The organism is Seinonella peptonophila (assembly GCF_900129355.1).
In the GTDB taxonomy this organism is placed as follows: domain Bacteria; phylum Bacillota; class Bacilli; order Thermoactinomycetales; family Thermoactinomycetaceae; genus Seinonella; species Seinonella peptonophila.
This window is the reverse complement of sequence record NZ_FQVL01000007.1, coordinates 1-57,671: the sequence shown is the minus strand read 5'-3', so window position 1 is coordinate 57,671 and position 57,671 is coordinate 1. Positions and strand designations below refer to the sequence as shown.

The 57,671-nt window shown below is 41.4% G+C and carries 58 protein-coding genes, 1 tRNA gene, 1 rRNA gene, 1 other RNA gene and 1 other annotated feature; of the genes, 8 read left to right on the top strand and 53 right to left on the bottom strand.

Annotated features, from left to right (window positions below):
• Positions 1-261: 261 nt before the first annotated feature.
• From BUB71_RS11980 to BUB71_RS11970, 3 genes are all read right to left on the bottom strand, one after another.
• Positions 262-849 carry a hypothetical protein gene (locus tag BUB71_RS11980; RefSeq protein ID WP_073155074.1) on the bottom strand — a complete coding sequence of 196 codons (588 nt, stop codon included), beginning with the start codon at positions 847-849 and terminating at the stop codon, positions 262-264.
• A 97-nt stretch (positions 850-946) separates the two neighbouring features.
• Positions 947-1,144: a single stranded DNA-binding domain-containing protein gene (locus BUB71_RS11975; protein WP_073155073.1), complete on the bottom strand. Its 198-nt coding sequence runs from the start codon at positions 1,142-1,144 to the stop codon at positions 947-949.
• Positions 1,145-1,340: 196 nt separating this feature from the next.
• Positions 1,341-1,550 carry a hypothetical protein gene (locus BUB71_RS11970; RefSeq protein ID WP_073155072.1) on the bottom strand — a complete coding sequence of 70 codons (210 nt, stop codon included), beginning with the start codon at positions 1,548-1,550 and terminating at the stop codon, positions 1,341-1,343.
• 229 nt (positions 1,551-1,779) lie between these two features.
• Between BUB71_RS11970 and BUB71_RS11965 the strand changes: the two genes are divergently transcribed.
• The 3 genes from BUB71_RS11965 to BUB71_RS11955 all read left to right on the top strand — a co-directional run bounded on the left by BUB71_RS11965 (position 1,780) and on the right by BUB71_RS11955 (position 4,822).
• Positions 1,780-2,250, top strand: coding sequence for an NUDIX domain-containing protein (locus tag BUB71_RS11965; RefSeq protein WP_073155071.1), 471 nt, complete (start codon positions 1,780-1,782; stop codon positions 2,248-2,250).
• 22 nt (positions 2,251-2,272) lie between these two features.
• The gene (locus BUB71_RS11960) at positions 2,273-3,064 is read left to right on the top strand and encodes a GntR family transcriptional regulator (RefSeq protein WP_084731493.1); all 792 of its coding nucleotides are present in this window, start codon (positions 2,273-2,275) and stop codon (positions 3,062-3,064) included.
• A 621-nt stretch (positions 3,065-3,685) separates the two neighbouring features.
• On the top strand, positions 3,686-4,822 hold the full coding sequence (locus BUB71_RS11955; protein WP_073155069.1) for a tyrosine-type recombinase/integrase: 1,137 nt from the start codon (positions 3,686-3,688) through the stop codon (positions 4,820-4,822).
• An 89-nt stretch (positions 4,823-4,911) separates the two neighbouring features.
• Here the strand turns inward: BUB71_RS11955 and BUB71_RS11950 are convergent.
• The 11 genes from BUB71_RS11950 to BUB71_RS11900 form a co-directional block, all read right to left on the bottom strand.
• A tRNA-Thr gene (locus BUB71_RS11950) sits at positions 4,912-4,987 on the bottom strand.
• A 9-nt stretch (positions 4,988-4,996) separates the two neighbouring features.
• Positions 4,997-5,362: a transfer-messenger RNA gene (gene ssrA / locus BUB71_RS11945) on the bottom strand.
• Between the two features lie 94 nt (positions 5,363-5,456).
• Positions 5,457-5,939 (bottom strand): SsrA-binding protein SmpB, encoded by a 483-nt coding sequence (smpB, locus tag BUB71_RS11940; RefSeq protein ID WP_073155227.1) that lies wholly within the window; start codon positions 5,937-5,939, stop codon positions 5,457-5,459.
• Positions 5,940-5,966: 27 nt separating this feature from the next.
• Positions 5,967-8,288 (bottom strand): ribonuclease R, encoded by a 2,322-nt coding sequence (rnr, locus tag BUB71_RS11935; RefSeq protein WP_073155068.1) that lies wholly within the window; start codon positions 8,286-8,288, stop codon positions 5,967-5,969.
• Positions 8,289-8,473: 185 nt separating this feature from the next.
• Entirely contained in the window at positions 8,474-8,707 is a 234-nt protein-coding gene (secG, locus tag BUB71_RS11930) for a preprotein translocase subunit SecG (RefSeq protein WP_073155067.1), read from the bottom strand.
• 109 nt (positions 8,708-8,816) lie between these two features.
• A complete protein-coding gene (gene eno / locus BUB71_RS11925; protein WP_073155066.1) occupies positions 8,817-10,103 on the bottom strand; it encodes a phosphopyruvate hydratase in 1,287 nt (428 codons plus the stop codon).
• 14 nt (positions 10,104-10,117) lie between these two features.
• The gene (gene gpmI / locus BUB71_RS11920; RefSeq protein ID WP_073155065.1) at positions 10,118-11,656 is read right to left on the bottom strand and encodes a 2,3-bisphosphoglycerate-independent phosphoglycerate mutase; all 1,539 of its coding nucleotides are present in this window, start codon (positions 11,654-11,656) and stop codon (positions 10,118-10,120) included.
• Positions 11,653-12,417: a triose-phosphate isomerase gene (gene tpiA / locus BUB71_RS11915; RefSeq protein WP_073155064.1), complete on the bottom strand. Its 765-nt coding sequence runs from the start codon at positions 12,415-12,417 to the stop codon at positions 11,653-11,655. The genes gpmI and tpiA overlap by 4 nt, the downstream gene beginning before the upstream one ends.
• Before the next feature lie 15 nt (positions 12,418-12,432).
• Positions 12,433-13,614, bottom strand: a complete 1,182-nt coding sequence (locus BUB71_RS11910; protein ID WP_073155063.1) for a phosphoglycerate kinase — start codon at positions 13,612-13,614, stop codon at positions 12,433-12,435.
• Positions 13,615-14,348: 734 nt separating this feature from the next.
• Positions 14,349-15,353: a type I glyceraldehyde-3-phosphate dehydrogenase gene (gap, locus tag BUB71_RS11905; RefSeq protein ID WP_073155062.1), complete on the bottom strand. Its 1,005-nt coding sequence runs from the start codon at positions 15,351-15,353 to the stop codon at positions 14,349-14,351.
• A gap of 47 nt (positions 15,354-15,400) precedes the next feature.
• Positions 15,401-16,417, bottom strand: a complete 1,017-nt coding sequence (locus tag BUB71_RS11900) for a sugar-binding transcriptional regulator (protein WP_139279081.1) — start codon at positions 16,415-16,417, stop codon at positions 15,401-15,403.
• A 234-nt stretch (positions 16,418-16,651) separates the two neighbouring features.
• On the opposite strand from BUB71_RS11900, the gene BUB71_RS11895 reads away from it, so the two are divergent.
• On the top strand, positions 16,652-17,056 hold the full coding sequence (locus BUB71_RS11895) for a hypothetical protein (protein WP_073155061.1): 405 nt from the start codon (positions 16,652-16,654) through the stop codon (positions 17,054-17,056).
• Positions 17,057-17,498: 442 nt separating this feature from the next.
• On the opposite strand, the gene BUB71_RS11890 is transcribed toward BUB71_RS11895, so the two are convergent.
• The 28 genes from BUB71_RS11890 to BUB71_RS11755 form a co-directional block, all read right to left on the bottom strand.
• Complete coding sequence (locus BUB71_RS11890; protein WP_073155060.1) at positions 17,499-18,284, bottom strand: peptidoglycan recognition protein family protein; 786 nt, start codon at positions 18,282-18,284, stop codon at positions 17,499-17,501.
• 29 nt (positions 18,285-18,313) lie between these two features.
• Positions 18,314-18,607 (bottom strand): hypothetical protein, encoded by a 294-nt coding sequence (locus tag BUB71_RS11885; protein WP_139279080.1) that lies wholly within the window; start codon positions 18,605-18,607, stop codon positions 18,314-18,316.
• A 46-nt stretch (positions 18,608-18,653) separates the two neighbouring features.
• Entirely contained in the window at positions 18,654-20,252 is a 1,599-nt protein-coding gene (locus BUB71_RS11880) for a putative polysaccharide biosynthesis protein (protein ID WP_073155058.1), read from the bottom strand.
• Between the two features lie 168 nt (positions 20,253-20,420).
• Positions 20,421-20,963, bottom strand: coding sequence for a stage V sporulation protein T (gene spoVT, locus BUB71_RS11875; RefSeq protein ID WP_073155057.1), 543 nt, complete (start codon positions 20,961-20,963; stop codon positions 20,421-20,423).
• 164 nt (positions 20,964-21,127) lie between these two features.
• A complete protein-coding gene (locus BUB71_RS11870) occupies positions 21,128-22,117 on the bottom strand; it encodes a peptidylprolyl isomerase (RefSeq protein WP_073155056.1) in 990 nt (329 codons plus the stop codon).
• Positions 22,101-25,643, bottom strand: coding sequence for a transcription-repair coupling factor (gene mfd / locus BUB71_RS11865; RefSeq protein ID WP_073155055.1), 3,543 nt, complete (start codon positions 25,641-25,643; stop codon positions 22,101-22,103). Before mfd ends, BUB71_RS11870 begins: the two co-directional genes overlap by 17 nt.
• A 176-nt stretch (positions 25,644-25,819) precedes the next feature.
• Positions 25,820-26,050, bottom strand: a complete 231-nt coding sequence (locus BUB71_RS11860) for an anti-sigma-F factor Fin (RefSeq protein ID WP_073155054.1) — start codon at positions 26,048-26,050, stop codon at positions 25,820-25,822.
• 58 nt (positions 26,051-26,108) lie between these two features.
• Positions 26,109-26,678 (bottom strand): aminoacyl-tRNA hydrolase, encoded by a 570-nt coding sequence (gene pth / locus BUB71_RS11855; protein WP_084731488.1) that lies wholly within the window; start codon positions 26,676-26,678, stop codon positions 26,109-26,111.
• Positions 26,679-26,688: 10 nt separating this feature from the next.
• A complete protein-coding gene (locus tag BUB71_RS11850; protein WP_073155225.1) occupies positions 26,689-27,639 on the bottom strand; it encodes a ribose-phosphate diphosphokinase in 951 nt (316 codons plus the stop codon).
• 40 nt (positions 27,640-27,679) lie between these two features.
• Positions 27,680-29,071, bottom strand: coding sequence for a bifunctional UDP-N-acetylglucosamine diphosphorylase/glucosamine-1-phosphate N-acetyltransferase GlmU (gene glmU / locus BUB71_RS11845; protein WP_073155052.1), 1,392 nt, complete (start codon positions 29,069-29,071; stop codon positions 27,680-27,682).
• 454 nt (positions 29,072-29,525) lie between these two features.
• Entirely contained in the window at positions 29,526-29,834 is a 309-nt protein-coding gene (gene spoVG / locus BUB71_RS11840) for a septation regulator SpoVG (RefSeq protein ID WP_073155051.1), read from the bottom strand.
• Between the two features lie 100 nt (positions 29,835-29,934).
• Entirely contained in the window at positions 29,935-30,309 is a 375-nt protein-coding gene (locus BUB71_RS11835; RefSeq protein ID WP_073155050.1) for a RidA family protein, read from the bottom strand.
• Positions 30,296-31,129: a pur operon repressor gene (purR, locus tag BUB71_RS11830; protein WP_073155049.1), complete on the bottom strand. Its 834-nt coding sequence runs from the start codon at positions 31,127-31,129 to the stop codon at positions 30,296-30,298. Before purR ends, BUB71_RS11835 begins: the two co-directional genes overlap by 14 nt.
• Before the next feature lie 75 nt (positions 31,130-31,204).
• Positions 31,205-32,062, bottom strand: coding sequence for a 4-(cytidine 5'-diphospho)-2-C-methyl-D-erythritol kinase (gene ispE / locus BUB71_RS11825; RefSeq protein ID WP_073155048.1), 858 nt, complete (start codon positions 32,060-32,062; stop codon positions 31,205-31,207).
• A gap of 223 nt (positions 32,063-32,285) precedes the next feature.
• Positions 32,286-32,462 carry a small, acid-soluble spore protein, alpha/beta type gene (locus BUB71_RS11820; RefSeq protein WP_073155047.1) on the bottom strand — a complete coding sequence of 59 codons (177 nt, stop codon included), beginning with the start codon at positions 32,460-32,462 and terminating at the stop codon, positions 32,286-32,288.
• A 102-nt stretch (positions 32,463-32,564) separates the two neighbouring features.
• Positions 32,565-32,846, bottom strand: coding sequence for a biofilm formation stimulator Veg (gene veg, locus BUB71_RS11815; protein ID WP_073155046.1), 282 nt, complete (start codon positions 32,844-32,846; stop codon positions 32,565-32,567).
• Positions 32,847-33,189: 343 nt separating this feature from the next.
• A complete protein-coding gene (locus BUB71_RS11810) occupies positions 33,190-33,660 on the bottom strand; it encodes a ribonuclease H-like YkuK family protein (protein ID WP_073155045.1) in 471 nt (156 codons plus the stop codon).
• 182 nt (positions 33,661-33,842) lie between these two features.
• Positions 33,843-34,727, bottom strand: coding sequence for a 16S rRNA (adenine(1518)-N(6)/adenine(1519)-N(6))-dimethyltransferase RsmA (rsmA, locus tag BUB71_RS11805; RefSeq protein WP_073155044.1), 885 nt, complete (start codon positions 34,725-34,727; stop codon positions 33,843-33,845).
• The gene (rnmV, locus tag BUB71_RS11800) at positions 34,724-35,275 is read right to left on the bottom strand and encodes a ribonuclease M5 (protein WP_073155043.1); all 552 of its coding nucleotides are present in this window, start codon (positions 35,273-35,275) and stop codon (positions 34,724-34,726) included. Before rnmV ends, rsmA begins: the two co-directional genes overlap by 4 nt.
• Complete coding sequence (locus tag BUB71_RS11795) at positions 35,272-36,048, bottom strand: TatD family hydrolase (protein WP_073155042.1); 777 nt, start codon at positions 36,046-36,048, stop codon at positions 35,272-35,274. Before BUB71_RS11795 ends, rnmV begins: the two co-directional genes overlap by 4 nt.
• Before the next feature lie 11 nt (positions 36,049-36,059).
• On the bottom strand, positions 36,060-36,566 hold the full coding sequence (gene lepB / locus BUB71_RS11790; RefSeq protein ID WP_073155224.1) for a signal peptidase I: 507 nt from the start codon (positions 36,564-36,566) through the stop codon (positions 36,060-36,062).
• Positions 36,567-36,702: 136 nt separating this feature from the next.
• Positions 36,703-38,679 carry a methionine--tRNA ligase gene (metG, locus tag BUB71_RS11785; protein ID WP_073155041.1) on the bottom strand — a complete coding sequence of 659 codons (1,977 nt, stop codon included), beginning with the start codon at positions 38,677-38,679 and terminating at the stop codon, positions 36,703-36,705.
• 52 nt (positions 38,680-38,731) lie between these two features.
• Positions 38,732-38,958: a binding site (T-box leader), on the bottom strand.
• An 80-nt stretch (positions 38,959-39,038) separates the two neighbouring features.
• Complete coding sequence (locus BUB71_RS11780) at positions 39,039-39,737, bottom strand: glycosyltransferase family 2 protein (protein ID WP_245815591.1); 699 nt, start codon at positions 39,735-39,737, stop codon at positions 39,039-39,041.
• A gap of 91 nt (positions 39,738-39,828) precedes the next feature.
• The gene (locus BUB71_RS11775) at positions 39,829-41,274 is read right to left on the bottom strand and encodes an alkaline phosphatase family protein (RefSeq protein WP_073155039.1); all 1,446 of its coding nucleotides are present in this window, start codon (positions 41,272-41,274) and stop codon (positions 39,829-39,831) included.
• A gap of 4 nt (positions 41,275-41,278) precedes the next feature.
• Complete coding sequence (locus BUB71_RS11770) at positions 41,279-42,265, bottom strand: NAD-dependent epimerase/dehydratase family protein (RefSeq protein WP_073155038.1); 987 nt, start codon at positions 42,263-42,265, stop codon at positions 41,279-41,281.
• Between the two features lie 90 nt (positions 42,266-42,355).
• A complete protein-coding gene (locus tag BUB71_RS11765; RefSeq protein WP_073155037.1) occupies positions 42,356-43,927 on the bottom strand; it encodes a glycosyltransferase family protein in 1,572 nt (523 codons plus the stop codon).
• Positions 43,924-44,688, bottom strand: a complete 765-nt coding sequence (locus tag BUB71_RS11760; RefSeq protein WP_073155036.1) for a hypothetical protein — start codon at positions 44,686-44,688, stop codon at positions 43,924-43,926. Before BUB71_RS11760 ends, BUB71_RS11765 begins: the two co-directional genes overlap by 4 nt.
• A 147-nt stretch (positions 44,689-44,835) precedes the next feature.
• Positions 44,836-45,783 carry an FTR1 family iron permease gene (locus tag BUB71_RS11755; RefSeq protein WP_073155035.1) on the bottom strand — a complete coding sequence of 316 codons (948 nt, stop codon included), beginning with the start codon at positions 45,781-45,783 and terminating at the stop codon, positions 44,836-44,838.
• A gap of 290 nt (positions 45,784-46,073) precedes the next feature.
• Here BUB71_RS11755 and BUB71_RS11750 point away from each other — a divergent pair, with 290 nt between their 5' ends.
• Positions 46,074-46,694: a PadR family transcriptional regulator gene (locus BUB71_RS11750; RefSeq protein WP_073155034.1), complete on the top strand. Its 621-nt coding sequence runs from the start codon at positions 46,074-46,076 to the stop codon at positions 46,692-46,694.
• 5 nt (positions 46,695-46,699) lie between these two features.
• A complete protein-coding gene (locus BUB71_RS11745; protein ID WP_245815589.1) occupies positions 46,700-47,377 on the top strand; it encodes a class I SAM-dependent methyltransferase in 678 nt (225 codons plus the stop codon).
• Between the two features lie 59 nt (positions 47,378-47,436).
• Here the strand turns inward: BUB71_RS11745 and BUB71_RS11740 are convergent, their stop codons facing one another.
• The 3 genes from BUB71_RS11740 to BUB71_RS11730 form a co-directional block, all read right to left on the bottom strand.
• Entirely contained in the window at positions 47,437-48,504 is a 1,068-nt protein-coding gene (locus tag BUB71_RS11740) for an undecaprenyldiphospho-muramoylpentapeptide beta-N-acetylglucosaminyltransferase (RefSeq protein ID WP_073155033.1), read from the bottom strand.
• Between the two features lie 69 nt (positions 48,505-48,573).
• The gene (locus tag BUB71_RS11735; protein WP_073155032.1) at positions 48,574-50,412 is read right to left on the bottom strand and encodes an ATP-binding protein; all 1,839 of its coding nucleotides are present in this window, start codon (positions 50,410-50,412) and stop codon (positions 48,574-48,576) included.
• Between the two features lie 14 nt (positions 50,413-50,426).
• A complete protein-coding gene (locus BUB71_RS11730) occupies positions 50,427-51,383 on the bottom strand; it encodes a DNA double-strand break repair nuclease NurA (RefSeq protein ID WP_073155031.1) in 957 nt (318 codons plus the stop codon).
• Between the two features lie 236 nt (positions 51,384-51,619).
• Here BUB71_RS11730 and BUB71_RS11725 point away from each other — a divergent pair, with 236 nt between their 5' ends.
• Positions 51,620-51,892 carry an AbrB/MazE/SpoVT family DNA-binding domain-containing protein gene (locus tag BUB71_RS11725; protein ID WP_073155030.1) on the top strand — a complete coding sequence of 91 codons (273 nt, stop codon included), beginning with the start codon at positions 51,620-51,622 and terminating at the stop codon, positions 51,890-51,892.
• Between the two features lie 191 nt (positions 51,893-52,083).
• Here the strand turns inward: BUB71_RS11725 and rsmI are convergent, their stop codons facing one another.
• The 7 genes from rsmI to BUB71_RS11690 all read right to left on the bottom strand — a co-directional run bounded on the left by rsmI (position 52,084) and on the right by BUB71_RS11690 (position 57,034).
• Positions 52,084-52,968, bottom strand: coding sequence for a 16S rRNA (cytidine(1402)-2'-O)-methyltransferase (rsmI, locus tag BUB71_RS11720; RefSeq protein WP_073155029.1), 885 nt, complete (start codon positions 52,966-52,968; stop codon positions 52,084-52,086).
• A complete protein-coding gene (locus BUB71_RS11715) occupies positions 52,946-53,230 on the bottom strand; it encodes a GIY-YIG nuclease family protein (RefSeq protein ID WP_073155028.1) in 285 nt (94 codons plus the stop codon). The genes rsmI and BUB71_RS11715 overlap by 23 nt, the downstream gene beginning before the upstream one ends.
• 16 nt (positions 53,231-53,246) lie before the next feature.
• Complete coding sequence (yabA, locus tag BUB71_RS11710; RefSeq protein ID WP_073155027.1) at positions 53,247-53,600, bottom strand: DNA replication initiation control protein YabA; 354 nt, start codon at positions 53,598-53,600, stop codon at positions 53,247-53,249.
• A gap of 102 nt (positions 53,601-53,702) precedes the next feature.
• Positions 53,703-54,527 (bottom strand): PSP1 domain-containing protein, encoded by an 825-nt coding sequence (locus BUB71_RS11705; protein WP_073155026.1) that lies wholly within the window; start codon positions 54,525-54,527, stop codon positions 53,703-53,705.
• Positions 54,528-54,726: 199 nt separating this feature from the next.
• Positions 54,727-55,362 (bottom strand): dTMP kinase, encoded by a 636-nt coding sequence (gene tmk, locus BUB71_RS11700; protein ID WP_073155025.1) that lies wholly within the window; start codon positions 55,360-55,362, stop codon positions 54,727-54,729.
• A complete protein-coding gene (locus tag BUB71_RS11695; protein ID WP_139279079.1) occupies positions 55,363-56,772 on the bottom strand; it encodes an aminotransferase class I/II-fold pyridoxal phosphate-dependent enzyme in 1,410 nt (469 codons plus the stop codon). It lies immediately after the preceding gene.
• Positions 56,773-56,845: 73 nt separating this feature from the next.
• Entirely contained in the window at positions 56,846-57,034 is a 189-nt protein-coding gene (locus BUB71_RS11690) for a sigma factor G inhibitor Gin (protein WP_073155221.1), read from the bottom strand.
• 284 nt (positions 57,035-57,318) lie between these two features.
• Between BUB71_RS11690 and BUB71_RS11685 the strand changes: the two genes are divergently transcribed.
• Entirely contained in the window at positions 57,319-57,528 is a 210-nt protein-coding gene (locus tag BUB71_RS11685) for a hypothetical protein (protein WP_073155024.1), read from the top strand.
• Positions 57,529-57,578: 50 nt separating this feature from the next.
• Here the strand turns inward: BUB71_RS11685 and rrf are convergent.
• Positions 57,579-57,671, bottom strand: a 5S ribosomal RNA gene (gene rrf / locus BUB71_RS11680); the annotation flags it as partial.

Here is a 57,671-nt window from a genome sequence, read left to right as displayed (position 1 = left end):
TGTCTTTCTCTCTAAATATAAAGCAACTCAATCCCCCTTATTTATCGTATGGTTGGAGACCGCATACAAGCAATCTATCATACGAATTTCTTTGACCATACCTTTTTCTATTCTCTTGACTTATAAAGGTAAGCCCTCGCTATGATCAACTAGATAATCCCTGATAAATAAAAAATCAAAAAAAAGCGAGCTATTTCGCTCACCAAATTAGTTATACCACACTAACAGTTTTTATACGTACTTTTCTTACTCCTAATCAATCTACGCAACAGTGGTAAGTCCAAGTTCCTTCCTCAAATACTGTTCGATCTTTTTCAACTGTTCTTCATTCCCATACTCCAATCGATATAAATCATCCTCGACTCTTACAAAAGATATACACTCTCTAGCAAATGGATGATCGTATGTATTCCATAACCATTGTACTTCCTCGATCAAAAGGTCAATGTGAGAGGCAAAATCGATACCTGCATATTTGATACCTATTTTACCTTCTTCAAGCGTTGATTCTTGAGTTCCTTTCGTCTCCTCTGTTATGTACCAAACAAAGTAATCAACGGATTTTTGAGGGTAACCAAGGACAAGTCCTAGTTCTCTAGCATAGGCTGGATTCATGGCGTGATGATCTAAATGCTCTGTCCGGGTTAGAAACTCATCTTTTTGCTGAGTTGTTTGGAAAAAAAGGTGGTTTTGATACTTGTCTTGTTCATCGATATACGGATAATTTTCCTTTAGATAGTCAAAATATCGAAAGTTAGGGCGAACATCGAGAGCAGGTTTGTAACCTGCTAGAAATGCCGATTCAGCAGCTACTTTTCTAGCGATTTCTTGCTGTGTTGCCTTTTTCAATATTCTTTGCATCTCCTTATAAAAGATAGCCTTCTTGAACAAGAGGCTATCGTGTTTATATTTAATTGTTTCTTCATTTACAAGAGATATCCTTTATTTAAAAGAAACCAATTGAAGTTGGTTCATCGCCTTCTTTGAAATCCTTATCACATCTACGGCAGTGGTATTCTCCGTTATCTTTTTCAATTACTTTATCATTATCATTACATCTTGGACAATCAGGTCTACTACTTCCCCACATTGCTAACCCGTGTAGATGAATTGGACCACTAAATGACCGAAATGAGTTTGCCATGTTCACAACCCTCCTTGACGAAGAATTCCGACGTCAACATAGGATTTGGTAGTGAATTCAATGGCACGTCTATTTGAGTAACAAATCTGTTTCGTTGCAATGATCTCAGATTGGTTTATTTCTGTTTTGACTCATTTAAAACACATTTATCCTAATACCATTGATCACCCCATTACCATCATTCCACCCCATTGGATTACAATTGAATAGGTTCAGGTTTTGTTATCGTTGATTCCATTAATTGCGTTAACACTTGGTTCATTAACTGGATTTCATGTTGCATGACTACGTGATGTATGGAACTTTTGCCAATTAAGCTCTCGTTTAGCTGTTGTTTACGTTTGGATAGCGTTTGGTACAATATGCGGTGCTGCTCCTCGTTTAACCACAATGTTATTTTTTCCATTCAACGATCCCCTTTGATTCCCCATTGGAGACAAACTGTAGGTGAAGTGGGAACTTCTTAAATTGGTTTCCTAAATAGAATGTGTATATAGGAATAACAAGTAAATTGTTTAATCATTTTATTTCGTCAATTATAACATTGGTACGTACCAGTGTAAACCCAGTGATCCGCCTTTTTTAAAATTTGTGCTACTATTGGGATAGTAATAATGGAAAAGGAGAGATGACTTCTGGCAAGGAAAGATTTTTATTATGATCCAAATGCGCCAAAACCAAATTCTATCGTTCCCGCTGCATCTGCAATAGTTGTGAATCAAGAGGGAGCCATTTTGCTGCATAAACGGTTGGATAATCAGTTATGGTCACTTCTTGGTGGGGCGATGGAGTTAGGAGAATCGATTGAAGAGACGATTATACGTGAAGTGAAAGAAGAAAGTGGCTTGGATGTCCAGATGACACGGTGTATTGGCATCTATACCGATCCAAACCACATCATTGCCTACACAGATGGAGAAGTACGGCAACAGTTCTCCATCTGTTTTGCCTGCATGATTATTCGCGGCGAGCTAACAGTAAGCTCTGAATCGATTCAACTGCGTTTTTTTACACAAGAAGAACTGGATGAAATTGATATGCATCCAGCACAAAGAAAACGTATAAAGGATTATTTTGCCCAAGCAGAAAAAACGTTTATTCGGTAACTTTCGATCAATGTGAGGTGATATGATGTCCCAACAATCAAAAATTGACGAAGTAGTAGATAAAATTGAAGCCGATATTATCCAAGGAGTATTTGCTGCTGGACAACGCCTTCCAGCAGAGAGAATATTAGCCGATGAATTAAATGTAAGTCGTGCGACCATTCGAACGGCATTACTTCGACTTCAGGCAAAGAATTTGATTGAGATTGTTCCTAGAGGAGGCGCCTTTGTACGTTCTGGTACAGCTAAAATTGTAATGGGTGATACCAATGCCATCATTCCAAAAAATATGGGTCCAGAGCTCCAAAAAGTTGGATCATTTATCCACTTGATGAGAGCCCAAGGCAAGGAAGTGATCGTTCGATATATTGAACCATCTTCTATTGTCCCCGCTGGTAGTGAAATTTCAAAGCAACTAAAGATCGATATAGACGAAAAAGTTCTGCGTCGGTATCGTGTGCAAATTGTTGATCGTGTTCCTTATCGGATGTTAGATACCTATTTACTTGCTTCACTCATGGGTGAACTCGTTGGACAAGAAGATCATCAAGCACCTCTGTTTCATTGGTTAAAACGGGAGAAAAATATTATAGCTTCCAAAGTTTCAGAAAAACTATCTTGTCGAATGCCCTCAGCAGAAGAAGCCTCGATCTTGAATATGGCAAGGAACCAACCCGTGGTACAAATGCATCGCCATATATGGGGAACAACAAAAGAGGATGAAATTTTGTTCGAATATAGCCGTATTATCTGTAACGCTGCGCTTCATGATTTTCAATACCACTACTCTATTGATGATGAAGCACTTTTATAAAGAACTAGACACTTCATCAATGAAAATTAGTATATTAATCCACAATTAAATTGATTACAGATCATGTTGATTCAAAGCGAGTGAGCTGAACCCTAAACTTTTATTTAGTGGTTCAGTTTTTATTTTTACCCCCTCCTCCATTACAATGTAAAAACTACAATCTCTTATGTGTCCTCTGTTACAGCAATTTCAGAATTACTGCTTTTTACACCAAAAATAACCTCAAGATAGATCGTTTATTCTTCGGATATCGACCGATAATTTACAAAGTGAAGACAAAGTAATCAATAGACCTTAGTTCGATTAACACGCAAAAACACCATCTTCTCACAACAATGTAAAAACTCCACATGTAGACGGAGATTAAGATACAGTGGATATTGACTGACAGACTACTGACAAGATGCTGACAACTAAATTTCTAATTCGACGAAAGTTAAAATCATATTAGCTTATATCATGGAAGCATCATAGTTGAGCACTTCATTAAAAATAAATGTATCGCATTAAAAACCTTATGAAACAAGGATTAAAAAATCACAGTGTGTCTATTGTGCTTCTAGTGGAAGTTTAATATAATTAATTTTCAGATTTATTAAATTTTCCTTGGGGAGGAATAGCATGGCAGGACAAATAATTGATCGTGGTAAAAACAAGCAAGGACAACAAACGTATCTACTTCGGGTGTTTATGGGCAGAGATGCAACAGGAAAGAAAAAATATCTTAGTAAAACGGTGTATGGAAACAAAAAAGATGCACAGAAAGAACTGCTGACTTTGTTAAATCAAAAGGATCAAGGAACACTAATAGAGCCTTCAAAGGATTCAGTTGACAAGTATTTAAATCATTGGCTAGAGTCTTCCGCGAAAGCTAAGGTTCGAGAACGTACATATCAGAGTTATATGGATATGTTACGACTGTACATTCGACCTACCTTGGGACTACGGAGATTGAGTAAATTAACTCCTTTGGAAATTCAAGCTACCTACAACAGGCTAGTTGAGCAAGGGCTGTCTGCAAGTACCATTCGAAGAGCACATGCCGTTTTTAATGCAGCGTTAAATCAGGCAATGAAATGGCAAATTATTCAAAAGAACCCTGCTCATTATGTGGAGCTTCCACGTGTACAACGCGAAGAAATGACAGTTTTATCGACTAAGCAAGCAAAGCAATTTCTTGAAGTAGCAGTGTATGACAAGCATTATGCTCTCTTTGTTCTTCTGCTGACAACAGGATTACGCCCAGGTGAAGCATTGGGTTTAAAATGGCGTGACTTACATGATAAAAAAATCCGAGTACAACGATCTTTAATCCGCAATCATCGAGGTGGAGGATGGCAACTGGAGGAACCAAAAACCAAGCGAAGTAAACGGGTTGTACCAATCCCAAATGATACCTTGGAGATTCTTAGACAACACAAAATTGAACAGGCAAAACAGAAACTACAAGCGGGGAAGCAGTACGAGGATCATGATTTAATCTTTGCAACTGATCGAGGACAACCGCTCCATGAACGAAACATTTTACAACGAAATTTTAAACCGCTACTAAAAAAAGCAGATCTGCCAGATATGCGCTTATATGATCTGCGCCACACCTGTGCAACTCTGCTTTTAGCTGCTGGGGAGAATCCCAAAATTGTAAGTGAACGTCTCGGTCACTCCAGTGTTGTGATGACACTGGACGTGTATAGCCATGTATTACCCGACATGCAGCAGCAGGCTACCGAAAAACTACAGTCCATCTTATTTGATTGACACACCACTGACACACTGAATCAAAATAACCGACCTTTTGGGAGAAGGGACGGTTTTCTTTCATCTCTTATCTATCAAGGGCTTTATGCTGGTGCTGACAACAGGATTTGAACCTGCGACCCCATCATTACGAGTGATGTGCTCTACCAACTGAGCTATGTCAGCATATGTGATTGGTGGAGGCGAGCGGATTTGAACCGCTGTCCGAAGATAACGACACGCAAGTTTCTCCGAGTGCAGTCACTGTTTTAAAGGGTCTCGTTCGCGGCACTGTCCAGTGACAGGCGATGCTTTGAACCAGTCACATAAAGATTCGCCTTCTCGTCTGTGACCACCGAGTTGGCTAGCCTGCTATAAGTTGAGACTCTACCACTTCACACAGGCGATGAAGAGGTGAGTCCTAGCTACATCTATTAGGCAGCTAGTGCATAGTTTTCTTGTTTGCCAGTTACATTTGGCGAATGCGTTTTAACGAGGCCGCAACCCCTCGACTCGCTTCTTACGCTCGAACTATCCCCGTCGAATCCCAAAAACGCCCCCGGATTTCGACAGCATAGAAGATTATATCACTATCTTTGCATTTTCGCAAGCATCTACTGATCCCTTATAACTCGGATTTATAAGGGATAGATCGTTATTGATATCGCTCTTTTACCTTGCGACGCAACTCACGATCAGCATCCCGTTTTGCTGCTGTTTGTCTTTTATCATAAAGCTTTTTCCCACGCGCAAGCCCAATCTCTACTTTTGCAAAACCATTACGCAAATGAACATCAAGCGGAATCAATGTAAGACCTTTCATCTTGATCTGTCCATACAACTTATCTATTTCTTTTCGGTGCAGCAGTAATTTGCGCGTTCTGGTTGGATCAACGTTAAAACGATTCCCTTGCTCAAAAGGGCTAATATGCATTCCGATTAATAATGCCTCTCCACGATCAATCCGCACATAGCTATCTTGTAAATTGACTCGTCCCTGACGGATTGATTTGATTTCTGTTCCAGTCAGGACGATGCCAGCTTCATAAGTCTCCTCAATTTGGTAATCATGTCTGGCTTTGCGATTACGAGCGACCACTTTCATCTTTGTCACCTTCTTCCTATACGCAAAGCCCATTCTATCAGGAAAAGAAGAACCTCGCAATTAGAAGGTTCTTTTTTGAGACTTGGGTTTTCCTTTCTTTAACCCTTTTTTCTTTTTCTTCTTCATCGCAGGCTTCTTCTCAGCTTTTGAACCATTCTTAATTGGTTTCTTCTCCTTTAACGCCTTTCGATTCCCTTTTGTGCCTTTACGCTTGCGACGCTTGGTTTTCTGTTCTGGCTGATCCCGTTTCTGGCTAATATGCTCTAATAGTTCAAAATCGATCTTCCGCTCATCTAGATTGACTTGACTCACCCGAATCCGTACCTGATCCCCAATCCGAAAGACTCGAGCCGTCCGCTCACCAATTAATGTATAAGATCGATCATCAAAATGATAATAGTCATCGGTTAGATAGCTAAGATGAATCATTCCTTCAATCAAATTCGGCAACTCAACAAAAAGCCCGAAGTTGGTCACACTGCTAATTGTACCAGGAAATTCTTGCCCAATCTTATCCTGCATAAATTCTGCCTGTTTTAACGCTACTGTCTCTCTTTCAGCATCCACCGCTACACGTTCACGAACTGAAGATTGATGGGCTGCGTCTGGAAGATACGTATTCAGCTCATCAATCCGCTCCAAAGATAATGTACCCTTGGTCAATACTTCACGTATAATTCGGTGAATCACTAAATCAGGATAGCGGCGAATGGGCGATGTAAAATGAGTATAAAACGTTGCTGCCAAACCAAAATGCCCTACGCTTTCCGCGGCATATTTCGCCTGTTTCATCGACCGTAGCAAAACAGTGCTAATAACTGTTTCTTCTGGCTTTCCTTCAATTTTCTCTAATAACTTTTGAAGTACACGTGGACGAACTTTATCTGCTTTCCCTTTGATCGTATAACCAAACGTATTCACAAACTCATAAAAAGATTGTAGACGTTCAATATCTGGTGACTCATGTATACGATAGAGGAACGGAATGTCTAAGCGACAGAAATGCTCCGCAACTGTTTCATTGGCAGCAAGCATAAACTCTTCAATCAACTGCTCTGCTGCTGTACGAGGACGTCTCCGTATCTCAATCGGCTTTCCATCCTCATCAATGATCACTTTTGCTTCAGGGAAATTAAAATCGATAGCACCCCGCTCAAACCGCTTTTTCCGTAAAATCTCCGCCAAATGACCCATTAAACGAAAATGAGAGACTAATGGTTGGTAACGTTCGATTAACTCCTCATCATGATCAATAATAATCTTTTTCACATCATGATAAGTCATTCGTTCATTGGTCTGGATCAAGCTGGGATAAATCTCATGATCCACAATCTGTCCATTTCCGTCTATTTCCATATCACATGTTAATGCTAACCGTTCAACATGAGGATTTAAACTACATATGCCATTGGAAAGGCGTCTTGGCAGCATTGGAATCACACGATCGACGAGATAAACGCTACAGCCGCGTTCATATGCTTCCCTATCAAGCGCAGAACCTTCTTTCACATAGTAACTGACATCGGCAATGTGTACACCCAATCTAACATGGCCATTTGGCAGTGCTTCGACAGAAACAGCATCATCTAAGTCTTTAGCATCTTCACCATCTATCGTTACCATCATGCGATCACGCAAGTCACGTCGTCCCTGGCGATCCTCTGTGCTGATCGTCTCAGTAATTTGCTCCGCTTCTTGCTCTACCGCTTGAGGAAAATCTTCCGGTAGTCCATGCTTTCGAATGATCGAAATAATATCAATTCCAGGGTCATCCTTATGACCCAATACTTCAATCACTTCGCCTTCTGCTGTATGCCTACCTGGAACAAACTGCAATAACTTGACAACGACTTTCTGACCATCGGTTGCTCCCTTACATAATTCGCCTGGGATAAAAATATCTGCATTGACCCTCTTATCATCTGGGACGACTAAACCGAAATGCGAGGTCAATTGCGAAAAGAGACCTACGATTTGCTCACGACCTCGTTTGATAATCCGTACGATTTCCCCTTCAGGTCGACGAGAATCTGATTTCCGAGTATGAATCCGCGCCAATACGACATCCTGGTCTATCGCCCCGTGTAAATCATCAAGCCGAATAAATATATCTGGCTTATTGGGTTGATCAGGAATCACAAATCCAAATCCTTTACTACTTCCTTGGAGTACACCTCGAATTAAATGCAGCCGCTCAGGTACACCATATCTTCCTGCACGCGTACGTACAATTCGACCTTCATTCTCCATGTGTTCCATTAAATTTTCAAATGTTTCCCGTTCATCCTCAGATATGGAAAGTTCAACAATTAGTTCTTCGAAAGTTAAAGGTTTATATGCTTTTGTTAGCATAAATTCTTCAATCTGTTGTTCAGATAACATAAGTACCTACTGCACCTCCTTCTTCTCTAGTTTGTTCCGTTTCCCTTAAATGATTTCATCATTTTAACAAAATGTACTCCCATCTACTACTCCTAGTCCAAATCAGAGGATTCAGATTTTCAAAATGAAACCTAATAGAAAGAAAGACAGCCGATTCGACCATCCGCTGTCTCTCCTTTACTTTATCATTTGATGAAATATCCTACTGTAAGCGTAAGGATCATAAATAAAGTCGCTAATACTGTGGTCAGTTTATGCAATACTGCATCTATTCCGCGCGCTTTTGCTTTTCCGACGAGATGTTCTGCACCGCCGCCGATCGCCCCAGATAAACCTGCGCTCTTTCCAGATTGCAAAAGCACGACCAAGACGAGCAACACACTGACTACTGCCAAGGCAATCTTAACTGTGAGTACCACACCCAGGCCTCCTTTTCCCGAACAATCATCGACCTCTACTCTATCATATCCAACATTTCTTTTCAAACGTGAAATCGGGTTATCATCTGCAATCAGCCTGATTTCTCCGTTATCCTTTCAATTGATAGAAAGCTTGAAGTCCTGGATACTGCGCAGTCTCTCCTAGCTGATCCGCAATGCGTAACAATTGATTATACTTAGCTACGCGATCAGTACGTGATGGCGCACCTGTCTTAATTTGTCCAGCACCCGTCGCAACCGCGATGTCGGAAATCGTTGTATCCTCCGATTCACCTGAGCGATGGGAGATAATTGCTGTATATCCGGCACGTTTTGCTAGCTCGATAGCGTCTAATGTCTCAGTTAAAGTACCAATTTGATTTACTTTTACTAAAATCGAATTGCCGACGCCTTGTTCAATACCTTGAGCAAGACGCTTTGTATTGGTTACAAACAGATCGTCACCCACTAATTGCACCTGGTCGCCCAAACGCTCCGTTAACTGCTTCCAACCATCCCAATCGTCCTCTGCTAATCCATCTTCAATGGAGATAATGGGATATTTCTCAACCAGTTGCTCATAAAAATCGATCATTTCTGCTGCTGTCTTGGTTACACCCTCAGCCTCTAAATGATAAACGCCATCTCGATATAACTCAGTAGCAGCTACATCAAGTGCTAACTTCACTTCAGTCCCTGGACGATACCCCGCATTCTCGATTGCTTCAATAATCGTCCCCAGCGCTTCTTCATTCGAAGCAAGGTTTGGAGCAAAGCCCCCTTCATCACCAACAGAAGTAGAAAGCCCCTTTTTCTTCAGTACAGCCTTCAAATGGTGGAAAATCTCTGCCCCTGTTCGAATTGCTTCGGCAATCGATTTTGCACCGACAGGCATAACCATAAACTCTTGAATATCTACATTATTGTCCGCATGCTGACCGCCATTTAAGATATTCATCATCGGCACAGGCAGCGTTTTTGCATTTACTCCACCAAGATAGCTGTGCAGTGGCACATTTAATGAAGCGGCTGCCGCTCTTGCCACTGCTAAAGAGACGCCTAATATTGCATTTGCCCCTAATTTGCCCTTATTTTCACTACCGTCCAACTCGATTAATCGCTGATCGAGTAACACCTGATCATAAGCGGATAAACCCTTGATACTATCAGCAATGATATCGTTCACATTTTTGACAGCTTGTTGAACGCCTTTGCCTAAATAACGTTCTTTGTCTCCATCACGTAATTCAACAGCCTCATGTGCGCCCGTGGAAGCACCAGACGGAACAATTGCTCGTCCGCTCACGCCATCGCTCAGGAAGACCTCTACTTCAACTGTCGGATTGCCACGTGAATCTAACACTTCACGACCTTTGACTTCATAAATGGTTGCCATTTTTATTCTCCTTCCTATTTCTTGCTGATTAACGACTTACCTGACATCTGTTGGGGCTGTTTAATATCTAATAGATCGAGCATAGTTGGTGTAAGATCGGCTAAAATTCCGTCTTCGCGCAGCTTCACCCCAGGCAGTGTGACAATGCATGGTACAGGGAAAGTTGTATGCGCTGTATGCGGCTGCCCTTGATCATCGATGACCATATCGGCATTCCCATGATCTGCTGTAATAACGGCGACACCTTGTTTTGACAAAACGAGATCAACAATCTTACCTAAACACTCATCTACCGCCTGAACAGCCTGAATCGTTGGTTCCAACTTCCCTGAATGACCGACCATATCTGGATTCGCAAAGTTTAAAATGATGGTTTCAAATCGATCGCTTTGAAGTGCCTCTAGTAAGGCATCTGTCACCTGATATGCACTCATTTCAGGCTGAAGATCGTAGGTAGCAACTTTTGGTGATGGGATTAAGATACGCTCTTCACCTGGAAATGGCTCTTCACGTCCACCATTGAAAAAGAAGGTTACATGAGGGTATTTTTCCGTCTCAGCGATTCGCAGTTGCTGAAGCTGATGATCAGCTATCACTTCTCCATATGTTTGCTTCAAATGAGCAGGAAGGAAAGCAATATCGCCTTTTACTGAGTCGCTGTAATGGGTAAAACATACATAAAATAAGTGATTAGGATCATGCGAGCGGTTAAATGCAGCAAAACTAGGTTCAGCAAATGCCTGTGAAATTTGAATCACGCGATCAGGTCGGAAATTAAAGCAAATCATTGCATCGTCCGGTTGAAGCGTTCCAACAGGTTGCCCTACTTTATCTAACATCACAGTGGGCAGAATAAATTCATCGAAGACGCCTTTTTGATATGACTCTTCAACCAAAGAAAGTGAATCAGTCGCTGTTTCACCCTTCCCATCGACTATTACACGATAAGATTTTTCTACGCGATCCCATCTTTTATCTCGGTCCATTGCATAGTAACGCCCATGTACAGAGGCCAACTGACCTAAGCCAATGGAAGACATCTTTTCTTGCAACTGCTTTAAATAAAGACGTGCGCTATCTGGTGGTACATCTCGTCCATCTAAATAGGCATGAACATAAACTGATTCAACCTGATGTTTTTTTGCCAAATCTAACAGGGCAAACAGATGAGAAATATGACTATGAACACCACCATCAGAGAGAAGACCATGCAAATGGAGAGCACTTCCCTTTTGCTTAACATGGTCAATCGTTTGAACAAGTACTGGATTATCATCAAATGAATGATCCTCAACCGCACGTGTAATTCGGGTCAAATCTTGGTAAACTACCCTTCCAGAACCAATATTTAAATGCCCAACTTCAGAATTGCCCATTTGCCCTTCTGGTAAGCCTACTGCATGACCGCTCGCTTGCAATGTAGTGTGAGGATATTGTTGCCAATAGCGATCAAAATTCGGTTTATTGGCTTGAGCTACTGCATTTCCATGTGTTTCTTCACGCAACGCAAATCCATCCAAGATCACTAATAAAACAGGGCGATGTTGGCTCATTTTACTTCACTACTCACTGCTGATAACAGCGCACGATATGAGGCAGCCGTTAAGCTTGCACCACCTACTAAGGCTCCATCGATATCTGGCTGATCCAGATATGTACGTATATTGTCTGGTTTTACACTTCCGCCATATTGAACGCGTACTTGGTCAGCTACTTCTAAATTCCATAATGCTGCGATTGTTTGACGAATGAGTTGGCATACTTCTTGTGCATCTTCGGCTGTTGAAGCCTGCCCTGTCCCGATTGCCCAGATCGGTTCATAGGCGATCACAACTCGCTCTACTTCATGTGTTGAAAGATCAAATAGCGCTTGTTGGACTTGTTTCTGAATAACGCTCGCCGTTTCTCCATTTTCACGTTCCTCTAGACTTTCTCCAACACACACAATAGGCGTCAAACCACCGTCAAGAGACGCCTTTGTTTTCAAGCGCACCATCTCATCAGACTCTTGAAAGTATTGACGACGTTCAGAATGGCCAATGATTACATAGCTAACACCTAAAGACTGCAACATAGGGACACTAATTTCACCTGTAAAAGCTCCTTCGGCCTCCCAATGGACATTTTGAGCGCCGATTGAGACAAATCGACCAGCACTCTGAATCACAAGTGCTTGTAATGTTACAAATGGCGCACATATGACTGCTTCAACGTCATGTGGCAATGCCTCTTCCATCAATTGCTGCAAAAATCCTTCTGCCTCAGCGACCGTTTTATGCATCTTCCAGTTCCCAGCAATAATCGGTTTACGCACAATTTCTACCACCTTTCAACGATCTTCCAGAACAGCAATACCTGGTAAAACTTTACCTTCCAAAAACTCAAGCGAAGCGCCTCCACCTGTCGAGATGTGGTCGACTTGATCTGTTAATCCTGCTTGTTTAATCGCTGCTGCTGAATCTCCCCCACCTATAATGCTATATGATCCTGAATCTGCTAATGCTTGTGCTACAGCATTGGTTCCGCCAGCAAAACGTTCAAACTCAAAGACACCCATTGGACCATTCCAAAGCACTAACTTTGAGCCCTTTACAATCTCAGCATATTTTTCACGTGTCTGTGGTCCGATGTCAAGCGCTTGATAACCTGATGGTATCTGATCAATTGGCACGACTTTTGCCTCTGCCTTTGCGGAAAACTCAGAGGCAATCACTACATCAATCGGTAGATGTAGGGCAACCCCTTTTTCCTTTGCCCGTTTCATAAAAGAAGCTGCTAATTCTTCTTTATCTGCTTCAAATAATGACTGTCCAATATCATAACCTTGTGCATGAACAAACGTATAGGCCAAACCACCACCGATCAAAAGCGAGTCGACTCGATCCAGCAATTGTTCGATTACTCCTATTTTATCGCGCACTTTCGCACCGCCGATGATGGCTGTAAACGGGCGTTTCGGATTCTCTAAGGCAGAACCTAATATTTCAAGCTCTTTTTCTAACAGAAATCCACCAACAGCTGGTAGATACTCTGCGATCCCAACAGTCGATGCATGGGCTCGATGAGAAGTACCAAAAGCATCGTTCACATATATATCTGCAATATTTGCCCATGCTTTTGCCAGAGCAGGATCATTCTGCTCTTCACGTGGATCAAAACGAACATTCTCCAATAAAAGGACTTCACCATTTTGCAAATGATCAACTGCTTCATTTACTTCGATTCCAACAGGAGACAACACCATCTTCACTTCTTGCTCCAATAACTCTTGCAAACGAATTCCAACAGGAATCAGGCGCAATGACTCTACTACCCGTCCCTTTGGACGACCAAAGTGACTGGCTAATATCAGCTTTGCTCCCTGCTCAATCAAATATCGAATTGTAGGCAAAACAGCTCGTATCCGGGTATCATCTGTGATTTTACCCGCTTTTATCGGTACATTTAGGTCAACCCGACAAAAAACTCTCTTCCCAAAAACATCAACGTCTTTGATTGTTTTTTTATGCATATTTCCCCTCACTCTGGCGTTCTGCCAGTCATAGGTTTATACTTCATTTCTATTTTATCAAAATCTAACCTTTATCTAACATTGAAAATAGAAGTCATTTATTCTATCAAAGAAAAGCATCAGCTTGTAGATATAGATAATGGTTCCGTCAATATTTCACGCTTCAACTCATTTCAGGCTACACAGATGTCTTCGAGGCGCCGCGTTTAGTAAAAAAATGCGTGTTAAGGAGCAATTTTCCGCCCGATTCGAAATATTGACTCCATGATTTCTTCCGCTTACCTTATACATATTCATTCTTCTTTTAGCAAACCGAGTCCTTATTCAGCAGCATGATGCTCAGATCGGTTATAGGGAGTCTTGAATCATTGGCAAAGATAAATAAAGTAGGAGCTATTACTAGCTCCTCTCAGACTGACGAAAAACCCTAAGTTGAGAAAGCGAATTAGACAAAGTAGATGTATGATTCCCATGAGGAAATGGTTCGCAATGTAGCCGACTTTCAGGCGCTACAAAGCCGCGACTGTGTAGCGAAGAATAGGCGGTAGTATTGTCTGAGGCATAGCCGAGTTGATACCGCCCTGAGCGAGCAGTCGCGGCGCCTTGAATACACCTTCGTAGCCTGAACTGGAGGCGAAATGCGTAACCATGACTCTAGAAAGAGAGAAGTTGATTACTTTGTCTACAATCTGGCAGGAGCTATTACTAGCTCCTCTGCTTTACACTTCTGTACATTACAATCCTTTGGAGACAATATACTGAGCTAAATCTACGACACGATTTGAGTAACCCCATTCGTTATCATACCAAGAGACCACTTTTACAAGATTTCCTTCTAAGAGCATTGTCGATAATGCATCAATTGTGGAAGAGGCAGGATTTCCATTGTAATCGATGGAAACAAGTGGTTCTTCAGAGTAGGCAAGGATTCCTTTCATTGGACCCTCTGCTGCTGCTTTTAAAGCACCATTTACTTGTTCCACTGTTACTTCTTGCTCTAATTCAGCCACTAAGTCAACCACAGATACATTTTTGACTGGTACTCGCATTGAGTTTCCGTTCAATTTTCCTTTTAGTTCAGGCAGTACAAGCGAAACTGCTTTTGCCGCTCCTGTTGTGGTTGGAATGATCGATTCAGCGGCTGCTCGTGCCCGACGCAAATCTTTATGTGGTAGATCAAGAATTTGCTGATCGTTGGTATAAGCATGAATAGTGGTCATAAAACCTTTTCGAATGCCAAATCTGTCGTTTAAGACTTTAGCAAGTGGAGCGAGACAGTTTGTTGTGCAAGAAGCATTAGAGATGACATCATGTTTTGCAGGATCGTATGCTTCATCATTTACTCCCAGCACGATGGTAACATCTTCATTTTTCGCTGGTGCAGAGATAATCACTTTTTTGGCTCCAGCCTCTAAGTGTTTTGCAGCATCTTCTCGATTGGTAAAACGACCTGTTGATTCAACTGCAATCTCTACACCTAGTTCACCCCAGCTTAGCTTCGCTGGATCACGTTCAGCCAATACACGGATTTCTCGACCATTTACAGAAAAACCATTCTCTGTTACTTGCACATCGGCATCAAATCGGCCATGAACCGAATCATACTTTAAAAGATGTGCCAATGTTTGAGCATCCGTTAAATCATTCACTGCAACAACTTCTAATTCTGGATGATTGATCATTGCTCGAAATACATTACGTCCAATACGCCCAAAACCATTTATCCCTATTTTTGTCATCTGTATATTCCTCCTATTAAGATGTATTATGGTCTTTTATCAATGCATTATTTCAAAATTTGTTCCGCGGCTGCCTCATCTGTAATCAAAATCTGACGTTCTGCATTCGCACAGACTGCAATAATTGCCTCCGCTTTACTTGCTCCACCAGCAACCGCAATCTTATATTCCACTTGTTTGAGATCATCATGTTGCAATCCAACTGTTCGAAAACGCGAGACGATATCACCTTGTCGATTAAAGTAAAAGCCAAACGCCTCGCCGACTGCCCCCGTTTGATCCAAGTGTTGCAGGAGATGAGGTGTTGACTTTCTCCTCTTTGCCATCCGCTTCGCATCACCCACACCGTGTATCACAATCCTTGCTTGACGAAGCGTTTCTAACATTGCCTGAATATGCGGTTCTCGAATAATTGTACGATATGCTTCATCGCTCAATTGATCGGGGACATGCATCAAACGATAGGTTCCACCAGAGTTCTTCGCCAAAACAGAGGCAATATAATTGGCTTCTAACTCTACAGCTTCTCCTAAGCCACCTCGAGTAGGGACAAAAAGAGTGCTTTTGAGCGATGGCGCGGGAGTCATCATTTCAGCTACTGCCATAACTGTTGTTCCACCTGCAACAGCTACTACTTGATTTGGAATCACCATTTTTTTAAGCAATTGCGCTCCATGACGTCCGATCTCTTTCTTCACCCATTCTGACTGATCAGAATCACCAGGAACGACAATCACCTGATCAATCTGTAGTTTTGCTGCAAGTTCCTGTTCCAACTCAGTCAAACCAAAAATCTCTTTTACCCAGTCTTCCATTGCAAAGAGTAATTCTTGACCTCTTTCGTTTAAATGCATTCCAATTGATTCAATTCGAATCAACCCTTGTCCGCGTAAAAAGTCTACCTCAGCCCTTAATACTCGCTCTGTCATAGATAAGACAGAGGTTAAGCTCCGACGCCCAACTGGTTGCATGAGGTGAATATGTCGTAAAATTTCATATCGTTTCCGCATCACTTCTAACAAATCAGGCAATAAAGTTTTCTGTATACGGATTAAGTCGTTCAAACAAACCCCTCCACGGGGACAATTTATGTCCCGCATATAGAAAAAACGTCCCATACTCGACAAAAAAATATGTGTTGTTCCCCTCAAGACAAATATACCCCAATCCCTCGCGTTTGACAAGGATTCAAACCCGTATAGAGGTTATATTTCCCATTCTATACATGTCTAAACATTCTTAGACTAAAAACATGTTATAATATCATTTAAATTATTCTATATTTGGAGGTTTTCATATTGTTTCCAAGCATGTTCGCTTTTATCGCTTATTTACTTAATCTCATTCCACTCACACTCTATGCCATCATTATCGCTACAGCCATTTTTATGCTCCTCAATGAGAATAAAAATTTGAAGTATTTCTTTGCATGGGTAGCACTTGTCGCCTTACATTTTATAATCATGAACCTGATTCCACTGATCACTGTATATGCAAATACGAAACATTTCGTTCTTCCAAGCATTCCAACTATTATCTTTATGATCATTTGGCTTATTTACTATGCAATTTTTGTTGTTGCTACTTATCTTCTCTACTCTAAAAATGTACAAAGAGCCTCATGGATTGGAGCATGGTTACTGTTGTTCTTTGTTGTCTACGAATGGATTAACTTTGCAAAAGCCCTATTTTTACGTGTTTGAGCAATGTTTTACATACAAAACGGCATCCCAATAAATAAGATGATTCAGACTGATGAAAAACCTAATGAGCGAGTGGAGAGGTGATCGGCAAAGCTCCATTTCGGGCGCATCTTAGCGGAATGGCAGCTGTAGCGGCATTTTCCTTTCGGGCAAATTGTTCGAGTCTCCGCAGGCGGATGCCGCAGGAGGCGAGTTTTGCCCGACCGCGAAAGCTGACAGAACGCAGACAGACTCACATCTTTGCAAGCCCGGTCGGAGCGTCGCCGAGAACCACGTTCACGAGCCGCCGATCACGCGGCTTTGTCTACAAGCTGGGCATCTTCAATCTTCAATCTTCAATCAATCAAATGCTCTTCTTTTTGAACAATTGCCTTACTACGAGAGTGGAAAGAGCACCTCTCACCTGACGCTTGCTAATCCTGCGGGGCAGGTACAAACTTGCTTATGTTACACTGCCGAACAATGCTTGCCATGTTTTTTGCCCCACAATCCCATCTGCCGCTAGACCTTTACCTGCTGGGACAACTTTTCCCTTTTCGTCGTGTACACGTTGCCAAGCTACTACATCTTCCCTTGTATCATAACCAAAAATGCCATCTACAGGACTTGATTTTAAGCGATTTTGAACGCGCTTTACATCTTCTCCTCTTAACATTGGATCGTTAATTTTTAGCTCTCGATGATAATTTTGATTCTTATCGTAGGGTTCACTCTTCTGATTTTTTATTCGATTCACAAACCACGTCTTCCCAACTCCTGTCCCTGGACAAGACTTGTCTGCCATCTCCCGATGAAATCGAATCGTAGACCCACGACGCCAAAAATAACGAGTGACTTGTTCTGCCGATTGTAACTGTTTCCCTGTTAAATTGTCATTACCTTTATCAAAATTCCCCAGCATTTCAAACATGAAAGGGTGTTTTCCATCGTCGTCTGCATCATTGTGGCCAGTTGCTGACGCTGGGGGTGTATTCACATTGCGACCAGTCATCACCTTTCCATCTGGAAAAATCGTAATATGTTGGGCAATATCTGAAAAACCTCTTTTCAGATGATATTTTTTCATTCGATCTTGTAAGTCGCGATGGTTCTTTCCATTGAAATGACTATGGTTTGGACTATAGGTGTGATGAACATGAACTTCTGTCATTTTCGCAGATAGATTTGACCTCATCCAACTGAGAAACTCCAGTGCATCATCAAAGAGAATACCATATTTCCAAGCCAATTTAACCATCTCCTCTCTTTCCCTTTACCCTATAAATAACTAAATAAACCAAATTTATGTAAAATAGGATAAATAAAAACATCCCATTTATATAAGGATGTTCCAGCTTGTTGCCAAAGCCGCGTGATCGTGGCTAACGGCTTTGCTCCGACCCGGACTTGCGAGGATGTAGGACTATCGCGTTCTGGCAGCCTCCACGGTCGGGCATAACTCGCCTCCTCCAGCATACGCCTGCGGAGACTCGAACAGTTTGCTCGAAAGGAAAATACCGTTACAGCTGCCATTCCGCTAAGTACCGCCCGAAATGGAGCTTTGCCGTTCACCTCTCCACTCGCTCAAGAGGTTTTTCTTATAAGGACAGCGCCAAGTTCATTTGGATCGACTCATCAATCGAAAAAGCCTTTTTGGAAGCAGCGCTTGCTCTACTCTAGACAGAAGTCCCAAGTGTAATATTGCCCAGAGATAAAGGATAATGCCGACACAGACTGAGCCTAGAGAGGTAAATGCCATGGCCGCTCGTTCTGGTAACCATATTTCAAATAAATAAGTAAAGCCTTTTAAAGAGAAGTATGTACCTACCGCCATGATACAAACAGAAAATAATGCTCGCAAAAGCCATTGAATGCCCCATGACTGAAAAGGAAAACGTTGTCGAATAGACCAAAGGTTGAGCAGACAGACTACTAAAAATGCTAAAACCGTGGCCCATGCTGCACCTACGACGCCCCATTGCCCAATCAATACAATATTAGCTGCTATTTTTACAACCACACCAATCAATAGGTAATAAGCAGGTTGAGCAATCCTTTCCGCACCTTGAAGAATACCTGTCGCAGTGGAAGCAAGTGTAGAAAATAGTGTGCTCAAAGCAAGCACAGCTAACGCGTCCGTCCCCGCAGAGTCTTTAAATAACATAATATTTGTAGGCTCTGCAATAACTGCAAGCCCAATAGAACCTGGTAAACCCAATAAGAGAGTTAAGCGAATAGCAAGCACTGCCCGCCGTTTGGCTCGTTGTTGTTCACCACGTACACAAGCGTTTGTAATCGCTGGGACAACTGAGAGCGCTAATGCTGTAGCAAAAAAAGAAGCAAATTGAATCAAAGGTTGGGCTCGATCATAAGCACCCTTGCTCAAGATAACTTGTTGTAAGACTCCACCTTTTGCGACAAGCAAGTTTCCAATAGAAAATGAATCGACTAGCGAAAAAAGAGGCATTGCTAGAGAACTGATACAGATCGGAAGTGAAATAAAGAATAATCGCTTGATCAAAGTACCTGCTGAAGGTTGTACGAATTCTGCTGGCAAAACGTTTTGCTCATTTCGATGCTGTTTTCGTAAAAACCACCAAAGAACAATAAGTCCTGAAATTCCTCCGATACATGCCCCAAACATAGCACCAGTGCCAGCCCAGACAACCCCATATCCAGGCTGCATAAAAAACCAAGCTGAAACCAAAATGGTGATGACACGCATCAGTTGCTCAATCACTTGGGATATACTTGGTGCTTCCATTTGTTGATAACCTTGAAAATAACCACGTAAAACAGATAGCATTGGTGTAACCAACAAAGCACATGCCACAGCTTGAATTGGGGCTGTTAACATCGTTCGATTCCCCATCCAAGTCGCTAACACATCCGCTCCAAAAAATAAAAGGATAAAAGCAAGTAAACCAATTACAAATAACATTCTTGAAGAGATTTTGATAATTCGCTTTACACTTACAGTATCACCGAGTGTAGCTCGCTCAGAGACAAGTTTCGAAATGGCTACTGGCACTCCTGCTGTAGCGAGAATCAAAAAAAGGCTATAGATCGGATAAACTTGCTGATAAACATAAATTCCTATGTCACCTGTCATATTCTGATACGGCACACGATAGACTGCGCCTAATAGTTTACTAATAAAACCTGCAATTGTAAGAATCGCTATACCTTTTATAAAAGATTTCTTTACATTTTCCATGCTCTATATTGTAGCTGATTCGAAACTGATCTTCCATCACACATCTATCAAAATAACTGAGCCAATCCTAGATGGAATGGCTCTTTTTAAATAAAAGTCTATTTCACATGTATAAAAACCGATTTTATTAGACTGTATGGTCACAGTTTGCATTTGAAACAAAGCAGATTATTGTTCCATTTGTTTACCTAAGAAAGTAGCTGCTGTGCTAGCAATTTTCTGTTCAACTTCGCCAATTTTACCTTGATCTTTACGACCAAAGAGGATAACCGCACCGATTGGATCGCCTCCTGAGTTGATGGGAGCAATCAAATAAGAACTATACTCTGCAGGCGCACCTTTGATCAACTCAGCCGAAGTCCGATTTGTTTCCAATTGAACCCTACGTTGATCCATACAGGTTTCTACGATCTCACTAATTGGTTGATCTGCATACTCTTTTTTTGATGCTCCAGCAACAGCAATCACATGATCTCGGTCACAGATGATGGTGATAAAATGAAGATTTTCATAAAGTGCTTCTGCATATTCCTGAGCAAAATCACTTAACTCACCAATGGGCGAATATTTTTTTAGGATCACTTCTCCATCATGATCCACAAATATTTCAAGAGGGTCCCCCTCACGAATTCGCAGGGTACGGCGAATCTCCTTTGGAATCACCACTCGACCTAAATCGTCGATACGGCGAACGATACCGGTTGCTTTCATCCTCTAGCTGCCTCACTTTCGCTTAATTTATTCCATCTAATTATTGGTACGATTTCCGTTACTAACCATAGTATTGTTCTGTTTCCATAATATTATTCTACAGGAAAATATAAAAACACGCATTAAATAATAAAACCCGGTATCTTAGCGATACCGGATGATACCTATAATTTAACTGTTATTTTTTGTTGTTCAATAAATTTTTGGTTTAATTCTTGTAATTTCTTTTGTTTTACCTCATCAGGAGCATCTTTCATACTCTCTTCATTTCGTTCCATCACAGTTAAGACATGATATCCATACTCTGTTTTAATCGGATCACTGATTTTATTTAACTCTATCGTCTTCACCGCTTGGGCGAATTCAGGTACATACTCATCTGCTGCCCCTTCGATCAGACCACCATTATCTTTCGAGCCGGGATCATCAGAATACTCTTTTGCTAATTTATCAAAGTCCCCGCCTTGATCCAGCTTTTTCTTCACTTCTTCCGCTCGTTTCTTCGCTTCAGCATCAGATCGCTTTTCTTTTTCATTGCCCTCTTTATTAAAGGCGATCAATATATGTTTTGCTTTCACTTTTGTATATTTTTCATTTTCGATCTGTTTATCAAAGTAAGCATTCCGTTGTAAACTCCGTACAATAAAATCGGTTAATTGTTGACGATTAAAGCCCTTATCTTTGATCGCTTCATCCAGTGTAGATGCCTTTTTCACACCAGGTGTGGTTGGATTTTTGATCGATCCCTCAATCTTACTTAACTCTTCATCCGCTTTCTTACGATACTGATCTTGATCTTTTACTTGATCCGCGATCAATAACTCAGCCACATATCCTTTTACTAGGATCTCTTTGAATTCTTTTAACTTATTTTTCATTTGTGGACTTCCCATTAGCATCGCTACTTTATAATCAATGAAAGCAAGGATATTAATGTATAAATTTAGTTCCCCTTCTGTGATCTGACCCTTTTCGTAGGTAGCGACTACCTTCTTACTATTCGTTGGAAATGGTTTAAACTCACCCGTTTCAGTCTCTTGTTTTGTTGTTGGTTTTTTCTTAGGCTCTTCCTTCCCACAGCCGGCTAAAATCGTAGTTAGGCTCATGAGAACAACCAGTACTGCTGAAATCCATCTTTTATTTAGCAGTTGCATTTTGGACTGCTCCTTTCCGTTTCGGAACCGATTCATATTGTATCAAAAATTGTTCTACCATTTCCAGTGCAGCTCTTACAGGCATTCCTTTTGTTTTGAAAGTGATCCCTATGCTTTGCCCTGAGGACAGACGAACACGTCCAGGAAATGATTGAGCAATCCGAAATAATTGTTGACCATTAATTTGGTTACTTTGGCTCGCTTCCACTTTGAGGATAATATCATGTTCTTTTTGTTCAATCGATTCGATCCGATATTGAATCGCATAGGCTCGTATTCGTGCTAACCGAATTAAATTCTGAACAGCTTCAGGTAGATCACCAAATCGATCTTCGATCTCTTCCTCTAAGTCTTTGACTTCTTGTAACAATCGTACCGAACGAATCTTTTTATAGAGTTCTATCTTCTGCTCCTCATCGTGAATATACTCAGTCGGTAAATATGCATTTACAGTAAGGTCAATCTGTGGCTCAAATTCGGTATGCTCTTCCTTCTTACCTTGTAGCTCTCTTACTGCTTCTTTTAGCATCTGGCTATAGAGTTCAAAACCAACAGAAGCGATATGCCCATGCTGTTCAGCACCCAATAGATTACCAGCACCCCGGATTGATAAATCACGCATGGCTATTTTAAAGCCTGAGCCCAGCTCCGTAAATTCCTTAATCGCTTGTAATCTCTTTTCGGCTGTTTCGGACAGCACTTTATCACGTTGGTAGGTAAAATAGGCATAAGCAATCCGATTCGAACGACCCACACGTCCACGAAGTTGATACAGTTGAGATAGTCCCATTTTATCCGCATCATAAATGATCAACGTATTTACATTAGGGATATCGACACCTGTTTCGATGATCGTTGTACTAACTAGCACATCATACTCCCCATCTAAAAAGTCGAGCATCACTTTTTCTAACTCTGTCTCAGGCATCTGTCCATGCGCGACCACGACTCTTGCTTCCGGCACAAGCAGTCGAACTTGATCCGCAATTTGATCAATATTATGCACTTGATTATAGAGAAAGTAAACTTGTCCATCCCTTGCCAACTCTCTCTCAATCGCCTCACGAACCAATGCTCCCGAATATTCAAGGACATACGTCTGGACAGGGAAACGATTTTCTGGCGGAGTCTCGATCACTGAAAGATCTCGAACGCCCATCATCGCCATATGCAAAGTCCTAGGAATGGGGGTTGCGGTTAATGTTAAAACATCAATATTATGTTTTAATTGTTTAATCTTTTCCTTGTGCTTGACCCCAAAACGCTGCTCTTCATCGATAATTAAGAGTCCTAGGTCGCGGAAAACAACATCTTTTGAAAGAAGACGATGCGTCCCGATGACAATGTCGATCTCTCCCTTTGACAAACCATCAATCGTCACTTTTTGTTCTTTCCTCGTTCGGAACCGACTTAAAACACTAATTTTCACAGGGAAATCAGCAAAACGTTCCCGAAATGTTTCAAAATGTTGCTGGGCGAGGATCGTAGTAGGCACTAATAAAGCTACTTGTTTCCCTTCCATCGTCGCTTTAAAGGCAGCACGAATCGCCACTTCCGTCTTTCCATAGCCCACATCTCCGCATAAAAGACGATCCATGGGTTGAATCTGTTCCATATCCCCTTTGATCTCGACAATCGAGCGAAGCTGATCAGGTGTTTCTTCATAAGGGAACAAAGACTCAAACTCTTTTTGATAGGGTGTATCATCATTAAATGAATGACCTTTTGCCTGTTGACGCTTGGCATAAAGTTCAATTAAATCTTGCGCAATATCTTCGACAGAGGAGCGAACCTTATTCTTCACTTTGCTCCATTCACTGCCACCTAAACTATAGACGCGAGGAGCACGCTCTTCACTACCAACATATTTTTGAATCTGATCAATCTGCTCAACTGGGACATATAATTTATCATTTCCTGCATATTGCACATGTAGATAATCTTTCTGCAAGCCACCTACACTAAGTGTAACAATTCCCGCATATCGACCAATTCCGTGATTAACATGAACCACATAGTCACCAGGTTTTAATTCTTGATAATCTTTAATTTTCTCGGCATGATCTAGCTTCGAGACTCGTCTCATCCGACGCTGTTTATTGGTAAAAACTTCACTCTCTGTAATAACGGCAAGGCGGACACCGCTCATTTCAAAACCATTTTGTAGTGTACCAACCCGTACAGTAGCGCGGACATTGGTTGCCTCACCTGACTGGGTTCGAACGACTTCCATTCCATAATCAGCTAATACTCTTTCAAGTCGCTCCATTCGCTCTTCACTACTGGCATAGAAAATTACACGGTAGTTGGCCTTCTCTAAGCGATCCCATTCTCCTTTTAAGACATGCATTTGACCGTGAAATTGTTGCATGCCTTTACAAATAAACTGGGTAATCTTTTGCGGTTGAATACCTGTTATCTGTCTCATAAATAAAGTTAAATAGAGACGTTGGTAGGGACATCGCAACATTAGTTCATCATATGTAAGAGATATCTTTAAAGAAGGTAAAAATTCCCCTTGTTTTAAAAGAGCTGTCTGCCATTCTCCCTCTTCACGTTCCATCTGGCGTGCATTTTCTATGATTCGTGTTAATTCGTCAAAAACGACCACCGTCTCCCGCGGTAAATAATCAAATAGTGATTCCGCTTGTGGATAGATCTGAGAAATATATTTATAGATGCCTGTAAACATCGTTCCATTCTTTAAGCGTTCAATATCAAACTGAATTTCTTCGGATAATTTACGTTTTAATTCAGAATCTTTAACCTCCAATAGCCGCTCATCAAGTAATTGTTGAACACGAAGACTTGCTTCCTGCAATGTTTGCTCTGTAGCAAACAATTCACGAGCAGGAGGAATACATACTTGCAACCACTTATCAAATGATCGTTGATCAACAATCGAAAAAGGGCGAATGGAATCAACCTCATCATCAAACCATTCGATTCGAATCGGGTTTGAGAAAGTAACTGGGTAAAGATCAATCAATCCACCACGAACAGAATATTCTCCAATTCTTTCTACTTTTTCCACTCGTTCATACCCATTTGCAACAAGCTTTTCAATCAGTTGATCCATTTGATATTCTTGCCCTACCTTAAGGGTTACATGTGCATGTGAAAACTGTTGATGCGGTGGGAAAAATTTGCGCAAACCCGAAAAAGGCACAACAATAATACCCGAGAAACCTTGGGTTAGCTTTGAAAGAACATCAACTCTTTCCCCTAAGGATTCGTGGCTTGCTAAGGCAATCTCAGTTGTAATCAATTCATTCGCAGGATAGAGAAGGACTTTTTCTTTGGGTAACAGCTCTTGTAGATCTTCTACAGCTTTTTGGGCTTGATTAAGATTGTGTGTTACCAGCAAAACAGGTCGGTCAACCTCCTCATGTAATGCCGCCAGATAGACCATTCTCGCTGTACCCGATAAACCGACTACCAACTGTTCCCTAAGATATTCACGCAACCCTGAGACGGTAGCCTGGAAATCTTTATCCTGTCTTATATAATGAACCAATGGACCCAAAATGTCGTTCCTCCTCCGTAGAATAGAAAACAAGACCTCGTCTCAGTCGAGCAAGGCCGTTTTCGATTACTCCCTAAGATTCCAGGGATTCAATAAAATCACTTCTATATATTACCAATCATACATATGTTTGTCTAACAATCCCCCAAAAGGTCGAGCTGTAAACCCTTTCTTTCTCAGTGAAAGAGGTATGCTGCTAGTAACAATTCGGGATTGTTTTCAAGCGTTTGTTGACAAGTCTCACAAACAACTCGAACTTGTGTTTTTCCACTCACATTATGAGTTATTATATCTTTCCGTTCTTCTGGGGTCAACTGATCCAAGCCAAGCTGACTTTCGCTTGCTTGGTTTGCATCGATCCGTCCCAACTCAGCGTGGCAATATCGACAGACGTACTCCCACTCCATATATACGTCCCCCTTCGCAATCTATTCCTCTTTCTAGTATCGACGAAGGGGCAGATACTCATTCACGTGGTGCATGAAACTTATTCATCGCTTGTGAAAAACCTTCTGTAAGCCAACAATCAATTGCTTCAGCAGCTCGTTTACTTGCGTCTACCATAATGGGAAGTTCCAATTCATCAAATGTTGTTAGCACATAGTCAACAACCGGGATTGGTCGCTGTGGTCGACCTATACCTATCTTGATTCGCTTAAACTGATCTGTTCGCAAGTGAGCAATTAATGACTTCATCCCATTGTGTCCGCCTGCACTTCCTTTTACCCGCAGTCTCAAATGCCCAAGTGGCAAATCTAAATCATCATAGACAACACACAAATCATCCATTGAAAGTTGATAAAAGTCACATATTGGACGCACTGCTTCTCCTGACAAATTCATATAGGTGAGTGGCTTGTACAGGATTACTTTTTCTCCATGCACAAAACCTTCTCCATATACTGCATTCCACTTTTCCTTCGTTAAGGGAATTTGCCAAAGCTGACTCAATTCATCAATTGCCCAGAAGCCGACGTTATGACGCGTTTCGCGATATCGGATACCTGGATTGCCTAAACCGACAATCAGTTTCAATTGCCTCACCTCAATCAAACAGCTTACTTACAGACTGCTGTTCATGTACACAGACAATTGCCTCACCTAATAGTGGGGCTACTGTTAACACTTTCATTTTATCAAGCATCTTCTCTGGAGGAAGCGGAATCGTATCTGTCACAACCATTTCGACAATATTTGAATTCTCAATCCGTTCAATAGCAGGTCCAGAAAAGACCGGGTGTGTACAACAAGCATATACTTCCTGGGCTCCTTGTTCCATCAATGCATTGGCTGCCAAGGTAATGGTGCCTGCTGTATCAATAATATCATCGATAATAATACATCGACGTCCCTTTACTTCCCCAACAATATTCATTACTTCTGCCACATTTGGGGCAGGGCGACGCTTATCAATGATCGCAATGGGCGCCCCTAATCTTTCAGCTAATCGACGGGCGCGGATTACACCACCATGGTCAGGAGAGACAACCACAATTTGATCTAATTGCTTTTCTTGGAAATAGCGCGCCAGAATTGGAACACCGATTAACTGGTCTACAGGGATATCAAAGAAGCCTTGAATTTGCGGCGCATGCAGATCAATCGTAATGACACGATCCGCACCAGCAGTTGTGATCAAATTGGCAACCAGCTTTGCTGTTACAGGATCACGAGCCTGAGCTTTCCGATCCTGCCTTGCATATCCATAGTACGGAAGGACAACATTGATGACCCCTGCGGAGGCACGTCGCAATGCATCAACCATCACAAGCAGTTCCATCAAATGTTGATTGACAGGGTCACATGTTGACTGAATAACATAAACATCGACTCCCCGGACTGTTTCCTCCAGCCGTATTTGAATTTCTCCATCACTAAATTTGCCCACATGCGAATTACCAAGAGGTATTCCGATATGTTGACAGATTTTTTTCGCCAGTTCCGGATTTGAATTACAAGTAAAAATTTTTAATGGAGCACTGGCTGTATCGATCATATACATTTTTTGCCTCCATTTTCAGCTTGCTTTCCATTTGCTATTTTTGTTGGCTTCTTTTTGCCCATAGCTTTTCTACATAGCCAGGCTTATTTGTTTGTCTTTCTCGTGCAATTGCTAGTGCTTTTTCTGGAACATCATTAGTAATGGTAGACCCTGCTGCCACATATGCTCCCTTTTTCACATGTACAGGGGCAACTAAATTTACATTACAACCTATAAAAGCATTGTCTCCAATGATTGTTTTAAATTTATTCTTCCCATCATAATTAACCGTCACAACACCGCAACTTATATTTACCTTTTTCCCAACGCGCGCATCACCGACATACGCCAAATGAGAAACTTTTGTTCCATCACCCAACTCTGCTTTTTTGAGATCGATAAAGCAGCCGATTTTGACACGTTTCCTCAAATGAGTCTGGGGTCGCATATAAACATAGGGCCCAACCGTTGTCTCTTTTTCAATCCGGCTACCAGATGCAACCGTATATTTGATCGAGACTTCATCGTCAATAACCATATCAGTTAGATCTGCTTGTGGTCCAATTTGACAATCCTCACCAATCATAGTCGTTCCACGAAGGAAAGTTCCCGGATGTATCACGGTATCGGCACCAATGAAAACTTCTGGCTCAATATAAGTATTTGAGGTGTCGACAATCGTAACTCCTTCTTCCATATGCTTTTGAAGAATCATTTGTCGCATATATGCATCCGCTTCTGCTAGCTGCTGGCGATCATTGACCCCCATCGCTTCACCAGCATCGTGTACTTTGACAGCATGAACCAATTCCGAACGTTTTAACAGCAATGATAAAACATCGGGTAAATAATATTCTTTTTGGGCATTGTTATTATTTACTTCATGTATAACAGAGAATAGCTTTTGATTATCAAAGCAGAACGTTCCTGTATTGATTTCAGTAATCTGCCGCTCTTCCTCTGATGCATCCTTATATTCGACAATTCGTTGTACTGAATGATTGCCATTACGAATGACACGACCATACTGCGCAGGATCGTCTAAGTCTGCTGTAAGCACAGTAGCGGCTGCCCTTTTCTCCTGATGGGATCGAACCAGTCTTTGCAATGTCTCTAGTGTAAAGAGCGGATGGTCACCATTCATGACCAATGTCGTTCCTTCTAGAGAAGCCAATTCATCCTTTGCTTGCATGATTGCATGAGCTGTACCCAATTGCTCTTTCTGTTCGACTAATGTAACCGCGTGCTTCTTTTCTAGATGTTCACGCAATGTATCACCTTGGTATCCGATCACACAAATCGTCCGATCACAACCAAGCTCATGTAAACGATCAAGCACATGATCAATAATCGGTTTTCCGCAAACCGAGTGCAGCACCTTATGTTTTTTTGATTTCATTCTTGTCCCTTTACCTGCAGCCAGGACAACGGCATAAAGATTGCCCATCGCAAAAAAAGCCCCTTCCGTTCATCATCAAGATATAATATTGGTTTCAGTCACACGGTTCTATCTTATAGCATTTTGGTTAAAAAGAATAGCTTTGACAAAATCAGTTACAACGATTCATAAATGTAATCTATGTATACACTACATGAAATAAAATTGATCAAACAAAACAGACCTAACATCGCAAAAAGCAAATGTTAGGTCTGCTTTGTATTCGTACAATTTATTGAACGTCTACCTCCTATCGTGGAGGTAGATTCCTGCCAACACCAGTCCAATGACTCGTTATCTATGCAGGCTCAACCCACAGTTCCTGCGGTGAAAATAAAGTATGCTCTGATATGCTCTCTACTGACGCTTAATTCACCCTTTCGAGAGTCATACCAAGAGGCGCCCCATCTATCTCACCGCTTAAAGGGGAGTATTTTGGGGCAATTGGATAACTGAATCAATCCTATGATAGGGCTCTTTCCTCTTCAGTCACAGTCGATATCGTTTCAGATGAAACATCATCCATACTGTGATAAACCTCTAATACTGCTGATTCAATCTTTTCGCGACTTACAGGAGAGATCGGATGTGCAATATCTCGAAAATCACCATCAGGTGTTCGTTTGCTTGGCATTGCTACAAACATCCCATTATTTCCATCAATGACGCGGATATCATGCACAACAAACTCACTGTCAATTGTGATTGAGGCAATGGCACGCATCCGCCCCTCACGATTTACCTTTCGTAGACGAACATCAGTAATTTCCATCCACTTTCACCACCTATTCCCAAGATGACCTATATGATGTATTCGAGCAAAAATATAAATCACCTTCTAGAATATGGGAATATAAGAAATTTTTTTCAAATTATTTTTTGGTGGCGATAACTTCTATTTCAATCAGAGCATCTTTAGGCAGCCGAGCCACTTCCACAGTTGAACGAGCGGGTTGATGGTCGGTAAAATACTGTCCATATACTTCGTTAATGATATGAAATTGATTGATATCTTTTACAAATAATGTACTCTTCACTACACGTTCTAACCCTGAACCAGCAGCTTCTAACACAGCAGTAAGATTTTTCATCACCTGGTGCGTCTGGGCAACGATATCATCTGCTATCATTTCTCCATCTGGTGTAAGAGCGATTTGACCGGATGTAATGATCAATTCACCCCATTCAATCGCTTGCGAATATGGACCTAATGCTTGAGGCGCCTTCGCTGTGCTAACTTTCTTCATTTTTTTCACCTACTTCTAAATTTCCGATCTCAACGATAATCTCACGTTGTTCCATGTCAATTTCACGAATGGCTGCGAGAGAGACGTAAGAATCAATCCTTCGCTCAACTGTTGGTGACTCCACCATCACACCTACGCCTACAAGTTCTGCGTGAAATTCGACTAGTAGCTCCATCATACCATAAATCGTGCCCCCGCCTTTCATGAAGTCATCGATCACCAACACGCGAGAACCCTCAGCTAGGCTTCTTTTAGAAAGCGATAAAGGGCGTATTCTATGGTTGGAGCCAGTGGTATTGACAGTTACGACTGAACCCTCTGTTACTCGATAGTCGTACCGCGCAATGACGACTGGAACATTTAGATATGCGGCAGTTGCATAGGCGAGTGGAATTCCTTTTGTCTCAACTGTTAATATCGAATCAATCTCCCGTCCCCCAAAGAGAGTAGCAAAAATTTTCCCCAATTGGCGCAAAAGCTCTGGATCGCCAAGCAAATCGGATAGGTAAAGAAACCCGCCTGTTAAGATTCGATCAGGATTGGCTAACTGCTTACATAAGACTGTTAAAATTTGCTTGATCAACTGGTTACTCATACTTGGGATATAGCGAACTCCACCTGTTGCGCCTGCAACTGTTTCTAAACGACCATTTCCTTCTTTGCGTAAGACCTCATCAATAATGGCTAAATCTTCACTGATGGAAGACTTAGCCGAATGGTATCTGGAGGCAAAAACAGGCAGAGGTAATAATCGATATGGCTGTGTAATCAGTTGTTGAGTCATATCGGTTAAACGCGAACTTCTCTTCCATTTATCCACAATACTACCCCCGAAAACCGAATATTAATGAGGGAAATATAACATTTTGTACGACTTGAATCAAGAAGGCTCATTTTAACGACCAAGTAAACGAACTGCATAAACTTGCTGACAAAATCCTCGCAAACTATTATATAGTCGCTTGGCTTGGGCTTCCGTTCGGACAAGGCTATAGATCGTAGGGCCACTTCCAGACATCAGTGTGCTTTTTACACCAAATCGCAAGATACGTTCCTTTAACAGGCGTACGTCTGGATAAACGGACATGGTAACAGGCTCTAATACATTCCCTAAATATTGAATCATCTGATCATAGTCGCCCTTTTTCAATGTTTCAACGATTGCTGCTGTACGTGGTCGATCTTTGATTTGATGAATACGAAGGCGTTGGTAAACATCGGCGGTTGACACGCTGCGTGGCGGTTTAGCGAGTACTACCCAACAATGTGGCGGAGCAGGAAGCGCAGTGATTCGCTCACCTCGACCTTTTGCTAATGCAGTACCTCCAAATACACAAAACGGGACATCAGATCCGATTTCTGCACCCAGCCGCGCCAATTCACGTAATGTTAAGTTTAAACTCCATAATTTATTGCAACCACGCAAAGTCGCAGCAGCATCGCTACTCCCACCAGCTAAACCAGCAGCTACAGGTACTCTTTTATCGATGCGAATATGAACCCCTTGACGGACACCATATCTTTGTTGGAGAAGCAAAGCAGCTCGATATGCTAAGTTGCGTTCATCCTGTGGAACTAAACCTGAACTGCTCTCTAAAGTAATTCGTCTCGAATCACGACTCCATAAATCGATTCGATCCGCTAAATCAATCGTCGTCATCACCATCTCCAACTCGTGATAACCATCTCTCCGCTTATATAGAGTATCTAACGTAAGATTTATTTTCGCTGGTGCTTTCTCAGAAACAAACAACGCGTCATTTCCCCCTAACTCTATTCAGTCCATACGACCTACATGGGCAATTTCGGATCGACACAAATCTGATCCATCACAACCCTTCCTATTCCTATTATAAAACATACTGGATGTAAAGCCTATTGCCCTATCATTCTATTCCCTCTTTCAAGCATTCCCGAACTTCCTTTACAACGAAAAAGACCGAGAATACTCTCGGTCTACCCTGTTTCCAATTCGACTATTTTCTCTTTGTCGCAAGCTGTTCTTCAGCGATCTCAATCGCACGTTTGACCATATTTCCGGCATCTCGCGCTTTAATTCCGCCCCAGCCTTCACGTTGAACAGTATCATAGAAACCAAGTTCCTTTGCCAGTTCAACCTTTAGAGATTCTGACATGACACCACGACGAGCCATGCACCATCGCCTCCTTGTACTACAGGGATGTGCATATCGTACCCTTCTAAGGTAAAATGTATGTATCCCGTCTGCCCCAATACTTGGGGGGACAGGTTTCATTTACTGTGTATTTTTTAAGTACTTGACCATCACTTTTTCGTTCTTTTTAAAGACGGTCAACTCGACTGTTTCTGTTAAAATATCAGCATAACTGTATGAAACGCGTTTAAAAGCGTGTTGTTCTTCATCCAACTTAATGATAAATACTGAGGGGTATGTCTGTTCTAAGACACCTTTTCGTTCAATGGTCTTGCGGCGCCCACTATTAGCTTTTAAGAGGATTTTTTCTCCAATATAACCGTCCAGCTCATTTTTGATTTCGGCCAGCGCATTTTTACTCATAATCTACGACCACCTCACTTGTATAAGATTATACAACAGGTGGAAGAGCAAGTCAAATATTATAGCAATGTCACATTCGTTTTGTCAATTGAAAATTTAAACATCAAGAATAAATATGTTAACTTGCTATAACAAAGGAATAGCTTGTAATTTATACTTTGTTCACTTAGAATTCCATTCTAAATAAACGATGAGAACAAGTATTATTTTGAACAGTTGCCACTATACAATCCATAGAATGGGTGCTTTTTGCAAAGAATGACTACTTTAGCAAAATTAATATAAACCTTGCAAAGAACAAATAAACGTTCTGTCTAATGCAAGGTTTTATCTATTTTATGATTTACTTGGTATAACGATCTGCGACCGCGCTTGCCGCATATGCTTCTGGCTTAATTTTTGCCGTATAACCTATTGCTGTAACCCAACCGACTACTTCTTGGATCAGCTTTCTCGTTTCTCCTTCTCGCCCTACATCTAGATGAATTTCTAACGGAACATCCTCTAAAAGCTCTGAAAACTTTCCTTTGAGCAATTCTACACAATCTAAACTATACTCTGTCTCAGTATAAATACGGGAACGTAAATCTTTCATAGAAGGGTGTCTACGTTTATGTGTATAAAAGAGTGCTCCTTTTCCTAACCGCTGGATGATCACTGCCGTCACAAATAGCGTTTCCCGATTATTGGTCTGTGAATCTGTACCAATCACAACTTTATATTGTGCGTTTGCATCTTCTTTAATATAGTCACGAATCTGCCTTGTCATCTGATCAATACTACAGGGTCCTTTTCTTGGGTGGAAAAAGATCACTTTTCTAGCTCCTTCCAGATGTACTGATAAACGCGATCAAGGGTCATATACGAGCCAAATGCTCGTCCGTTTATAAAGAAAAGCTAAGCTACTGACATATGCTAAACAAACGCTCCAGACTAAGAAAAACTCAATTAATAGCAAAATGAAGATAAAACTTGTTCATATGACTTCTTAAACAATCAGTTTTCCCGCAATTCCTCTGCAAATACCTTCGCAATATGGGCAAATTCAGCTAACGTTAATGTTTCGCCACGACGTTTTCCATCAATTCCTGATGTTTGTAACCATGAATGGAGTTGATCTTTTGTTGCTTGACTCTGAAATTGTGCATGTAAAGCATTTTGGAGCGTCTTTCTTCGCTGCTGGAAGGCAGCTCGAATGATCTGAAAAAGTAAAGTTTGATCTGATGTCTGTACAGGTGGAACATTGCGTAATGTTAATTTCACCACCATCGAATCGACTTGAGGTCGTGGTACAAATACATTGCGCGATACATGAGTAACTCGTTCTACTGTGGCATAATATTGGGCAAAGAGCGTAAGTGAACCATATGCCTTTGTATGGGGCTGGGCCATCAATCGTTCAGCCACTTCTTTTTGAATCATGATCACGATGTTTTGAAAAGGATAGCCACCTTCTAAGAGATGAATAATGAGCGGTGAAGTAATATAATAGGGCAAATTAGCAATCACATGGACATCTTTGCATTCGCTAAGGTAGTCATGAATTAATTGATGATAATCTACTTTCAACGCATCACCATGAATAAAAGAAATGTTCTCGTTTGTAGCAAAAAGTTGATGCAGTACAGGCAAGAGTCGACGATCCAATTCGATGCCTACTACGCTTCCCGCTTGCTTCACCAAACGCTCTGTCAACGCCCCAATACCTGGCCCAATTTCAATCACACCTGACTGTTCTGTCAGCGGAATGGCGCTTACAATCCGTTCGATTATATGACGATCTGTTAGAAAGTTTTGCCCTAAACTCTTCTTCAACCCCAGCTTCGCCTCGGCTAAGATTGCTTTTGTTTGTCCACTGATGGTACGCTGTTCATCTTTCATCTTTTTACCCTTTCCAAAGCCTGAGTTAACTCTTCTTTTTGAATTCGCAGCACCTGTAATCGGTGAAAAAAACGTTTCCCATTTGCATAGCCAATATCTAGCTCATCGGCAAGCTGCTCTCGGAGCTGTGCAGAATCGGCTCGACCAATCAAACCAATCGCTACATACTCTGACCAACTCAACTCAGTCCAAGCATCTTGATTCACTTGCTCTGTGCGAACAGATGCAAGGGCATGGCGGAGTGCTTGATCACTCGCATGTTCTACACCAATCTTTCTTTTACCTTTTGCTGCTTCGCGTGATAAAAAAGCGTGCTTTACACCTGGTACATGCTCAGAAATAATTCGACGAATCCGTTCACCTGCACTATCTGGATCGGTAAAGATGATCACACCTCGTGTCCGTTGTGCCCTACTAATTTCGAATAAAACCGATTCACCAATCGCTGACCCACCTGTTTCTATCGTATCTGCATCTACAGCTCGCTGAACTGCTTGTGTATCATGTAATCCTTCTACTACGATCACTTCTTGTATCTTTGCTTTCATGATATATCAATTCGAAACAAGCGTTTCGCATTCTCCATCGTAACTTGAGCCAATTCTTCATACGAAACCCCGCGCAAATTTGCGATCTCTTCCGCTACTAAACGCACATATCCAGTTTCATTCCGTTTTCCACGATATGGATGTGGAGCTAGATATGGGGCATCGGTTTCAATTAACAATCGGTCTAATGGCACGTGCTTTGCCACTTCTTTAGCAAGATGTCCATTTTTAAACGTCACAGGCCCGCCTAATCCAATATGGAAATTAAAGCTCAAACATGCTTCCATCATCGCTAGATCACCACTAAAACAGTGCATCACACCACCAACTTGTTCTGCCTGCTCTTCGCGTAAGATGGCAACAGTATCATCATGCGCATCACGATCATGAATGACAATCGGCAAACCAACTTCCCGCGCTAATTGGATTTGTCTTCGAAAAAGCCGATGTTGAACATCTCTTGGCGAATTATCCCAATAATAATCAAGCCCGATTTCACCAATTGCTACAACTTTGGGATGATGAAGCTGCGCCTTCATCCACTGATATTCTTCTACTGAGCAATCTTTTGCATCATGGGGATGCCAGCCGATCGCTGCATAAATAAAATCATAATCATCTACTAATGCAAGTGTTGACTGAATCGTTTCACGGTTATACCCGATGTTTAACAAATAGCGTACCCCGTATTGCTCCTGGGCACGCTTTAATACTTCTTTCTGATCCTTAGCAAATGCTTGATCGTTCATATGAGCATGTGAATCAAACAACATGAACAGCACCTCTATTTTGCTAGCAAGTCAATCCGGCTTAAAGGCAATACAATCACATCTGCACGTCCGACTACTTCATTCATACTGACGCTACCAATGATCCGGCTATCTTTACTATTGTTGCGATTATCTCCTAGAACAAAGAGTTTTCCTGCTGGAACAACGGTTTCATCCAAATCACCAAGGATTTTCTCACTGATATATTCTTCCTTTAACTGCTTACCGTTTCGGAAGACACTTCCTTCATGTATCTCTATCCGATCATTAGGTAACCCAATAACTCTTTTTACAAAATCACGTTTTTCGTTAGTATGAAAGACAATAATGTCTCCATATGCAGGGTTCTTCACTTTATATATGAACTTATTGACAATTAATAATTCATTCCCATCTAACGTTGGATACATGGAGGTACCCAATACCTCATATGGCGCAAAAAAGAATAAACGAACAACTGCTGCAATGATGAGAGCAGAAACAATAGCTGTCCCCCACTCTTTCACCACATTTTTTTTCATCCTCGAACCCCCGATCGATTTCTCATCATTTCTATCGACCGGTTTCTTACGATGTTTCCTAAATGTCCCGTTCGATCGATAGCAAATAGATAAAAATGGATAGATTTGTTCATAGAGTTTATTATAGCATAATGTTTCAGGATACTTTTGCACCATTCGGAATCTCTGCATCAACAGTTGTCAAGACCAATTGATCTCCTTCAGATGCTGCTAAAATCATCCCATGCGACCACTCTCCACGCAGTTTTACCGGTTTCAAGTTGGTGACACAGACTACTTTTTTGCCTACTAACTCCTCCGGTTGATAATACTGGGCAATCCCAGAGACAACTTGACGCTTCTGAGTTCCTAAGTCTAGTTGTAGCTTTAACAGACGATCCGCTTTCGGGATTCTGTCAACTTGTAGCACTTCCGCCACACGTAACTCAACTTGTGCAAATTGTTCGATGTTGATTTCTGCTGCTTGCGGTTTTTCCTCTACTTCATCCTTAGGCGTTTGAGTAGCACCTTGCTGATAAGCAGCCGTAGAATCAGCAATCATTTTTTCAATCACTTCAACCTCTTCCTCAGCTTCTAAGCGTGGAAAAAGTGGTTTCCCCTTGTTAGTAGAAAGCCCAACAGGTAGGCTGCCAAAAGAATGTAAACTCGTCCAAGCTGTAGCATCTCCTTGTTCTAACCCTAATTTTGCCCAGATGCTGCGAGGTGTTTGCGTCATAATCGGCTGGATCAGCAAGCTGGTAATCCGCAATACTTCTAGTAACTGATAAAGCACAGTATGCAATCTAGCTTCCTGTGCAGGTTCCTTCGCTAGAACCCATGGTTGCTCTTTTTCAATTAAGCGGTTCCCAGCTCTTACCAGCTTCCAAACCTCTTGAATCGCTTGAGAAAACTGCATCTCTTCCATGGCCTGTTCGAAACGTTCTACTGTTTGCTGTGCCAAATCTACCAGCTCTTGATCAAACAGCACTCGATCATATGCTGGCACCTTGCCTTGATGATACTTACCCACCATCGTTACAGTGCGATGAAGTAGATTCCCTAGATCATTGGCTAAATCTGCATTAACCCGTTCAACAAATGTACTTGGTGTAAAGGAGCCATCTGCACCAAAAGGCACCTCTCGCAATAGGTAATAGCGATAAGCATCGAGCCCATAGCGATCAATCAGTGGAACTGGATTAATCACATTCCCTTTTGATTTGGACATCTTTTCACCTTTTACCATAAAGAAACCATGTGCAAACACTTTTTTAGGTAGCGGTAAGCCTAAGGCCATTAAGAAAATGGGCCAATAGATAACATGGAATCGAACAATATCTTTTCCTACTAGGTGAACATCCGCCGGCCAATAGCGGTGAAACTTCTCTATAAGTTTAGGATCATCGCCACGATAACCAATTGCCGTAATATAATTCGCTAATGCATCCAGCCACACATACATCACATGTTTGGGATCATTGGGCACAGGGATCCCCCAGTCAAAGGTAGAACGAGAGATACTCAAATCCTCTAAACCTGGTTTGATAAAGTTTTGCAGCATTTCATTCTTACGTGACTCTGGTTCGATAAAGGTAGGATGTTCTTCATAATATTTGACCAAACGATCAACATATTTGCTCATCCGAAAGAAATAGCTTTGTTCCCGTATTTTTTCGATTGGACGACCACAGTCCAAACATCGACCATCCGTAATCTGACGATCTGTAAAGAATGCTTCACAATCAACACAATACCAGCCTTCATATTCACCTAGATAGATATCATCTTGATCAAGAAGCTGTTGAAAGATTTTTTGGACGATTGTTTTATGGCGCTCTTCAGTCGTACGGATAAAATCATCATAAGTAATATCCAGTTTATCCCATAATTCACGTATGCCCACGACAATCTCATCCACAAAGGCTTGCGGTGTTTTTCCTGCCGCTTGTGCTTTCTTTTGAATCTTTTGTCCATGTTCATCAGTTCCTGTCAAATACATCACATCATAGCCTCGCAATCGTTTATAGCGAGCCATCGCATCTCCAGCAACGGTTGTATATGTATGACCGATATGGAGTCGATCACTTGGATAATAGATGGGAGTTGTCAAATAAAACGCTTTTTCTTTACTCAACTTAGGTCACTCCTTATATCAATCGATAAAAACATAAAAAAGCCTCTTCCCCTTTTGGGGCGAGACTTTGCGTTCGCGTTACCACCCAAATTTAGCATCATCATAATCGATCATGCCCTCTGCATACCCGATAACGTGGGTCACCGTCTCTTCCTACTCGATCCTTCAGAAGAGCCACTCCTGAGTCATCTTCATTCGTTTTCGCTATACCGGCTTGCACCTACCCCGGCTCTCTGTCCATAGCGTCGGCGAATTACTTATCTCAATCATCGTTCTCAGCAACATTGTACATGGCTCATCTAGGAGATGCAAGCTCTACATATACAAGATAGCTCTATGCAGCGTACTTTCTTCTTAGTCTATCGAGTTGGTGTTCGCCACTCTTTCCAGATTGCTGGCAAAACACGTCGCAGGTATGTAGTCCCTTTGATAAAAGAGGTTCCAGCTTGACGGACTTGATAATCGATTGGCACCTCAAGCATTCGGTAGCCTTGCCGAAGAATCGATAAGGTCATAACTTGGGCATAATTATAATCGTGATTGATCCGAAGATCACGTAAGACAAGGCGTGAAAAAGCACGAAATCCCGACTGTCCATCCCAGATCCACCGACCTAGTAAAAGAGATTGTAGCAATGTAAAACTGATATTCGCCAATCGTCGGTGCCATTTCATGCCCCGAATGTGCCCCTTAAATCGGGAACCCATGACATAATCTGCTCTTCCATCCAAGATGGGTTGGACAATCGAAGGAATCGAATGTGCAGGATATTCATTATCAGCATCTATCATCACGGCTAGGTCGGCACCCTGCTGATATGCTTTTTTTAATCCTTCTCGGACAGCAGCACCTAAACCGCGATTCTGTGAGAATGAATAGACTTGCTCCGCTCCTGCTGCTGTTGCAACTTGCGCCGTTCCATCAGTAGATCCATCATCGATCACCAATATAGAGACTTCAAGATCTGGATGCCATGTACGGGGCACTTTTTGGATGACATGAGCAATATTTTTTGCTTCATTCCATGCCGGAATGACAACGATTAGTAATGGTTTCAACTTTGAACGACCTTTCATAACAAAATGGCGATATCGATCTCACCATCGCCGTGAACCACGATCACCAGCAGTTCATATGACTTCCTAAAGTTTAGTCAACAAGTGCATCCTGTAAAATCTGCCCACGAGCATGATCAGGATAAGGAACACCTAATAGATAGCATATCGTGGGTGTAATCGAGGTTAGGTTTACTTTTGTATCGATTGTTACACCTTCGCGAATCCCTTTACCAACCATCAAGAAAGGTGGATATCTTTCTCCCTCGTCTAAGTGTGCATGCCCGCCAATCCCATCTGATTGACCATGATCCGCACATAGTATAAAGACCGCATCTTCTAGATAGCCTGCTTGTTCTAACCACTGATAAAAAGCCCCTACATGTCGATCTGCTTCTTCGATTTTTGCTAGATACTCATCATATAGCGCACCACGGCTATGTCCTGTCTGATCGACTGCAATTAGTTGCACTGCAAAGAGATTCCAGTCTTGCTCATCCATCAATTGCTTTGCTCGCTCAATCGTAAGTCCATCGATTTCATCATTTGGCACAACAGCGCTCATCGCTTCTACATCATTACCAAATGCTTCTAGCAGATGAGCAATTGCTAATAGTTTACCCTGTTTCCCTTTTTTTCGAAGCTGGTCAAAGATCGACTCACAGCGAACTCCTTGTCGCCAAACAAAATTGCTTGTAATCCCATGATCACGAGGATAAGCACCTGTGAAGATGGAAGAAAAACAGACAACTGTTCGCGCTGGGTAAATGGTTTCCATCTGAGTAAAGACGGCTCCTTGTCCTTGCAACTTGTCGATAAAGGGCGTGTTTGCCTCTGCTAAACGATCCGCGCGACAACCATCAATCACAACCATCACAACACGTTTTACTTTCTCCTCTTTTGGAACAGGCGCTAGTTCGCGTGTCCATTGCTCAGGCTCTGCGGGTCGCCAATGAAAGAAGAAATGGTGAACGCCAACACTGTAAAAAAAGAGCAAAACAAGGAAAAGAAGATAAAACCAGGTTGACAGGTTTAGCGAAAAAGGCGGATTCACTATATAAAACCATTGTAATACAGCAAGCAACAACATAAATTTGGGTAATTGCTCTTGCGCATTGCCACTTGTAGAGTCGCTATGTACCAATACTAAACGCCAAAACCGCTTATAGTTATCCAGAGGAATCCCAATTCGCCAATGATAATAGATACTTCCCCAAAAGATGATTGTAAAGAAGAAATATAGCACTAGCGCCCAAAGTTGCAACCCTAGGTGCCATCCGCCAAAGCTACCAATAAAGAATACAAGCGGAGGCCAAAGATACCAACGTAATTTTAGTGGAAATTCAAAACAAGCATAGAGGATCAATAAGGGAACGACACAAAAAAAAGCCCATAAGAGGGATATCAGATGAAAGGAGCCAAATAATAGCTGAAAGCTGATAAACGTACCCACTACAAAAACCGGGGTAAATGGCTTTCCTTCATTTAAGACATTCCAGATTCGCGCGCCTACCTTCTCCCATGTGGGTGCAGATTTCAATTGATTACACCTTCTTATCAGTAGTGAAATCGTGTATGGTCCGATTTTGCTGAAACCATGTAGCAAATCGCTGAATACCTGTAGCAAAATCTACTTGAGGTCGATAACCGATTGTTTCTTTGATCTGTGTTAAATCAGCCCAAGTATAAGCTGGATCACCCAGTTGTTCACCTTTTATTTCAAGTTTCGCTTCTACATGCAAGGCACTTGCCAATTGCTTAATCATCTGCCTTAAAGAAATCCTTTCTCCTGAGGCAACATTAAAAAGCTGAAATCCATTTGGTCGCATTAAGCAACGTTCTACTGCTTGAATCAAATCATCAATATATGTGTAATCTCTAGAAGAGTCTAATGAAAAGACAGGGATAGGTAAACCTTTTACCATTTGCCTTGCGAAGAAATGGATCGCCATATCAGGGCGCTGTTCAGGGCCATATACTGTAAAAGGTCTCAATATTGTCACATGAAGTGGATAGAGTTGCTGGTAAGTTTGACAAAAGATTTCTGCTGATCGTTTCGCTGCTGCGTAAGGACTACTAGGCATTTCCTGGGTGATACCTTCTTTCCAGGGTTGCACCACTGACTGATGTCCATAGACAGACGATGAAGAAAAAAAGATCAAATGCGGCACCTGATACTCAACAGCAAGTTGTAAAAGTTGAACCGTTCCTGTTACATCTATATCAACATATTCAGTTGGGCGCTGCAAAGAGGGGCGCACACCAGGAATTGCAGCTAAATGAATGATGACCTCCCATTGTTCCTGTTGGAAGACTTGCTTGATCTGTTCTCGTTGACAAATATCAGATCTATAGCATACAACGCGCGGCTCATCTTGCCACTGCTCCAACCGTTCTTGCTTTTGCTTTGGGCTATAATAAGCGTCTAAGTTATCAATCACTGCTATTTTCTCCACTGTTGACCCTTGCAAAAAGTGGCGAACAAGGTGGCTTCCAATAAATCCAGCGCCGCCAGTCAATAATATCTTCATCCATATTCGTCCTTTTATTTAAATAAAATCGTGACAACTTGTAAAAAAGTTATACACTCTCATCCAAGTCCTGGCTATGAACACCCCGCATTATGGAAGGTGACGGTTGCCGTTTTGAAGCGACTTGTTAAACTGCTGAACATCTAGCTGATACAATTTTAAATGATGATAAGGTGTATAAATCCGTTCACTTGACTGCCAGCTACCCAATAACTTTAAGTATCGGTCTACATGGTACCCTTGGTTTGCAAATCCATGTACCACTGATGAAGTAAGCAAAACGGTCGTTCCAGAGGGCAGACCTTGCATTCGATTCGTAAAGACGGACCAACTGCGTAGCCGTTGTGTCAGATAGTCAGGAGCAACAGCATGGATCACTCTTTCCTCTTCCCAAGTAAAAGTAATCACATGATCAGGATTCATATGCTGTTGGAGATACTGTGTCAATGCCATAACAGGCGAAGGTGACAAGTAACGTGTGACTAAGTAGCTACCGAATAGCCCTTGACAGAGAAAGATTAGAATGATCACAATCCAGCCCATTTTTCTTGTCCATTTGCCATATTTCATGTAAGATTGAATTCCAATTAACACATACAGGATGACAATGGGAACTATAGGCAGAAGATGACGGGGTTTATCTAGATTTTGCCCATAAAAGACCCATACAATCATCGGAACCCAGCTAAGATAGAGGAAGATTCCTTTTCGATTCATTTTGAGTTCGACTGTTCCCCAAATGATCATTAAAAGTAACAAAAGGGCAAGCCACTGACTGATAAAAGGCTCTCCTGGATTCGCACCATTTAAAATGCTGGTCCATATTTGATGAAAAGCAAGTTGCAACCGATTAAGCAATGACTGATGCTCTGTGAGTAGTGTTCCTCCCCAATCCGTAAAATGGCCACTTAAAAAGGCTTTTCCTAGTTTTAAATAAGCAAGTACGCCACCCTCTGAAAAGCTGACTAACCAAACCCAAAGAAAAAGTGTCATATTTCCAAGAATAAATGCCATCAATGGAAACCGCCAACGTGATGATGTCCATACCCAATGCCCATCTTCCCGGAGAAAGTGCCAAAGGGCAAAGAGCCAGACTACGCCTATTGGAAAATAGGACAAGCGTACACCTAACAATAGTACATATAGAATAGCCGCTCCAATCAATGCATAGCCATCATGCTTTTCATTGCGAGGAGTATCTAAAAAATGACGCCCTAATATATAGAGATATGCCAAAAGGATACATAGACCCAAGCTATCCGACATCGGCTGAAGAGATGTGATCCAAACCAATGGATGAACTGCAAAACAAACGGTTGCCACTATTGACATGGTTTGAGATAAGAATTTCTTAGCCAAACAATAAAAAAGAAACAGACTCACAAAATTGGCAAGAAAACTAATGATAGAAAGTGATAAATATGGATTTGTGACCCAACTGTGGATCATCATCGCAGGAAAAATAAACAGCGGATAGCCAGGGAAATGAGGTTGCATGGCATGAATATCAAATCGATCAAGCGCCAGTGCAAAATCAACCGCATCCCAACTTTCGGGTAAATGTCCTAAAAAGGGCAGTCGCGTACCTCCATATATGATCAGACCGATTAATCCGATCCATAAATAAAGCCAGCGCCTTTTACGCTTTTCTACACCGTTCATTTTTTATTTCGACCCAATAATAGAAAGAGTAGGATAGAACCGATTAAAACGAGTACAATCACGACTAATGGCAGCCATTGTCCCCATTTTGTTTCGCTTTGCTCAGCCACAGATGCTTGCTTTTTTTCCTTTAGATGACCTTTTCCACCACTCTGTACTTTCTCGTTTTTTGGAATATACTCCTTTTGTAATACCATCAAAATATGCTTCTTTGCTGCCATAAATTGATCAAAATGCGCCTCTTTTTTTCCCACATTAAATAACCCCGGATTACCAAGCGAATCAAGAGCTTTTTGGAAGTTTTCTTTCAGTTTGGGAATTTCGCTGGGATTTCGCTGTTCTAAGTCAACACTTAGCACTTCAAATGCTCGATTCGCCTTTGCCAATAAGATTTTATTACTCGAGAAATTCTTAAAGTCTTTTTCTACATTATCCAACCGCCGCTGAATATTCCGAACCAATGCCTCACGCCAATAGGCGAGAGCTTTTTCAGCATCTTTTTGCTCAAGCGCTTGTTTGATTACCTTTGGAAGCTCTGGCCCAATCTCGGCATGCTGACTCATCTCTTGTTCAACCGTTGCCAACTCTTTTTCAGCTTGCGCAAAATCAGGATTTTGCTGCCCTAGCAATCCTACTGCTTTCTGATAAGTATCTGCGATCGGTTCTTCGTCTGGCTTACCATAGGAATATCCCCAACTACTTGGAATAAACCAACTCCAAAAAAAGAGCATCATCAATCCAATCGAGACCGTTTTCTTCATCAGGCAGAATCCCCCTCTCTTCAATACTTTCTTCTCACTACTTTCCAAAATCAAATGTTTTCACCTGGTAGACAAAGTCATGCGATCTGCTCGCGATCGTGGTTCTCGACGACTCGCCGATCATCCCTCTCACTCATTGGAGTTTCTCTACAGCCTGCTAACATCAAAAGTCTTATCTTCTTCTTTCCTATCTAGACTTGGTTGCTTTGCTTGTCCTTGTTTCCGTTGATGGCGATAGCGTACCCAAAGAATCACGACCACAAAGTAAGTGAGGTAGGCACAAAGTTGTTCAATCGAAGGTTGATGTGTGTAGCCTAGCAATGCAGAAAAGAAAATTCCAACATTGCCACTTATTAAGGGAGCGGTTCCGTGTTCACGTATATACTGAGCTTCATCAATTGGACTTTCTGGCATCAACCAAGATAGATCAAAGACATGCGGCATAGCAGAAGGAAGGTGCTTTAGATCTTGCAGCATGCCAAGTGCATTCACTAGGAACCCTGCTGCAATCAGCAGAATAACCGACCCAGTCACCCGAAAAAAAGTCCGTAATGAAAAACGCGCCATCCCACGAAAGAATAAAAAGGCGAGGACAATTCCACCGATTAATCCAATCAAGGCACCCCAACTGGTCAAAACACGGTCAATCTGCCCTTGCGAAATAGCAGCAAAGAAGAAAACCGTCTCCACACCTTCACGCAATACAACAAGAAAGGCATGCATCACCATTCCTATAGCGCTACCCGTCGTTAATATCACATCCAAACGCTTCTCCATCTGACCTTTTATATCCTGGTTTTGATCTGCCATCCAAAATACCATTTGTGTCAACAGAATACAGGAAATAAGTAAAATACTAATTTTTAAATAGATTTCGCTTCCCATTGTTGCATACGTATTGAGAAGTAACTGAAAGAGTAGAGCAACGATTAAGCTAGCAATTACGGCTGTTCCAGCCCCTGTCCAAACCCATTTATTCCACTTTTCCTGGTTGACTCGTTTGATATAGGAGGTAATCAAACCCAAAATTAACATCGCTTCAAATACCTCGCGAAATGTTATGAAAAACGCCTGAAAATGGAGCGATGTTGACATGTATACTTGACCTCCTAACAGTAAACAATCATTATGATCCATTGAAAATGATAATAGTTATCAATATCGACCAAACATATTATATTTTTAAATGTTTTTCAGGTCAATAAAAAATCCCCACAGAAAAGTTGAGTCATTGTGTAGAAAAGGTAAGGTTCTGTCAATATTTCACACTTCATCTCCGTTTTAGACTATGAAGATGTATGCAACATGTTTTCTTTAGAATACTACAAGAACTATTTTATAGTTTCACTTGACTTAGTCATATTATTAATAGTAATGTTATTACTATGAAGAAGCCAATTAGAAGATCCCCGATTGCTTTAGCGATTTTAGCTTTATTGATCAGAGAACCCATGCATCCATATCGTATGCAACAGTTAATCAAAGAAAGAGGAAAAGATATCGTTATCAATGTCCATCATCGGACAAGTATCTATCAGACAATCGAACGTCTCTTGCGTGATGAAGCAATTCAAGTGATGCAGAAACAGCGACAACCCGGAAAACCCGATTTTACTATCTATACCATTACAGATCGAGGAAAAGAGACTGTCTATAAATGGTTGCGCGAGATGTTGTCGACCCCTAAAGATGAATTTTTTGATTTTCCAGCAGCGATCTCTTTTTTGGCGTTGTTACCACCAGAAGAAGTGATTAAGGAACTCCAAAAAAGAATCTCGATCTTACAAACGAAACTAGAGAATTCACGAAAATCCACGAAAGAATCCATAGCTGATGGACTACCCCGTCTCTTTCTGTTGGAAATTGAATATCAACAGGTTTTACAGCATGCAGAGTTGATGTGGTTAAAGGATATCGTTCAATCTATTCAGAGCCATCAGATATGGTGGGATCGTGAGTGGCTGGAGAAGATAGCCCAAAAATTCACATCGGCAGAAGAGGAGTGATTCTATTGTCAGATAAGGGCTATAAAGGGATCGGTATGGAAGGGATCATTGCGACTTGGTTTGCTCAGTCACGGAAGAAAAGTATGGATGAATTTGTTAAAGAAGCGAAGCGCATTCGGGAGATGGTTCCTGAACCTGCTTCCATTTTAGAAGTAGCTCCTGGTCCAGGGTTTCTTTCGACTGAGTTGGCCAAATTAAGTCATGAGTATCAGGTGACAGGACTGGATATAAGTAAAACTTTTATCGATCTTGCCCGCAAGCATGCCTTACAAGAAAACGTAGAAGTGACTTTTCTGCTCGGCGATGCCGCTGATATGCCGTTAGACACGGAGACTTTTGATTTTATCACATGCCAGTCCGCATTTAAAAATTTCTCTAATCCTGTCGCCGCTATTAATGAGATGTATCGCGTTCTAAAGCCAGGCGGCAAAGCTTTGATCGTCGATTTGCGAAAAGATGCTTCAAAAGCAGGAATCAAACAACATGTTAACCAAGAACTAAACTTAGGTGTCGTCAATCGGCAGTTTACCAAGCTCGCTCTTTACCAATTGTTAAACAGAGCTTATACAAAAGCTGATTTTATCAAGATGATCGATGAAAGCTCTTTTACCTCTTATCAAATCGAAAAAACATCAATTGGAATAGAAATTTTACTAGTAAAAACAGGAACTGAGCAGAATTAACCTGAACGTACATTAAAAGAGCCCTCCATATAGGAGAGGCTCTTTTAATGTAGTATTATTTATTTTGCATGTTCTTTTATTGACTGAAAAACTTGCTCTAATGCTTGATCAGTTTCAATTTTACTCATATTTTCTATGTATATTTCCTTTGATTCAAACAACTGGTTTAATTGCCCAAGAAAACGCTCTTCTGTTAGTTCTTCTTCCTCGATCACATCTGCAAAACCTTGTTTTTGAAACGACTTTGCATTTAAGATTTGATCACCGCGGCTTGCCGCCCGTGAAAGTGGAATTAACAACATCGGTTTCCGCAGAGAAAGAAATTCAAAGATTGCGTTTGAACCAGCGCGTGAGACAATCACATCAGCTAAATGAAGTAGGTCTGGCAATTCTTCATTTACATACTCATACTGTCGATATCCTTCCACATCTAGATCTGGAGCTAGTTGGTTTTTTCCACATAAATGAATCACCTGAAAGCGCTCTGTTAATGCAGGCAGATTATGACGAATCAATTCGTTTAACTTCTGCGAACCTAGGCTGCCGCCCATCACCAATAGGACAGGCTTATCTCCTGTGAGCTGACAAAACTGTCTGCCACGGTCTGCATCGCCACGCTTTAATTCATCACGAACAATCGCACCAAGATACTGGGTTTTGTTCGATTTGACATAATTCGCTGTTTCAGGGAAAGTTGTAAATACTTTACTTGCAAAAGGAACGGCTAATCGATTGGCTAAACCGGGTGTTAAATCCGATTCGTGAATCAGAACAGGCACACGATTTAACCATGCCCCGATCACGACTGGAACTGTTACAAAGCCACCCTTTGAAAAAATAACATTTGGTTTATGACGTCGAATTACACGATAGGCATCCCAGATTCCTTTTAATACTTTAAAAGGGTCTTTTAAATTTTCTAAGGAAAGATAGCGTCGTAATTTCCCTGTTGATACCCAATGGTAATGAACATCATCTAATTTCTCTACTAATTCGCGTTCAATTCCTTGTCTGGAACCGATATAATGCGTTTCCCAACCCTCGCGTTGAAACTTTGGAATCAGCGCTAGGTTTACAGTAACATGTCCGGCAGTTCCTCCACCGGTAAATAAAACTTTTTTCATCATCTGTTAGTTTCCTCACTTAAACATATAATTCTCCATTTTAATGCAAAAACAAAAAATCACAAACACTTTTCACTCATTCATGTCATAACGAACTGCAAAAGGCGTTTCTTTTTTTCTGATTTGACCATCAGATGCTAATCGATCCAACTCTTGTTTTAGCCTTTTTACATCCCAAGATAAAGAGAATTCCTTTTGAAGTGTTCCGATCACCTGTGTAAAGTCTGTTTCAAAAATAGGAAATTGTTTTTTTAAATATCGAAGTACTTTTTCATCCTGATGTTGCGTCGCTTGGATTAATTCATCAAAAGGATTAGAAATATGTGGACTCTGTGTATGTGCTGCTCGAATGCGAATAAAGACAGTCCGCCCGATAATGGCAGAGGATACAAAAGCATCACCAGAGCGAAGATATGGAAGTCTTTTTCCTTCTTCTTGCGTGAGATCAGTCTCTTCGCGAAGTGTAGCAATATCGGTTCCCCGGACGGTTCGAAAAACAAACTTCGTATTGAGCTGTGCTGTTATGGTTTCATCTAAGAGAGTAGGACGCTGTGTCGCCAGAAATAAGAACACCCCATATTTTCGACCTTCTTGTGCAATCTCTTTTAAGATCGATTTTGCAGGCGAATCAAAGCCCTTTGGCGCAAAATTGTGTGCTTCATCGGTTACAGTCACAAATGGAGGAAAGAATTCTCCTTCTTCACCATTGGTTTGTGCATCCTTAAATTCGCGCCGCTTTCGATATAGCGCACCAATCACATATGTAGTAAAAACTTGTAAGACCCAAGTACTACCTTGGACAACGACTAACTTTCCTTGTTCCAATCCCCGCTCAATTTCGCGAATATCTTGCTGAAACAAGCCTGCTTGTTCTAAACGATTCAGACGCCAATGAATCCCCTTAACAGAGGCCGCTGGCAATGTACCATATTGTTGTAATAGTTTTAATAAATCTTGAATTCGATTCACTTCGACCGGTGTGAGTTCATCTTGTCTGAGCTGTCGTTCTAGTCCTGCTTTTCCTTCTTCTAATGCTTGTACTAAGTTATTGATCCGATCACTAAACGAGGCATAGGAATCTCTTCTTTTATGCAATGTTTGGATGACATTTACCATCGACTCACTTAGATGACCAGCAGCTCCCAATAAATCTGTCACATCACGTGTGGAAAGATCACTAAAAGAAATACCCACTTCTCTACCTACTTGCACGACTACCGAGCGATCCTTCACCTTACTTGCTTGCTTTTCACTTTCCGGAACTGTATCACGAAAATCCATTTCAAAATGGGGGTCAAAGACAATCGTAGGAATACGTAATTTCATGAGCTCTTCCAGCATCACCCGTAAACCAAACGATTTACCAGAACCTGATCCACCAAAAATACCGACATGTGGATATTGCTGCATTTTTTTGATATCAAAGAGAAAAGGAACGCCTCTTTGTTGACGATATTCTCCCTGTTCCATCATTAACACTTGTTGCTGAAGATCAGATGTTAGTGTGTCGTAAAGCGACTCTGTTCCTCTGATTTCGCCGAGTAGCATGCCCTGTTCAGGAGTCGTCTGCACGAGTAAATGTCGCACTTCCGCAAAGTTAGGCAGTCTAACACTTGAACCCGTACTAATGGGAAATGGTGCTTCTTCAAACAGACGAACCTTCGCGATGTTGATTTCATCTGCTTCAATGTCATAGCCCATTTTCTCTAATGTATCGATCACTTGCGCATCTACAATGGAACGATCAAATCCCATCGGAATCAACCGATTGTAGGCCATTGTTTCAACCACTTCACCCTTTGGATCATCAAGAATTTCATCTTCAATTACAAGTATTTCATTGATACGAAATTTACGTTCTCTTGAGACGATATGTACTTCTTGTTGTGTAGTGACACCGACCACTTGCATATTTATGTCCTCCTTCAAATCATTCGATCATTGCGTTTTAACATCAACAGATGATGACGGATATCAGGATCAATATATTCTTCGATCATTGTACTTACTAGCGGGTTCGTAACTCTGACTTGATGGTCAACGATATCAAGCCAGTAGGGAATTCCTCTCCCTTGTTTTGGCGTAAGGCTGTATACCAATTGAAAAATCATAGATATGGCATCCTCTTGGCTTTTTAAACCATCAATACCAATAGGAATTGGACTGGAAGCAGTTCGCATCGCTACTTTCCAAAGCTGACTGCCAGCTGGGCTCCAATCTTCCCATATAAAGACTTCACCCTGTTTCAAAACACCATACAACAGATCACGATCCGTCCAGGTTGGAAATTCAGGGGCTATTTCTTGGACGAGACGATGTGTATTAATTTCTTCAGCAACGCCAATTAGCAGGGCATTTTCACGTTCTGCATCCCTCATGAGTTGATTCCATTTCTCATGATCATCGATCATAAAATGTAATAGTGATCCATCCATCATCACCACTCGGGGTTTCCAATGTTCAATTGCATAGGAGGCTACTTGTAATTCCAAAGCAGAAAGCAATGCTCCACGTTCTTGGGCTTCGCGAGCTGCTTGTCCTTCTTGAAATCCTAGAAAATTGGGTAAAAGAGGGGTCTGAACGTCTGCCATCCACTTTTCTTCCCCTTTCGTACCTTTGGCTAGAGCCTGAAAGACAGAAATCGTCCGCAAAGGACTTCCAGGAGTTGAATTAACCGAGCCATCCACTCCGATCATCGTCCGATCGCCTAGCCACTCTTTTGCTTCCTCAGGTGACCATGCTTCCACAGCATAAAAAGTGCCTAATTCAGACAATTTTCGACGCGCTTGTTGACGGTTCATTGCTTGTGTTGGATAAACTTCCCTTAATGAACGATTGATTTCCCTTAATTTTTCCTTTAGTTCTTTCGAAATAGGTAGCATGATTTTCGACTCCTTCGACATCATTCATCATGATTCAGCTATTTACTCTTCTTTTGGTATAAAAATCAATCATTAACTTCTTTAAGAAATTTTCTACAAAATTACCTTCTGTTATATTGACTGGAATGGGAATCACTGGTATGATGTTTGTATGTTGTTCGTTGTCGAAATTTGACGGCAATTCAAAGAGAGATTTTATTTACTTATTTGAATACACATTGAGGGGAGACCAGCATATGCTTAAATCAACCGGTATTGTTCGTAAAGTGGACGAGTTGGGTCGTGTAGTAATCCCTATCGAATTACGTCGAACATTAGGGATTGGTGAAAAAGACGCGCTTGAAATTTACGTTGATGGTGAGCGAATTGTTCTTAAAAAATACGAACCTGCTTGTATCTTTACCGGTGAAGTTGACGAAACAATTCGTTATAAAAATAAAGTAGTAAGCAAGAAATGCATTGAAGAAATGTATGACCTTTTAAACACCGAAAAAATTCCTGCTGATTAAGTAGATGTCATTATATATCATAGCTAATACAATTCCGGCAGATTGATTTGCCGATACACATATGATGAAAACGAAGCGTGCATCTTGATATGTTTCTTATCATACAATGATCCTTACTTTATAAGTATAAATAAGACTTTAACAACGGAAGCATATACCCTTTGTTCGTGTATAGACATACAGCGAGGCCATTACTCACCTCGCTGTTTCATATTTTGGTGATACTGGTTATAAACCTCTCGTTTTGGCAGGTGACGTTCATCGCTCACCTGCTGGATGGCCCCCTTCTTACTCTGTCCTTGTTTCATATAATGGTCAACATGATCAGAAAGCGAAAGACCATTCCACCAAGCATTCTCCTCAGCTTCATTCAAACCATTCATTCGGATAACGATTGTATACTCTCCACGGGAACCTTCTTGCTGAATATACTCACAACATTCAACCACATTCCCACGCAACCATTCTTCATAGCGCTTTGTCAACTCTCTAACGACGACTACCTCACACTGATCACCACAAACAGATTGTATATCCCTAAGCGTATCGACCATTCTATAGGGTGATTCATAAAAGATAGCGGTTACTTCTAACTGATTCAATTGATGTAGAATACTTTGCCGTTTCTTCTGTGTCCGTGGTAAAAAACCATAAAATAAAAAAGGCTGAACAGGTAGCCCTGAGCCAATTAAAGCTGCTAAAGCTGCATTTGCCCCGGGAACAGGAATCACGTCAATGCCTTGTTCCACTGCTGCCGCGACCAATTTTTCGCCTGGGTCGGAAATGGCAGGGGTTCCTGCATCGCTTACAACTGCAATTTGACTCCCTTTCTTTAAACGGTCTATCAATGAATGAAGCTGTTGTGTCTCGTTATGCTCATGCAGACTGACTAAGGGAGTCGAGAATTGAAAATGATTGAGTAGTTTGCGGGTATGTCTGGTATCTTCTGCCGCGATCAAATCTACTTCTTGAAGAATATTTAATGCTCGTGTACTCATATCCTGTAAATTGCCAATAGGGGTAGCAACCAGATAGAGTTTTCCCCCTATACTGTCAAAACTCTTCTGGATTTGCATAAATTTGACCCCCTTTTTCCGCAATTAACTGCCATTTCTGCTGTCGACTCAATTGTCGAAGCTCATGTTCTCGTTTTAAAGCCCACGACTTTCCTTCTCCCCGCTCCAAGTATCGCAAACGAACGGGTAGCCGACTGCGCGTATACCTTGCTCCTTTTCCAGCTTGATGCTTTGCAATCCGTTCCTTGATTCGGTTGGTAATGCCTGTGTATAAAGTTCCATCCGCGCACTCTAACATATAAACATGATATCGATTCGTCATCCGAATCCATTACACCTCACTGGGATGTCTTATTTAAAAAAGCTAAGCAAAAGAGACAATCACCTTCTGTACGGAGTCGTCCATAATGGACGTTACATATATGAAACCCTTCATCATGTAATCGGGTTAAGTTATGATGCCCTTGTCCAGGATCATCTTCCTCCCCTGGATCACGCGGAACTGACTCTGTGTTTTGATCTGCCTCCTCTGTTTGCCTTCTTTCGCGTAGATTTTGGTTTTCCATTGTTAATAGTGTATTTTCCTCGATCAATGCAACAATCTGTTCTTTTAAGCCACCTAGTTCCTGATATAATTCGCCGATTTGTTCTTCTACTTGTGCCACTCTTTTAAAAATCGCCTGTTTGTCCAAACCTCCACCCTCAATCTGTTTCAGTATTGCCCATTATACAGAAAATGGTTTTCTGAATAGACCCCATTGGGAATACCTCCGAGCCCATGCGGATGGTTTTTTCTATTCATAGGTTACCTGTTCCCTTTCTTGGGTTTCAACCTCTTCTAATGGATACTCTTCAGTACTTCCCGATTCAAATAATTTTACCTGCACCCTTTTTTCTAAAAGATTTAAGACAACAACCCGTCCATCTCCATCAGGAGTGACAACTTGTTGACCAATATCTGGCATGCGTTCTTTGATATTCTCGTATGAATCATTTTCAAACTTTAAGCAACACATCAACCGCCCACAAAGACCAGAGATTTTTGCAGGATTGAGTGATAGACTTTGGTCTTTTGCCATTTTTATCGAAACTGGCTCAAAATCTCCTAAAAACGACGAACAGCAGAGCACCCGACCGCATGGCCCAATTCCGCCAAGTAACTTCGCTTCATCCCGCACCCCAATTTGTCTCAGCTCAATCCGTGTTCGAAAAACGGATGCGAGGTCTCTAACCAGTTCTCGAAAGTCAACACGGCCTTCTGCAGTAAAATAAAAGATGACCTTATTTCGGTCAAATGTATATTCTGCATCAACTAGTTTCATCTCTAGTTGGTGCTGGTTGATTTTTTCTTGGCAAATCTGCAAAGCGCTTTTCGCTGCTTGATCATTCGATTGAAGTTGCTCTAAGTCCTCGTCTGTTGCAACTCGAATCACTTGCTTGAGCGGTAATACCACTTCATCTTTATTTACAAAGCGAATACCGAGAACCACTTCCCCACATTCAATACCACGAACGGTCTCGACAATCACATGATCATGCTCATTTATATGAAAATCACCTGGATCAAAATAATATATCTTTCCAGCCTGTCGAAATCGAACTCCAAGCACTTTTAACATGCTATCCCTCCTGACACGTATGCCTTGAGCTATAGCAGACCTACAGGTCGGTACAATGATGACAAAATGAGTCTACTTTTGCCAACGTGCCAAGCCAACTTGTGGTTTGCTCCCCTCGAATCAATCAATCTATCTATTCTCTTTGATTCCATTCTAACATCGTCTATTCCTTTTGAGCAAACTCAGATCGCTTCCATCCCTAAAGAAGATGGGAAATTTGAGCCTCTAAATCAGACCAAATCATGGAAAATACTTGTTCACGAGATTGATCTGCTGCTATCTTTACAAAACGTTGGGGCTGCTTTGCCGCTAATTGTAAATACCCATCTCTCACACGTTGATGAAAATCTTGCTCTTTTGCTTCTTGTCGATCCAACTGTTGACCCCGCTTTGATAACCGTTCACGACTTTTTGAAACACTTACATCAAGCAAGTATGTACGATCAGGCAAACAGCCAGCAATGGCAATTTGATTCACTTGAAGTACATCATCAAACTTTGCACCAGCACCAAATGCCTGATATGCAATACTAGAATCAACAAATCGATCACAAAGTACCACTTTTCCCGCATCTAAAGCTGGTCGAATAACTTCTTCAATGAGTTGAGCACGAGCAGCAGCAAATAAAAGCATCTCTGTTTTGATCGTCATCATCTGAAACTGTGGATCTAATAAGAGTGATCGGATTTGATCACCAATCTTGGTACTACCAGGTTCCCTCACTGCTATAAATGGAATATTTAGTCGATTAAATGCTTCGCTGATGCGCTTCACCTGTGTTGTTTTTCCTACCCCCTCAGGCCCTTCAAATGTAATAAATCTTCCCTTGCCCATTCAGCCCATTCCCTTCAACCAGACCCATACCTGTGGGCCGTTTTCTCTTTCTTCAATCCCATGAACACGATTACATAGCGCTAGATAAGTTTCGATCAATTCAATATGCTCGGCCGTCCATCGCTCCCCAGGAACTAATAAAGGAACGCCAGGAGGATACGGTACAATCAACTCAGCAGACAAATGTCCAACAGCTTCTTTTAAATCCTTTTTCTTACGGTCATGATGCTGCCAATTTGAAAAATGAAATGACTGTCGAGATATCTTTGGCATTTTAGGGAGAATTGGTTTCTTTTTTCTTTTCCTATAGAATAGTCCAAGATGAACTTCTTGTAAAATAGAAAACAAATTTTTCAGATCATTTTCTGTTGTTCCTAGGGTAAAAATAAATAGAGTTCGTTGATGATCTGCCCATTCAGCATAGACTCCTCTATCTTCAAGCATAGAAAAGAATTCAAACCCACTTACTCCCTCCACTTGTAGCGAGAATTTAAATGGATCTTGTGGTAATCCTTCGATATACTCTTCATAAAGCGGCAATGAGACAACTTGCCTCCGAAACGCATCCAACAACGGAAGTATGGACTCGATTTGCTCTTTTCCTAGTGTCGCCATGATCCGTCGTGCCAAATCTAACGAAATCATCAATGGATAGGATGGACTACTTGATTGCATGATTCGCAGATAATGCCTGACCATCTCTTGATCAATACGATCTCCTTGCAAATGCAACATGGAGGCCATTGTCATCGCTGGTAACATTTTATGTGTAGATTGAACGACTAAATCTGCTCCAGCCTGAAGCGCAGTCGTGCCCAAGCCAGGATGAAAGGATAAATGCGCCCCATGTGCTTCATCTACAAATAAAGGAACATGATATTGATGGCAAAGTTCGGCAAATAGCCCAAGAGGCTGAATTCGTCCTCCATATGATGGGCTTGTCAGCATGACAGCACCGATCTCGCCTTGATGTGCTTGTAACAGCTTTTCGATATCACTCAGATGAAAGTGAGGAGGTAATACAATTAACTCTGCTTGTCCGATCATGGCACCATGAAAGAGTGATTGGTGACTATTTCTTTGAATCACTACTTTTTTTCTACCTGTGGCCGCAGTCATCATTGCTACCAAATTCCCCACCGTACTTCCGCCGACTAGAAAGAATGTTTTATTTGCCCCAAATGCTTCTGCTGCTAATTGCTCTGCTGCTAATATGGCTCCCGTAGCATGATGGAGATCATCTAATTCCCCAATTTCTGTCAAATCAATTTGTAATACTCGATGAAAAACGTTTTGTGCTTTTGGATCAAAGTGTAGACCTTGTTTATGACCTGGAACATGGAAATTTCCGTTAGCATGGGCAAGATGTTTTTGAGCTGCTTCCCACAACGGTGCGCGCGTTTGATCCAATTTTTTCACTCCCAATAAAAAAAGAGTACTACCCAATATTGGGCAAGCGCTCTATGAACTAAGACTTATTTTATCATGGAAGAATGGGCTCCCATAGCTTTTTCAATTGACATAAATAGAACAGATAAACTGGATCATCGCATTGTAGTCCAATAATTTGTTTTTCACATGGTTCACAAATAACATGAGCTAGTACTTGAATGCCTCTGTTTGCATGACGAGATCGACAAATCGTACAGACAGGAGTATGTCTTTCCTTCATCACATCGCCTACTTTCCTACACCCATTTTCCCTTCATTTTGGTCAGAATAGAGGGAAAATATACACTCCCGATACCGTGCATTTTAGTCATTCTTTCCATCGTATTGCTTTATACCGTCCATCATTCCTTGCTTGAACTTCCTCACATATTTTTTTTTTGATTGGACAAACTAGACTCCTGAATCGCTAAGTTTTATATCGACCCATTGCCATGTAATCAACTTAAAATCAATATTTCACTAAAAAATAATGAAGTCATTTGATAACAATATGGAGTGATTCAAATGGACGCAGTAAGCGGGATGATTTCATTTGTTTTTTACATCTTTATCCCCTTCCTTCTCATCCTTCGAGCGCTCTATGTGCTACTTAAATTAAGAAGTCGCAGATTAGAGCAAGAGCAAGCTAAAAAGACTTCTGCAAGAACTACTTATATACAAGTCAAAAATAAATCACTATCCTCTCGAATCAAAAAAGACCCTTCTCAAATCTAAAGAAGGGAAAATAAAAACACCCTATCTCTAATAGAGATAGGGTGTTGGTTGCCTGGCAACGTCCGACTCTCCCAGGGGCGTGAGCCCCAAGTACCATTGGCGCTGGAGGGCTTAACGATCGTGTTCGGGATGGGAACGAGTGG

Bases quoted from the DNA above. Each gene is read 5' to 3' on its own strand.
- BUB71_RS11975 (WP_073155073.1), bottom strand. From the start codon at position 1,144: ATGGCAAACTCATTTCGGTCATTTAGTGGTCCAATTCATCTACACGGG.
- BUB71_RS11970 (WP_073155072.1), bottom strand. From the start codon at position 1,550: ATGGAAAAAATAACATTGTGGTTAAACGAGGAGCAGCACCGCATATTG.
- BUB71_RS11960 (WP_084731493.1), top strand. From the start codon at position 2,273: ATGATGTCCCAACAATCAAAAATTGACGAAGTAGTAGATAAAATTGAA.
- BUB71_RS11955 (WP_073155069.1), top strand. From the start codon at position 3,686: ATGGCAGGACAAATAATTGATCGTGGTAAAAACAAGCAAGGACAACAA.
- smpB (WP_073155227.1), bottom strand. From the start codon at position 5,939: ATGGGCTTTGCGTATAGGAAGAAGGTGACAAAGATGAAAGTGGTCGCT.
- rnr (WP_073155068.1), bottom strand. From the start codon at position 8,288: ATGTTATCTGAACAACAGATTGAAGAATTTATGCTAACAAAAGCATAT.
- eno (WP_073155066.1), bottom strand. From the start codon at position 10,103: ATGGCAACCATTTATGAAGTCAAAGGTCGTGAAGTGTTAGATTCACGT.
- gpmI (WP_073155065.1), bottom strand. From the start codon at position 11,656: ATGAGCCAACATCGCCCTGTTTTATTAGTGATCTTGGATGGATTTGCG.
- BUB71_RS11910 (WP_073155063.1), bottom strand. From the start codon at position 13,614: ATGCATAAAAAAACAATCAAAGACGTTGATGTTTTTGGGAAGAGAGTT.
- gap (WP_073155062.1), bottom strand. From the start codon at position 15,353: ATGACAAAAATAGGGATAAATGGTTTTGGGCGTATTGGACGTAATGTA.
- BUB71_RS11880 (WP_073155058.1), bottom strand. From the start codon at position 20,252: ATGGAAAATGTAAAGAAATCTTTTATAAAAGGTATAGCGATTCTTACA.
- spoVT (WP_073155057.1), bottom strand. From the start codon at position 20,963: ATGAAAGCAACCGGTATCGTTCGCCGTATCGACGATTTAGGTCGAGTG.
- BUB71_RS11870 (WP_073155056.1), bottom strand. From the start codon at position 22,117: ATGCAACTGCTAAATAAAAGATGGATTTCAGCAGTACTGGTTGTTCTC.
- BUB71_RS11860 (WP_073155054.1), bottom strand. From the start codon at position 26,050: ATGGAGTGGGAGTACGTCTGTCGATATTGCCACGCTGAGTTGGGACGG.
- BUB71_RS11850 (WP_073155225.1), bottom strand. From the start codon at position 27,639: ATGATCGATACAGCCAGTGCTCCATTAAAAATTTTTACTTGTAATTCA.
- glmU (WP_073155052.1), bottom strand. From the start codon at position 29,071: ATGGGCAATCTTTATGCCGTTGTCCTGGCTGCAGGTAAAGGGACAAGA.
- spoVG (WP_073155051.1), bottom strand. From the start codon at position 29,834: ATGGAAATTACTGATGTTCGTCTACGAAAGGTAAATCGTGAGGGGCGG.
- BUB71_RS11835 (WP_073155050.1), bottom strand. From the start codon at position 30,309: ATGAAGAAAGTTAGCACAGCGAAGGCGCCTCAAGCATTAGGTCCATAT.
- BUB71_RS11820 (WP_073155047.1), bottom strand. From the start codon at position 32,462: ATGGCTCGTCGTGGTGTCATGTCAGAATCTCTAAAGGTTGAACTGGCA.
- veg (WP_073155046.1), bottom strand. From the start codon at position 32,846: ATGAGTAAAAATGCGCTGGCCGAAATCAAAAATGAGCTGGACGGTTAT.
- rsmA (WP_073155044.1), bottom strand. From the start codon at position 34,727: ATGAAAGATGAACAGCGTACCATCAGTGGACAAACAAAAGCAATCTTA.
- rnmV (WP_073155043.1), bottom strand. From the start codon at position 35,275: ATGAAAGCAAAGATACAAGAAGTGATCGTAGTAGAAGGATTACATGAT.
- BUB71_RS11795 (WP_073155042.1), bottom strand. From the start codon at position 36,048: ATGTTGTTTGATTCACATGCTCATATGAACGATCAAGCATTTGCTAAG.
- lepB (WP_073155224.1), bottom strand. From the start codon at position 36,566: ATGAAAAAAAATGTGGTGAAAGAGTGGGGGACAGCTATTGTTTCTGCT.
- BUB71_RS11770 (WP_073155038.1), bottom strand. From the start codon at position 42,265: ATGAAGATATTATTGACTGGCGGCGCTGGATTTATTGGAAGCCACCTT.
- BUB71_RS11765 (WP_073155037.1), bottom strand. From the start codon at position 43,927: ATGAACGGTGTAGAAAAGCGTAAAAGGCGCTGGCTTTATTTATGGATC.
- BUB71_RS11760 (WP_073155036.1), bottom strand. From the start codon at position 44,688: ATGAAGAAAACGGTCTCGATTGGATTGATGATGCTCTTTTTTTGGAGT.
- BUB71_RS11755 (WP_073155035.1), bottom strand. From the start codon at position 45,783: ATGTCAACATCGCTCCATTTTCAGGCGTTTTTCATAACATTTCGCGAG.
- BUB71_RS11750 (WP_073155034.1), top strand. From the start codon at position 46,074: ATGAAGAAGCCAATTAGAAGATCCCCGATTGCTTTAGCGATTTTAGCT.
- BUB71_RS11740 (WP_073155033.1), bottom strand. From the start codon at position 48,504: ATGATGAAAAAAGTTTTATTTACCGGTGGAGGAACTGCCGGACATGTT.
- BUB71_RS11735 (WP_073155032.1), bottom strand. From the start codon at position 50,412: ATGCAAGTGGTCGGTGTCACTACACAACAAGAAGTACATATCGTCTCA.
- BUB71_RS11730 (WP_073155031.1), bottom strand. From the start codon at position 51,383: ATGCTACCTATTTCGAAAGAACTAAAGGAAAAATTAAGGGAAATCAAT.
- BUB71_RS11725 (WP_073155030.1), top strand. From the start codon at position 51,620: ATGCTTAAATCAACCGGTATTGTTCGTAAAGTGGACGAGTTGGGTCGT.
- rsmI (WP_073155029.1), bottom strand. From the start codon at position 52,968: ATGCAAATCCAGAAGAGTTTTGACAGTATAGGGGGAAAACTCTATCTG.
- BUB71_RS11715 (WP_073155028.1), bottom strand. From the start codon at position 53,230: ATGACGAATCGATATCATGTTTATATGTTAGAGTGCGCGGATGGAACT.
- BUB71_RS11705 (WP_073155026.1), bottom strand. From the start codon at position 54,527: ATGTTAAAAGTGCTTGGAGTTCGATTTCGACAGGCTGGAAAGATATAT.
- tmk (WP_073155025.1), bottom strand. From the start codon at position 55,362: ATGGGCAAGGGAAGATTTATTACATTTGAAGGGCCTGAGGGGGTAGGA.
- BUB71_RS11690 (WP_073155221.1), bottom strand. From the start codon at position 57,034: ATGAAGGAAAGACATACTCCTGTCTGTACGATTTGTCGATCTCGTCAT.
- BUB71_RS11685 (WP_073155024.1), top strand. From the start codon at position 57,319: ATGGACGCAGTAAGCGGGATGATTTCATTTGTTTTTTACATCTTTATC.